We start from the raw sequence: 57671 nt of genomic DNA, 5'->3' as shown, positions 1-57671 counted from the left end.
ACGGCGGACGGCGCGGGCCACCGACGCCCAGGCGGCGCGGGCCTCGGCGAGTTCGTCCTCGTCGGTGAAGGTGGGGTTGGGGCTGGGCCAGGCCATCCAGGTGCGCTCGTGCGGCGTCCACTCGGCGGGCATGCGGTAGGTCATCGGGGAGTCCTAAGGAAGGTCAGAGGAAGTAGAGGCGGTTGAGGGAGACGGAGTCGACCGCCTCGGAGCGGATCGGGGAGCCGTCGAGGGAGACGAGGCCCGTGCGGTCGTCGACCTGGACGTCTCCGACCCGGGAGTTGAGCAGCAGGTCCGCCGGGCCGATGCCGCGGGTGCCGCGCACGGGGACGCGGCGGCGCCGGGTCGGCATCCTGTCGGCGCCGAGGTCGACGGCGGCCCGGGCGACGAACGCGACCGAGAGGTCGGCGGCCGTGGCTCCGTGTCCGCCGAACAGCGGCCCGAGGACCAGCGGTTCACAGGTGTCGGTGGCGGCGTTGGGATCGCCCACGACCCCCCACGCGGGGAAGCCGGACTTGAGCACCAGTTGCGGCTTGGCGCCGAAGTACTCCGGCCGCCACAGCACGATGTCGGCCAGCTTCCCGGTCTCGATCGAGCCGATCTCGTGGGCGAGGCCGTGGGCGATCGCCGGGTTGACGGTGAGCTTGGCCAGGTAGCGCAGGACGCGCGCGTTGTCGTCGTGCGGGCCGTCGCCCTCCATGGGTCCGAGCTCGGCCTTCATCTTCCCGGCCATGGCGAAGGTCCGGCGTACGGTCTCGCCGGCCCTTCCCATCCCCTGCGCGTCGGAGGAGGTGATCCCGATCGCGCCGAGGTCGTGCAGGACGTCCTCCGCGCCCATCGTCCCGGCCCGGATCCGGTCGCGTGCCATGGCGGCGTCACCGGGGAGGTCGGTCTTCAGGTCGTGGACGGAGACGATCATCCCGTAGTGCTCGGCGACGGCGTCGCGGCCGAACGGGAGCGTGGGGTTGGTGGAGGAGCCGATGACGTTCGGCACGCCCGCCATCTTGAGGACGTTGGGTACGTGCCCGCCGCCGCAGCCCTCGATGTGGAAGGCGTGGATCGTACGCCCGTCCAGGACGCTGAGGGTGTCCTCCACGGACAGGCACTCGTTGAGTCCGTCGCTGTGCAGGGCGACCTGCACGTCGTGCTCCTCGGCGACCCGCAGTGCCGTGTCGAGGGCGCGGGTGTGGGCGCCCATGTCCTCGTGGACCTTGAAGCCGGAGGCTCCGCCCTCGGCGAGGGCCTCGACCAGCGGGGCCGGGTCGGAGGACGAGCCACGGGCCAGGAAGCCGATGTTGACGGGCCAGGCGTCGAAGGAGTTGAACGCGTGGCGCAGCGCCCAGGGCGAGTTGACGCCCACGCCCCACACGGGGCCGAACTCCTGCCCGATGACGGTGGTGACGCCGCTGGCGAGCGAGGCCTCCATGATGCGGGGCGACAGCAGGTGGACATGGGTGTCGACGGCTCCGGCGGTGGCGATGAGGCCCTCGCCGGAGACGATCGAGGTGCCGGTGCCGACGACGACGTCGACGCCGTCGAGGGTGTCGGGGTTGCCGGCCCTGCCGATGGCGTGGATCCGGCCCTCGCGGATGCCGATGGACACCTTGCGGATGCCCAGGACGGCGTCGATCACGAGGACGTTGCTGATGACGACGTCGCAGGTCTCCCGGACGGCGGCGGCCTTCAGGTGCAGTCCGTCGCGGGCCGTCTTGCCGAAGCCCGCGAGGAACTCGTCGCCGGGCTTCTGGGAGTCCGACTCGACCCGGACGACGAGTCCGGAGTCGCCCAGGACGACCCGGTCGCCGGCGCGCGGGCCGTGCACGGATGCGTACTCGTACGGGTCCATCAGTTGCCCTCGATTCCCAGGTAGCCGCATGCCCGCGCCCTGCGCAGGGCTTCTTCCTTCGCGCCGGGCGCGTCCAGCGGGCCGTCGACCAGGCCCGCGAAGCCGATGGCGACACGGGCGCCGCCGATCGGCACGAGCCCGACCTCGGCCTCGCCGCCCGGGTCGAAGCGGAAGGAGGCGCCGGCCGGGATGGCGAGCCGCATGCCGTAGGTGGCGGCCCGGTCGAAGGCGAGGCGCGGGTTGACCTCGAAGAAGTGGAAGTGGGACGTGACGCTCACCGGGACGGTGGCCGTGTTCCGCACGAGGAGGGTGAGCGCGGGCTCCGCCTCCTCGTGCCCGGGGCCGGGCAGCAGCGCGCCGGGCGCCGCGTCCCCCAGGCCGCCGCCCCCGATCGGGTCGGAGACGACCGCGAGCCGCGAGCCGTCGTCGAACACCGCCTCGACATGGATCTCGGTGACCACGTCGGCGACGCCGGGCAGCACGTCGTCGGGGCCGAGGACCGAGCGGGCGGCGGCGATCGCCTCGGCGAGCCGCTTGCCGTCGCGGGCCGCCTCGCAGACCGTGTCCGCGATGAGCGCGGTCGCCTCGGGGACATTGAGCCGCAGGCCCCGGGCCCGGCGGGCACGGGCGAGCTCGGCGGCCCCGAAGAGCAGCAGCCGGTCGCGTTCCGTGGGGGTCAGTCGCACGTCCGAAACACCTCCTGTTTGAGCGCCACTCTAAATGCTGAGACGCTCGGTTCCAAGCATTGACGGGAGGTACGGCCACAGGTCACATTGAGCGCCACTCTAAATTGTCCGCCGCTCCCGTCCCCAGGAGACCCCATGCCGATAGAACAGCGCGGAGTCGACACGATCCCCGAGGCCGAACGCACCAGCGGCCCCCGCGACCTCGTCGCGATCCTGCTCGGATCGAACCTGTGCCTGGGGGTGATCGTCTTCGGCTGGCTCCCCGTCTCCTTCGGTCTCGACCTGTGGGGCTCGGTGACCTCCGTCGTCGCCGGCACCCTCGTCGGAGTCGCCGTCACCGCGCCGCTCGCGCTCGTGTCGCTGCGCACCGCGACCAATCTCTCCACCTCGTCCGGCGCCTTCTTCGGCGTCCGCGGCCGGCTCGTCGGCTCGGTGGTCGGCCTGCTGCTCTCACTCGGATACACCGCGCTGACCCTCTGGATCGGCGGCGACGTCATGGTGGGCACGCTGGCCCGGCTGGTCGGCCTGCCGACCGGCGGCGCCACCCACGCCGCCGTCTACGCGCTGCTCGCCGCCTGCACGGCCGTCGCCGCGGTGTACGGCTACCGGCTGCTGCTCAGGCTGAGCAAGGCCCTCGCCCTCGGCATGACCGTCCTCCTCGCCGTGGGCCTCTTCGCCTACGCGGGGGACTTCACCACGGCCGCGGTGCCGGACACCCCGTATCTGCTCGGCTCCTTCTGGCCGACGTGGCTGCTCTCGGCGGTGGCCGCGGGACTCAGCGGACCGGTCGCCTTCATCACCCTGCTCGGCGACTACACCCGGTACGTCTCCCCCGAGCGGCACAGCGCGGCGAAGGTCTGGGGGGCCACCTGTCTGGGCCTGGTCGTCGGGCTGCTGATCCCCCAGCTCTTCGGTACGTACACGGCGCTCGCCGCCCGGGGGGCCCTCGACTACGCCGGGCCGCTCGTCGCCGCCTCCCCCGGCTGGTACCTGGTCCCGCTCCTGATCGCGGCCACGGCCGGGTCCGTCGGCAACGCCGGTCTGATGCTGTACTCGATGGGGCTCGACCTGGACGCGATCCTGCCGAGGGCCACCCGGGCCCGCGCCACCCTCGTGGTGGCGGCCGTGGCGACCGTCTTCGTCTTCCTCGGCCACTTCGCGTCGGACGCGCAGACGGCGATGACCTCGTTCGTGCTGCTCCTCACGGCCATCGGCACGCCGTGGGCGGTGATCACGCTGATCGGCCACGCCCGGTGCGGCGGGGCGTACGACCCGGAGGCCCTCCAGGTCTACAACCGCCGGGCGCACGGCGGGATCTACTGGTACGCGGCGGGTTGGCACCCGCGCGCCACAGCCTCCTGGGCGATCGGCGCGGCGGTCGGCCTGGCCTCGGTGTCGACACCCCTCTACGAGGGGCCGCTGCTCGCCCTGACGGGCGGGATCGACTGCAGCTTCGTGCTGTCGGGGATCGTGGGCGGCGCGCTGTACGCCGTACTGACACCGAACAGGGCCCCCGGGACCGTGACGGCCCCGGAAGCCCTGGCGACGACGGAGTAGGCCCTGGGGCCTGCCCGGAAAGTCCCTAGCCCAGCTCGTGCATCCAGCCGTGGACGTCCTCGGCCTTGCCGGTCTGGACGGCGAGCAGCGCCTCGCGCAGCTTCATCGTGACCTCGCCGGGCTCGCCGCCCGACTGCTGCCACTCGCCCCGCTCGCACTTGACCGTGCCGACCGGGGTGATCACGGCGGCGGTGCCGCAGGCGAAGACCTCGGTCAGGGTGCCGTTCTCGGTGTCGGCCTGCCACTGGTCGATCGAGACACGGGCCTCCACCGGCTCAAGGCCGAGGTCCGCCGCCATCGTGAGCAGCGAGTCACGGGTGATGCCGGCGAGCAGCGAACCGGTGAGGGTGGGGGTGACCAGCCTGGGCTTCCGGTCGCCCTCGGCCGCGTACACGAAGTACAGGTTCATGCCGCCGAGCTCCTCGACCCACTTGTGCTCCACGGCGTCGAGGTAGGCGACCTGGTCGCAGCCCTTCGCGATGGCCTCGGCCTGGGCGAGCAGGGAGGCCGCGTAGTTGCCGCCGGTCTTGGCGTCGCCCATGCCGCCGGGGACGGCGCGGACGCGGTTCTCGGAGAGCCAGATGGAGACGGGCTTCACGCCGCCGGGGAAGTACGGGCCCGCCGGAGAGGCGATGACCACGAAGAGGTACTCGTTGGCCGGGCGGACCCCGAGGCCGACCTCGGTCGCGATCATGAACGGGCGCAGGTAGAGCGAGGCCTCGCCGCCGTGCTCCGGGACCCACGCCTTGTCCTGCTGGACGAGCACGTCACAGGCCTCGACGAAGGTCTCGACGGGCAGCTCCGGCATGGCGAGGCGGCGCGCGGAGGCCTGGAAGCGGCGCGCGTTGGCGTCCGGGCGGAAGCTGGCGACCGAGCCGTCGGGGCGGCGGTAGGCCTTGAGGCCCTCGAAGATCTCCTGCGCGTAGTGCAGGACGTTCGTCGCCGGATCCAGGTGCAGCGGGCCGTACGGCACCAGCTGGCCGTCGTGCCATCCCCGGCCCTCGGTCCACCGGATGGTGACCATGTGGTCGGTGAAGTGGCGGCCGAATCCGGGGTCGGCCAGGATCGCTTCGCGCTCCGCGTCGGACAGCGGGCTGGATGAGGGCTTGAGCTCGATCGTGGGCGTCGTCATGAGTGCGTGTCCTTCACCGGTTGTGTGGGGAGGACCGCGCTCACGCCCCCGTCATCGACCGAGGTCCATGACTGGGGACGTCCGAGCATGCCCGCATGCCGCGGCCCCACGTCCGATTATCGCCCGCGGGGACCGGTGCACGAAACGGGTGAACGCGGTCCAGGATTCGATGGTGGCACCCCGCGACCGCACAGGTACAGCCGCCGGGTGCAGGTGCGACCCGGCGGCTGCTGTCGGATGACAGTCGGCGCGGGTCAGCTCGCTACTCGCGCGGCGAGCGCGTCGCCGATCTCGTCCGTCGTACGGGCGGCCGTACCGCGCTCGGTGAGGTCCGCGGCGACGGCGGTCTCGACCCGGGCGGCCTCGGCCTCGTAGCCGAGGTGGCGCAGGAGGAGGGCGACGGAGAGGACGGTGGCCGTGGGGTCGGCCTTGCCCTGGCCCGCGATGTCCGGCGCGGAGCCGTGGACCGGCTCGAACATCGAGGGGAACTCGCCGCTCGGGTTGATGTTGCCGGAGGCGGCGACGCCGATGCCGCCGGAGACGGCGGCGGCGAGGTCGGTGATGATGTCGCCGAAGAGGTTGTCGGTGACGATGACGTCGAAGCGGGCCGGGTCGGTGACGAGGAAGATCGTCGCGGCGTCGACGTGCAGGTAGTCGGTGGTGACCTCGGGGAACTCCTGGGCGACCTTCTGGAAGATGTTCGTCCAGAGGTGGCCGGCGAAGGTCAGCACGTTGTTCTTGTGGACCAGCGTCAGCTTCTTGCGCGGGCGGGCCTGGGCGCGGGCGAAGGCGTCCCGGACGACCCGCTCCACACCGAAGGCGGTGTTGACCGAGACCTCGGTGGCGACCTCGTGCGGGGTGCCCTTGCGGATGGTGCCGCCGTTGCCCGTGTACGGGCCTTCGGTGCCCTCGCGGACGACGACGAAGTCGATCTCGGGCTGCCCGGCGAGCGGGGTCGCGACGCCGGGGAGCAGCTTCGAGGGACGCAGGTTCACGTGGTGGTCGAAGGCGAAGCGGAGCTTCAGCAGGAAGCCGCGCTCCAGGACGCCTGAGGGCACCGACGGGTCGCCGATGGCGCCGAGCAGGATGGCGTCGTGCCTCTTGAGGGAGTCGAGGTCGGCGTCGGTGAGGGTCTCACCGGTGGCGTGGTAGCGCTTGGCGCCGAAGTCGTACTCCTCCGTCTCCAGCTTCACGTCCTGGGGAAGGACGGCCGCGAGGATCTTGAGGCCCTGGGCCACGACCTCCTGGCCGATGCCGTCGCCGGGAATGACTGCGAGATTGATGCTGTGAGACATGGCGGCACCCTACTCTTCGTCCCATCGTCTGACACGGAACGTCCACCATGTGGACGAACCGCCATGTCGGACGGGAGGGGTCAGTGGCCGGTGGAGCCGCCGTTGTCACGGCGGTCGAGTGCGCGCTGGAGGGCGGCGGCGGCGTTCTGGCGGGCCTCGTCGCTGGGACGGTTGGCGGAGTGGCGGACGCGGGGGGCGGTCTGGGTGGCCATGAGGGATCGACTCCTTGAGATCAGTGGTGATCGGCGGGATCAGCGGGGATCCACGGGTGGGGAGATCAGTGGTGATCGAAGGCGCCGGCAGGGGCGGGGAGCGCCGCCGCAGGGGTTACCTGCACAGGGGCATCGCGCTCTCGGCCGCCATTCGCTGATGAAGCGAGACGTTCGGCTCCTACAACGCTAGGACAGGCAGCCGCATCTGTCTCCACAATTACTCGGACTTCCTACTATCTGAGACGGCGGGGCTCGCCGAGGCGGGACTCGGCGGGATCAAAGGGCGCGAGGTGCCGCCGCCCACACCCTGAGGCGGAACCCGCTCACGTCCTGACGGCGCGACGGCCCCTCACATCACGTCGCCGTCCCGCCAGTCGAAGACGAGAGCGGCGGCGGGGTCGGGCAGCTCCCGGCCGGCCGCCGGGCGGAGGAAGACGTACCCCTCCTCCTCCGCGAGCCGGACGATCCCCTCGGGCCCCATGACCTCGAGGCGCCCCTGCCAGACCTGCCAGCCGCGCGCCCGGTAGAGCGCGGCCCCGTCGTCCGAGGCGCCGAGGGCCCCGAAGACGTACGCCCCGTCGATGACCCGCTCCAGCTCGGCCATGACGAGTCCGCCGAGTCCCTGCCGCCTGCGGTCGGCGCGGACGGCGACCCCCTCGACGTATCCGACGCGGTGCGAGCGGCCGCGGTGGAGGGCGCGGCGCATCACGACGGCGCCGTGGGCGGTGATGCCCTGCTCGTCCTCGGTCCAGGCGTGGACACCGCCGAGGGTGTGGTCCCAGTCGTCGTCGCTGAAGTCGCCGTCGAAGGCGGCGTCGAGCAGGTCGCGTACGGAGCGGAGCCGGTCGGCGCCGACGTCATGGGTGGGCGCGATCCTCACGGTCATGCGGCCACCCTTCCACACCCCACTAACCGCTAAGGGGCAATTGACAGGTTAGGACGGGGCTGATTGAGTCGCACCTAACCAGTGACCTGCACATGAGGGGTGAGAACGATGTCCGTGCTGCCGACCCGCCACCGCACCACCGTCGTCCGAGGACACGAGATCGCCTACCGCGAGGCGGGCCCCGCCGACGCCCCCGTCCTCCTGCTGCTGCACGGCTTCCCCACCAGCTCGCACATGTTCCGCGACCTGATCCCGCCGCTCGCCGAGAACTACCGGCTGATCGCGCCCGACCACCTCGGGTTCGGCCGCAGTGCCGCCCCCTCGGCCACCGAGACCGACTACACCTTCGCGGAACTGGCCGCACTGACGTCCGAGTTCACCGAGACGCTGGGCCTCGACCGGTTCGCGCTCTATCTCCAGGACTACGGCGCCCCCATCGGCCTGCGCCTCGCCCTCGCCCACCCCGAGCGCATCACCGCGATCGTCAGCCAGAACGGCAACGCCTACGAGGAGGGCCTCGGCGCCGAGGCCTGGGCACCGGTCCTCGCCCTGATCGGGAACCGCACGCCCGAGACCGAGGCCCCGGTCCGCGCCATCCGCTCCCTCGACGGCATCCGGTGGCAGTACGAGACGGGCGTCCCCGCCGAGTACCGCGACCTCCTCAGCCCCGACGCCTGGCAGCATGACGCCGCCCTGATGGCCCGCGCGGGCCAGGACGAGATCCAGCTCGACCTGATCGCCGATTACGGCTCCAACTTCGCCCTGTACCCCGCCTTCCAGGAGTACTTCCGCACGAGCCGGGCCCCCCTGCTCGCGGTCTGGGGCGAGGGCGACGAGATCTTCGTCCCCGCGGGCGCCGAGGCCTTCCGCCGCGACCTCCCGGACGCCGAGGTCCACCTCCTCCCCACGGGCCACTTCGCCCTGGAGACCCACGCCCCGGCGATCGCGTCACTGATCGACGACTTCCTGAGGCGCCGGGTCCAGGGATGACAGCGGGGACATGAGCGCCGGGACATGACCACCGGGGGAAGAGCAGCGGGGGAAGAGGGCCGGAAAGGGGTACCGCCCCCGTCCTCGGTTGGGGGACCGAAGAGGGGGGCGGTGATCAGGGGGCACTGCGGGCGGGTCAGCCCATGTGCGGGTAGTCGTACTCGGTCGGCGGGACCAGGGTCTCCTTGATGGCGCGGGTAAGGGTCCAGCGCATCAGGTTCTGCGGGGCGCCGGCCTTGTCGTTCGTGCCCGAGGCGCGGCCGCCGCCGAAGGGCTGCTGGCCGACGACGGCGCCGGTCGACTTGTCGTTGATGTAGAAGTTGCCCGCGGCGAAGCGGAGCTTCTCCATCGTGTGCGCGGTCGCCGCGCGGTCGCCGGAGATGACCGCGCCGGTGAGGGCGTAGTCCGAGGCCGACTCCATCTGGGTCAGCATGTCGTCGTACCGGTCGTCCTCGTACACGTGGATCGCGAGGATCGGGCCGAAGTACTCGGTCGTGAAGACCTCGTTCTCGGGGTCGGTGCAGGCGATGACGGTCGGGCGCACGAAGTAGCCGACCGAGTCGTCGTACGTACCGCCGGCGACGATCGTGCAGCTCGGGTCGGCCGCGGCACGGTCGATCGCCGCCTTGTTCTTGGCGAACGAACGCTCGTCGATCACGGCGCCGATGAAGTTCGACAGGTCGGTGACGTCACCCATGGTGATGCCGTCGACCTCGGCCGCGAACTCCTCCTTGAAGCCGTCGTTCCAGATGGACGCCGGGATGTACGCGCGGGAGGACGCGGAGCACTTCTGGCCCTGGAACTCGAAGGAACCGCGGGTCAGCGCGGTCTTCAGGATGGCCCGGTCGGCGCTGGGGTGGGCGACGACGAAGTCCTTGCCGCCGGTCTCGCCGACGATCCGCGGGTACGAGCGGTACTTCTCGATGTTGTTGCCGACCGTCTTCCACAGGTGCTGGAAGGTCTTGGTCGAGCCGGTGAAGTGGATGCCGGCCAGGTCGCGGTGGTTCAGGGCCACCTCGGAGACGGCGATGCCGTCGCCGGTCACCAGGTTGATGACGCCCTTCGGCAGGCCGGCCTCCTCCAGGAGCTCCATGAGGAGCACGGCGGAGTGGGTCTGCGTCGGGGACGGCTTCCAGACCACCACGTTGCCCATGAGGGCGGGGGCGGTGGGCAGGTTGCCGGCGATGGCCGTGAAGTTGAACGGCGTGATCGCGTAGACGAAGCCTTCGAGCGGGCGGTGGTCCAGCCGGTTCCACACGCCCGGGGAGTTCGCCGGCGGCTGCTCGGCCAGGATCTGGCGGGCGTACGCCACGTTGAAGCGCCAGAAGTCGACGAGCTCGCACGGGGTGTCGATCTCGGCCTGCTGGGCGGTCTTCGACTGGCCGAGCATGGTGGACGCGGCCAGCGTCTCGCGCCACGGACCGGCGAGCAGCTCGGCGGCGCGCAGGATGATCGCGGCACGGTCGTCGAAGGACATCGCGCGCCAGGCCGGGGCCGCGGCCAGGGCGGCGTCGATCGCGTCCTGGGCGTCCTGCGTGGTGGCGCCGCGGAAGGTGCCGATGACGGCCTTGTGGTTGTGCGGCTGGACGACCTTGAACTCCTCGCCGCCACCGAGGCGCTTCACACCGCCGATGGTCATCGGCAGCTCGCGCGGGTTCTCGGCCAGCTCCTTGAGCTTGACCTCCAGACGGGCGCGCTCGGGGGAGCCGGGGGCGTAGCTGTGCACCGGCTCGTTGACCGGAGCGGGGACCTGGGTGACAGCGTCCATAAGTCTCGATACTCCTTGTGAGAGGTGGGCTCAGCCCTTGGTGAGGATGGAGCGGACGAAGAAGAGGAGGTTGGCCGGCTTCTCCGCGAGGCGGCGCATGAAGTAGCCGTACCAGTCGGTGCCGTAGGCGGTGTACACGCGCATGCGGTGCCCCTCGGCGGCGAGGCGCTGCTGCTCCTCGCCCCGGATGCCGTACAGCATCTGGAACTCGTACTCGTCCAGTTTGCGCCCGGCGCGGCGGGCGAGCTCCTGGCCGATGGAGATCAGGCGCGGGTCGTGGGAGCCGATCATCGGGTAGCCCTTGCCGTCCATCAGGATCTTCAGGATCCGGACGTACGCCCTGTCGATGCCGGGCTTGTCCTGGATGGCGACGGAGGCGGGCTCCTTGTAGGCGCCCTTCACGATCCGGACGCGGGAGCCGTTCTCGGCGAGGCGCCGGGCGTCGTCCTCGGTGCGGAAGAGGTACGCCTGGATGACGCAGCCCGTCTGCGGGAAGTCCTTCCGCAGCTCCTCGTGGATGGCGAACATCGAGTCGAGGGTCGTGTGGTCCTCGGCGTCCAGGGTGACGGTGGTGCCGATCTCGGCGGCGGCCGCGACGACGGGCCGGACGTTCGCGAGGGCCAGCTCGTGGCCGCCCATGCGTCGCCCGCCCTCAGCCGAGCGCCCCGCGGGCTCGTCCCCGTCGATCTCCAGGGACTGGCCGAACATCGACAGCTTCACGGACATCTCGGCGCGCTCGCCGAGGCCCAGCTCCTTGAGGCGGCCGATGAGCTCCAGGTAGGCGTCCCGGGCGGCGTACGACTGCTCGACGGTGGTGATGTCCTCGCCGACGACGTCAAGGGTGACCTCGAGGCCGCGGGCGCTCAGCTCCTGGACGATCGGGACGACGTCGTCGACCGACTCACCGGCGATGAAGCGGGCGACGACCTGCTTGGTCCCGGGGGCGGCCGACACGAAACGGCGCATCTTGTCGCTGCGCGACGCGGCGAGGATCACGGGACCCAGCACGGGGACCTCCAGAAGGAACAGGGTGACGAAGGATGCTCTACCCGATCATTCGTGAGAAACCGGGAACAGCACGAAGAACCACCGTGAAACCTATGGATCGCTCCGATCTTCCGCCATCTACAGCTGTCACGCATCCGTGCCCGGCGTCTCATACAGATGTCTGAGAGGGTGCGAGAATGGGGCGGTGAAGGGCGATTACCAAGAACTGGTCGACGAGATCTCCGCGCTGCTCGGCGCCCCGGCGACGCTGGAGAACCGCGATTTCGGTCTGATCGCCTTCGGCGCCCACGACAGCGACGACGATTCCGCGATGGACCCCGTCCGGACGCGGTCGATCCTGACCCGGAAGTCGACCCCGGCGGTCCGCGCCTGGTTCGAGGGCTTCGGCATCACCCGGGCGGCGGGCCCGGTCCGCATCCCGGCCGCTCCGGACGCCGGGGTGTTCCGGGACCGGCTCTGCCTGCCCGTACGGCACCGGGGCATCGTCCTCGGGTACGTCTGGCTGCTCGACGCCGAGCCCGGCCCCACGCCCGCCCAGCTCACGGCCGCGATGGAGGTCGCCACCCGGATCGGCGACCTCCTCGCCGACGAGGAGCGCGCGGACGCGGACCTCTCGCGCGAGTTCGCCGCGGTCCTGACCGCCGGACGCGGCTGGCAGAACGACATGGCCGTGGCGGCGCTCCGGGCCGCCCTCGGCCCCAGCGCCGACGGACTGCACACCGTCGTCTGCGTGACTCCCTGGCAGGGCGAGGCCCCCTCGATCCGGGCGGTCCCCGGCGCGGCGGCGGTCACCACCCTCCCCGAGGGCGAGTCCCTCGCCGTCCTGGTGCGGCTGAGGACCGCCGAGGACCTCTCCCCCGCCCACACGGCCGCCGACCGGCTCCGCGCCACCGCCCCGGCCGGCATCGCGACCCCCCGCCGGGGCCTCGCGGAACTCGCGGCGGCCTGGCGCGAAGCCAACACGGCGGCCCGCGCCGCCACGGCACAGCCGACGCTCGGTCCCGTCGCGGAGTGGGCCGGGATCGGCCCGTACCGGTTGCTCGCGGCGCTCTACCACCCCGACATCGACCCCGTCGTCGCCCCGCTGCTCGCCCCCGCCCACACAGAACTTGCCCGTACCGCCGAGGTGTTCCTCGACAACGCGGGCCAAGCGGGCCGCGCGGCGGCGGCCCTGGGCATCCACCGCCAGACCCTCTACTACCGGCTGTCCCGGGTCGAACAGCTCACGGGCCTCGACCTGGACGACGGCGAGGACCGCCTGCTGCTCCACATGTCCTTGAAGTCCGCCCGGCTGTGAACGGCCGCCCGTCCAGGCCGGTTTCCGGCCGGGGGCGGTTCAGAGGATCTTTCCCATGATCACGGGGTACCGGGCAGATCGGTCGGGGCACTGCGCCGACGGGCGGCCCGGACGGCGACCGCGGCCCGCGTCCTGACGGAGCACGAGGGCAGCCCCTGGTGGAACCGGGGAAGGCCTCGGCCGTGTCGAGCCGGTCCGCCCGCTGCGGCTCCCTGATCGCCTCGCGCGGCTTCCCTCCACGGTGAGCGCCAGGTCCCATGGCAGCACCGTACCCGGCACCTGTCCGTCCGTGCAGGACGGACAGGTGCCGGGTACGGAGGCGTGCGTCAGATCAGGTTGACGGAACGGGCCGAGGTGGCGCCGATCTCCTCCGCGATCTCCGCGAGCACCGGCACCGGGAGCGTGTCGTCGACGGTGAGCACGACGAGCGCCTCGCCGCCCTCCTCCGCGCGGGAGACCTGCATGCCGGCGATGTTCAGACCGGCCTCGCCGAGGATCCGGCCGACCGTGCCGACGACACCCGGACGGTCCTCGTACCGCAGCACGACCATGTGGTCGGCGAGCGCCAGGTCCACGTCGTAGTCACCGACCGCGACGATCTTCTGGAGGTGCTTCGGGCCGGCCAGCGTGCCGGAGACCGCGACCTCCTCGCCGCTGGCGAGCGTGCCGCGCACGGTGACGACGTTGCGGTGGTCGGGCGACTCGGAGCTCGTCGTCAGCCGGACCTCGACGCCGCGCTCCTGCGCGAACAGCGGGGCGTTGACGTACGACACGGTCTCGTCGACCACGTCCTCGAACACACCCTTGAGCGCGGAGAGTTCGAGCACCTTCACATCGTGCTGGGTGATCTCGCCGTACACCTCGACGTCGAGGCGGGCCGCGACCTCGCCCGCGAGCGCGGTGAAGATCCGGCCGAGCTTCTCGGCGAGCGGCAGACCCGGCTTGACGTCCTCCGCGATGACACCGCCCTGCACGTTGACCGCGTCCGGGACGAGCTCACCGGCGAGCGCGAGACGCACCGAGCGGGCGACGGCGATGCCGGCCTTCTCCTGGGCCTCGTCCGTGGAGGCACCGAGGTGCGGGGTGCAGACGACCTGGTCGAGCTCGAACAGCGGGGAGTCCGTGCAGGGCTCCTTCGCGTACACGTCGAGTCCCGCGCCGGCGACCCGGCCCTCCTTGAGGGCGGTGTACAGCGCCGCCTCGTCGACGATCCCGCCGCGCGCGGCGTTCACGATGCGGACGGAGGGCTTGACCTTGTGCAGCGCCTCGTCACCGATGAGACCGAGGGTCTCCGGGGTCTTCGGCAGGTGGACCGTGATGAAGTCGGCGACTTCGAGCAGCTCGTCCAGGGCGAGCAGCTTCACGCCCATCTGGGCGGCGCGGGCCGGCTGCACGTAGGGGTCGTACGCGACGATCTTCATGCCGAAGGCGGACATGCGCTGGGCGACCAGGACACCGATGCGGCCGAGGCCGACGACGCCGAGGGTCTTCTCGCTCAGCTCGACACCCGTGTACTTGTTGCGCTTCCACTCGCCGTTCTTCAGCGCGGTGTTGGCCTGCGGGATGTTGCGCGCGGTCGCGACGAGCAGACCGCAGGCGAGTTCGGCGGCGGTCACGATGTTCGACGTCGGAGCGTTGACGACCATGACGCCGGCCTTGGTGGCGGCGGAGACGTCGACGTTGTCCAGACCGACACCGGCACGGGCGACGACCCGCAGCTTGTTCGCGGCGGCGAGGGCCTCGGCGTCGACCTTGGTCGCGGAACGGACCAGGATCGCGTCCACATCGGCGATGGCGGGGATCAGCTCGGCGCGGTCGGCGCCGTTGCAGTGCCGGATCTCGAAGTCCGGGCCCAGCGCGTCGACGGTGGCGGGCGACAGCTCTTCAGCGATGAGTACGACAGGTTTCGAGCTCACGTGAGTCCTCACAGATCCAGTGCGGACGGCCGTCCCGACGGCCGCAGGCGGTGGAGGGGGCTTGCCGCGTGAAAGCGCACGACGCTGTGGGCCTGAACGCGAATGTTGTTGAGAAGTGTAGTGGTGCAACGGCGTGGTTCATGCGCCTCGGTGGAAGGATCACCCGTCCGTGGTTGGACGGGGTGTCCAACGATGCGGGAAGGGGCCGGACACAGTGCCCGGCCCTCCCCCACGCCCCAGGGGGCGTGGGGGGACCCCCAGCCCGGGAAGGCTACGCCTTCTCGTCGTTCACCCAGCTCATGAGCTTGCGCAGCTCCTTGCCGGTGGTCTCCAGGAGGTGGTTCTCGTCCTGGGACTTGTACTCGTTGTACTTCTTCAGACCGCCGTGGTACTCGGCCATCCACTCCTTGGCGAAGGTGCCGTCCTGGATCTCCGCGAGGACCTTCTTCATCTCGGCCTTGGTGGCGTCGGTGATGATCCGGGGGCCGGTGACGTAGTCGCCCCACTCGGCGGTCTCGGAGACCGACCAGCGCATCTTCTCCAGGCCGCCCTCGTACATGAGGTCGACGATGAGCTTCAGCTCGTGCAGGCACTCGAAGTAGGCGATCTCCGGCTGGTAGCCGGCCTCGGTCAGGACCTCGAAGCCCGCCTTGACCAGCGCCGCGGTGCCGCCGCAGAGAACGGCCTGCTCGCCGAAGAGGTCGGTCTCGGTCTCCTCGGTGAAGGTCGTCTTGATGACGCCGGCGCGGGTGCCGCCGATGCCCTTGGCGTACGAGAGCGCCAGCGCGAAGGCGTTGCCCGTCGCGTCCTGCTCGACGGCGGCGATGCACGGAACGCCGCGGCCCTCCTCGTACTGACGGCGGACCAGGTGGCCCGGACCCTTCGGGGCGACCAGGGCGACGTCGATGCCCTCGGGCACCTTGATGAAGCCGTAGCGGACGTTGAGGCCGTGGCCGAAGAAGAGCGCGTCGCCCTCCTTCAGGTTGTCCTTGATGGACTCCTCGTAGACCTGGGCCTGGATCGGGTCCGGCGTGAGGATCATGATCAGGTCGGCCTCGGCCGTGGCCTCGGCCACGGAGACGACGCGCAGACCCTGCTCCTCGGCCTTGGCCTTGGACTTCGAGCCCTCCTGCAGACCGACGCGGACATCGACACCGGAGTCACGGAGCGACAGCGCATGGGCGTGGCCCTGGCTGCCGTAACCGATCACCGCGACCTTGCGGCCCTGGATGATGGACAGGTCGGCGTCGTCGTCGTAGAACAGCTCGGCCACTGGGAATCTCCTTGAGGTGCTGGTGTTGCGTCCCACCGTACGGCGGGGAGCGGGAGGAAGGTTTTCGGGTCTCGTCAGTCGGACCGCCGGACGGACCGGCCGTCGACCGTCGACGACTCTCAGGCGCTGCGGTCGAGGGCCCGCAGGGACCGGTCCGTGATGGACCGGGAACCACGCCCTATGGCGATCGTGCCGGACTGGACGAGCTCCTTGACGCCGAACTGCTCCAGCATCTTGAGCATCGCTTCGAGTTTGTCACTCGAACCGGTGGCCTCGATGGTGACCGCCTCGGGCGAGACGTCCACGGTCTTGGCGCGGAACAGCTGCACGATCTCGACGATCTGGGAGCGGGTCTCGTTGTCGGCGCGGACCTTCACCAGGACGAGCTCGCGCTGGATCGCGGCGCTGGGCTCGAGTTCGACGATCTTCAGGACGTTGACCAGCTTGTTGAGCTGCTTGGTCACCTGCTCGAGGGGCAGGTCCTCGACACTGACCACGATGGTGATGCGGGAGATGTCGGGGTGCTCGGTGACGCCGACGGCGAGGGAGTCGATGTTGAAGCCGCGGCGGGAGAACAGGGCGGCGATCCGGGCGAGGATGCCGGGCGTGTTCTCGACGAGAACGGAGAGCGTGTGCTTGGTGGACATGGTCTGGGTCTCTTCCTTTTCGCTCTGCTTCGTTCCGCGCTTCAGTCGTCTTCGCCGTCGCCGAAGTCGGGGCGGACGCCCCGGGCGGCCATGACCTCGTCGTTCGAGGTGCCGGCGGCGACCATCGGCCAGACCTGCGCGTCCTCGTGGACGATGAAGTCGACGACGACGGGCCGGTCGTTGATGGCATTGGCCTCGGCGATGACCTTGTCCAGGTCGGCCGGGTCCTCACAGCGCAGGGCGACACAGCCCATGGCCTCGGACAGCTTGACGAAGTCGGGGACGCGAGTGCCCTTGTTGGCCTGGATGTCGTCCGGTCCGGAGTGCAGGACGGTGTTGGAGTAACGCTGGTTGTAGAACAGGGTCTGCCACTGCCGGACCATCCCCAGAGCACCGTTGTTGATGATGGCGACCTTGATCGGGATGTTGTTCAGAGCACAGGTGGTGAGCTCCTGATTGGTCATCTGGAAGCAGCCGTCGCCGTCGATCGCCCAGACCGGGCTGTCGGGCATGCCGGCCTTGGCGCCCATCGCGGCGGGGACCGCGTACCCCATCGTCCCGAGGCCGCCGGAGTTCAGCCAGGTGGCCGGCCGCTCGTAGTCGATGAAGTGGGCGGCCCACATCTGGTGCTGGCCGACACCCGCGGCGAAGATCGTGCCCTCGGGGGCGAGCTGTCCGATGCGCTGGATGACCTGCTGCGGCGAGAGACTGCCGTCCTCCGGCAGGTCGTATCCCAGCGGGTAGGTCTCGCGCCAGCGGCTCAGGTCGCTCCACCAGGCGGTGTAGTCGCCCTTGTTGCCCTCGCTGTGCTCGGCCTGGACGGCCTGGATCAGGTCGGCGATGACCTCGCGGGCGTCACCGACGATCGGGACGTCGGCGGTGCGGTTCTTGCCGATCTCGGCCGGATCGATGTCCGCGTGGACGATCTTGGCGTACGGGGCGAAACTGTCCAGCCGGCCGGTGACGCGGTCGTCGAAGCGGGCGCCCAGGGCGACGATCAGGTCGGCCTTCTGCAGCGCGGTGACAGCCGTGACCGCGCCGTGCATGCCGGGCATGCCCACGTGCAGCGGGTGGCTGTCGGGGAAGGCGCCGAGGGCCATCAGGGTGGTGGTGACCGGGGCGCCGGTCAGCTCGGCGAGGATCTTCAGCTCACCGGTGGCACCGGCCTTGAGGACACCGCCGCCGACGTACAGGACGGGGCGCTTGGCCGCGCTGATCAGCTTGGCGGCCTCGCGGATCTGCTTGGCGTGCGGCTTGGTCACCGGACGGTAGCCCGGCAGATCGGTCTGCGGCGGCCAGCTGAAGGTGGTCTTCGCCTGCAGGGCGTCCTTGGAGATGTCGACCAGGACCGGACCCGGACGGCCGGTGGAGGCGATGTGGAAGGCCTCCGCGATCGTCCGCGGGATGTCCTCGGCCTTGGTGACGAGGAAGTTGTGCTTCGTGATCGGCATCGTGATGCCGCAGATGTCCGCCTCCTGGAAGGCGTCCGTGCCGATGGCCTTCGAGGCGACCTGGCCGGTGATCGCGACGAGCGGGACGGAGTCCATGTGCGCGTCGGCGATCGGGGTGACGAGGTTGGTCGCACCGGGCCCCGAGGTGGCCATGCAGACGCCGACCTTGCCGGTCGCCTGGGCGTAACCCGTGGCCGCGTGCCCGGCACCCTGCTCGTGGCGGACCAGGATGTGGCGCACCCGCTGCGAGTCCATCATCGGGTCGTAGGCCGGGAGGATCGCGCCGCCGGGGATGCCGAAGACGGTGTCGGCGCCCACTTCCTCGAGAGAACGGATGAGGGACTGCGCACCCGTGACGTGCTCGACGGTGGTGGCGGGCTGCGCGCCGCTACGGGGCCGCGGCTGCGGATGGTGCCCGGTGGCCTGGTCGGTCATCAGCATCTCTTCTCGAAGCAGAGGGTTTGTGCGAGCTGTTTTGCGAGGGTTTGCAGCGACTTGGGGGCGAGCCGGTGCAACAAAAAACCCCTCGTGCCGTGAGGCAAGCGAGGGGAGCGCGTCGGGTGCGTTCTCAGCGGGGTCCGGTGGAGCCCTGCCTCAGCCGACGCGCTTTCCAAGTACGAGAATTCGGGTGCGCATGGCACTGACCCTCCCTCTCAGCCCTCGCCACTGTCAAGTGGGTGGGACGGGCGTCTCAGTATGTGACCGGAACGGGGGACGGTTCCGGCCCGGACGGGAACCGCGCCGGGCAGTGGGTACTCGTCCCGGACCAGGGCCCTGCGCAGCCGGTACTCGTCGAGCGGGCCCGAGAAGGCCATGCCCTGGGCGTGGCCGCAGCCCATCGCCCGCAGGGCGACGACCTGCTCGGGTACGTCGACGCCCTCGGCGACGGTCTGCATGCCGAGCTCACAGGCGATACGGAGCACGCCGCGGGTGATCTTGCGAAGCCGCGCCGACTCGACCACGCCCTCCACGAGGGCCCGGTCCAGCTTCAGTATGTCGACGGGAAGCCGTCGGAGCGCGTTGATCGCCACATGTCCTCCGCCGAATCCGTCGAGCGCGATCCGCACCCCGAGGCGGCGGAGGGTGACCAGGCGCTGCTCCAGCTCGTCGAGGGAGGTCCCGGGATCGCCGTCGCCGACCTCGATGATCAGCGAACCGGACGGCAGACCGTGCCGGGTCAGCAGTGATTCGACCGAGCCGAGCGGGAGCGAGCGGTCCAGGAGCCGACCGGCCGAGAGCCGGATGGACACGGGCGTGCGGTGGCCGATTCCCGCCCGCTCGGCGGCCTGCTCCACGGCCGCTTCGAGCAGCCAACGGCCGATCTCGGCGGTGCGATCACCGTCGTCGGTGACCCGGAGGTACTCGGCGGGGGTGAAGAGGATGCCCTGGGCGGAACGCCAGCGCGCCTGGGCGCTGACGGCGGAGATCCGGCCGGTGGAGAGATCGACGACCGGCTGGTGGAGGAGGGCGAACTCGCCGTCGTGGAGGGCGGTCCGCAGCCGGGCGGCCAGCTCGGTCCTGCGTACCACCTCGGCCTGCATCTGGGGGGCGTAGAGCTCGACGCGGTCCTTGCCGGCCGCCTTGGCCCGGTACATGGCGAGGTCGGCGTTGCGCAGGAGGTCGCCGGCCTCGATGCCGGGCTCGGCGAAGGCGACCCCGATGGAGGCGGCGACCCGCACCTCGTTGCCGCCGTCGAGACGGTACGGCCGGGAGAGGGTCAGCCGGAGCCGGTCGGCGATCTCCTGGACCTGGCTCCGGCGGGCCGCCTGGTCGCGGCCGCCGTCCCCGAGGATGAGCGCGGCGAACTCGTCGCCGCCGAGCCGGGCGGCCGTGTCCCCGGCCCGTACGGAGTCGTGGAGGCGGCGGGCGGCCTGGACGAGGAGGTCGTCGCCCGCCTGGTGGCCGAGGCGGTCGTTGACCCCCTTGAAGCCGTCGAGGTCGATGAAGAGCACGGCGGTCCCGGGGTCGGAGGCCCGGCGGCCGCCGAGCGCCTGCCGGACGCGCCGGGTGAAGAGCGCCCGGTTGGGCAGGTCGGTGAGCGGGTCGTGCTCGGCGTTGTGCTGGAGCTGGGCCTGGAGCCGGACGCGCTCGGTGACGTCCCGGCTGTTGAAGATCAGGCCGCCCTGGTGCCTGTTCACGGTCGACTCGACGTGGAGCCAGTCGCCGCGGCCCGAGCGGAAGCGGCACTCGATCCGGGTGGTGGGCTCCTCCGCGGGTGAGGTGGCCAGGAAGCGCCGGACCTCGTGGACGACGGCGCCGAGGTCCTCGGGGTGGATGAGCGAGGCCAGCTCGGACCCGATCAGCTCCTCGGCGTCCCGGCCGTAGACGCCGGAGGCCGCGGGGCTGACGTAGCGGAGGATCCCGCTCGGTGCGGCGATCATGATGACATCGCTCGAACCCTGCACGAGTGACCGGAAGTGGTTCTCTTTCTGGGCCAGTTCATGGGTGAGGGCGATGTTGTCGAGGAGCATGATGCCCTGTCGTACGACCAGGGCGAGGACCACCGTGCAGCCGGTGAGGACGACGACACGGTCGACCCTGCGACCCTCGACGACGTTGTAGAGGATGCCGAGGGTGCAGACCGCGGCGGCGAGGTATGGGGTGAGCGCGGCGAGCGAGCCGGCGACCGGGCGGCTGTGGAGCCACGGTCCCCGCGCGGGCGTGGCGCTGTCCGGGAGTCGGCGCGCCCCCCAGGGCGCGTAGGCGAGCAGCAGGGAGCCGGCGAACCAGCCGGCGTCGAGGAGCTGGCCCGAGGCGTAGTTCTCGCGGAACAGCGGCGAGGTGAACAGGGCGTCGCACAGGACGGTCAGGGCGAGGGCGGCGATGGCGGTGTTGGTCGCCGACCGGTTCGCGTGCGAGCGCCGGAAGTGCAGGACCAGGACCATGCTCACGAGGACGATGTCGAGCAGCGGGTACGCGAGCGACAGCGCCGACTGGGCGACGGACTCGTCCTGGACGTGGGCGGTCCTGGCGAGGGCGAGGCTCCAGGAGAGCGTGAGCAGGGAGCCCCCGATGAGCCAGGCGTCGAGCCCGAGGCAGACCCAGCCGGCCCGGGTGACGGGCTTCTTGGCGAGGACGAGGAGCCCGACGATGGCGGGCGGCGCGAAGAGGAGGAAGAAGAGGTCGGCGACGGAGGAGTCGGGCACCTCCGCGCGGAGCACGACCTCGTACCACCCCCACACCGCGTTGCCCGCGGCGGCCATGAGGGAGGAGAAGGCGAAGAGCAGCCAGGCGGGACGGGCGCTGCCGCGGTGGGTGCGGGCGTAGAGGAGGCAGGAGACCGCGGCGGTGAGGGCGGCGGCGCTGAGTCCGAAGTCGCCCATGAAGAGGGCGAGTTCCGGTGAGCCCCAGCCGAACGAGGCGCCGGTCGTGTAGCCCGCGCAGATCAGCCCCAGGGCGATCTGGGCGGTGACCCCTCCGACACCGGGGCGCCCGGGGGCGGGGCGGCCGGGGTCGCCGCCGTCGTCGCTGACGGGGCGGCGCGCGAGGACCGCCCCGGGCGCGGTCACCGGGCTCCCCGGGACCGCGCCACCGCACCCGGCCGCGTCGTGCGGGCGCGCCGACGGCTCGTCGGGGCGCCCGGGGGCGTGCCCGTGGCAGCCGTGCGGGCCGGCGGGGTCCCGCACACCGGCAGGCTCCGGCACGCCCGCGGGGGTCCGCACACCAGCGGGGGTCGGCGCACCAGCGGGAGCCGGCTCCGGTACGGGGGCGCCGCAGGCGGCGTCCGGCGCGGGGGCGAGGGCCAGGGCGCGCGGGCCGGGGTCCGGCCCTGGGCCCCGCCGGGCGTCCGGCTCGGCGTCCTGCCCTGAGTCCCGCCGGGCGTCCGGTTCGGCGTCCGGTCCTGAGTCCCGCCGGGTGTACGGTTCGGCGTCCGGTCGTGGATCTCGTTCTGCGTCCCCACGGGTGTCCGACGCGGCGTCCTGCCCCGGGCCCCACCCGGCGTTCGGCTCGGCATCCGCTCGTGCGTCCGGTCCTGAGTCCCGCCGGGTGTCCGGCAGCTCGGCGGCCGGTCGTGGATCTCGTTCTGAGTCCCCACGGGTGTCCGGCTGCCCGGTGGTGTGGGCTGCGCGGGGTGGCTCGGACTGGTCCGGAACGGAACGCGCGAGGCCGGTGGCAAGGCGCGGAAGGCTCGCCGTCGGCGGCGTCGCCACGTCGGATCGTCGGTCCTCCGGCCGTGTTCCACCCGTCGCCCCCCTCGGAATCTGATGTCCCGTCACGTCGCTCCCCAGCGTCAGCCCGTACTCGACGCAGCCCCCCGCTCCGGGACGATACACCAGGACCGTCACTCAGGGACAGGGTCGCAGTACTCTCCGTGACTGCTCTGGGCTTGTACGCAGCGCGTGTCGGGGGCGCGCACCACCCGACCGGCCCAACCGGCGCCGACCGCCTTCCCCACCGCGCACACGCCACACCCGGAGCGGGCCGCTCAGCCGGTGGTGAAGAGGACGTTCACCAGCTCCTCGCCCGCCACGAGCCGCCGCAGCTGCCCCGCGATCAGCCGCTTCGCGCGAGGCATGAAGGCCGAGGTCGAACCTCCCACATGGGGACTGATCAGGACACCGGGAGCGTGCCACAACGGATGCCCGGCCGGAAGCGGTTCCGGGTCGGTGACGTCGAGCGCCGCCCCGATCCGGCCGCTCTCGACCTCCTTGAGCAGGGCGGCCGTGTCCACGACGGGCCCGCGGGCCACGTTCACGAGGAGGGCCCCGTCCTTCATCCGGCCCAGGAAACCGGCGTCGGCGAGGTGCAGGGTCCCGGGGGTGAGCGGAGTGGAGAGCACCACGACGTCCGCTTCCGGGAGCAGCGCGGGCAGGTCCGTCAGGGCGTGGACCTGACCGCGCGCTGTGGTGCGCGCGGAGCGTGCGACGCGCGCGACCCGCGCGCACTCGAAGGGCGCGAGCCGGTCCTCGATAGCGGCGCCGATCGACCCGTACCCGACGATCAGGACGGACTTGTCGGCGAGCGCCGGGTAGAAGCCGGCCCGCCACTCCTCGGTGTCCTGGCCGCGTACGAAACCCGGGATGCCGCGCAGGGAGGCCAGGGTCAGCGCGAGCGTGAGTTCGGCGGTGCTGGCCTCGTGCACGCCCTTCGCGTTGCAGAGGGCGACGCCGGGCCGGAGCGAGGGGATGCCGGGCGTGACGTGGTCGATGCCCGCGGACAGCGTCTGCACGACCCGGACCGAGGTCATCGCGGCCAGCGGCCGGACGGCGATCTCCGTGCCCTTCATGTACGGGACGACGTAGAACGCGCAGTGCGCCGGGTCGGCGGGAAAGTCCGGACCCCCGTCCCAGAGGCGGTAGTTCAGGCCCGCCGTACCCGGCTCGGGGAGTCCTTCGATCTCCTCCGCGGGAATCGGAAGCCACACGTCAGCGGTCGTCTCATCACGTCTCATGACCGGGAGGCTATGCGAAGAGGTTCGTGTGCCATTGGTTACTTTGGGGGACGGCACAGGGAGGGGTACCGGCAGGTGGAGCGCAGGACTATCGGGGCGACGGCGCTCGACGTGGGTGCGGTCGGCCTGGGGTGCATGCCGATGACCTGGGCGTACAGCCGTTCGGAACAACGGGGCGACCGCTCGCTGCGGACCGTGCACGCGGCGCTCGACGCCGGGGTGAGCCTGCTCGACACCGCCGACATGTACGGACCGTTCACCAACGAGCTGCTCGTGGGGCGGGCGTTGAAGGAGCGACGGGCGGACGCCTTCGTCTCGACGAAGTGCGGACTGCTCGTCGGCGACCAGCACGTGGTCGCCAACGGCAGGCCCGGATACGTGCGTCGGGCCTGTGACGCCTCCCTGCGGCGGCTCCAGACCGATGTGATCGACCTGTACCAGCTGCACCGCGCGGACCCCGAGGTACCGGTCGAGGAGACCTGGGGCGCGATGGCCGAGCTGGTCTCCGCGGGCAAGGTGCGGGCGCTCGGTCTGTGCGCCGTCGGTGCGCGGGCGGCCCGCCGGGGTGCGACGGGCGCCGCCCGCGACGGGTACGAGGGAACGATCCGCCAACTGGAGCGGGTCCAGCAGGTCTTCCCGGTGGCGGCGGTGGAGGCCGAGCTGTCGGTGTGGTCGCAGGAGGCCCTGGTACGGCTGCTGCCGTGGTGTGCGGCGCGGGGCGTCGGCTTCCTGGCGGCGATGCCGCTGGGGAACGGTTTCCTGACGGGGACGCTCCTCCCCGGTGGCGGCTTCGAGCGGGACGATCCACGGGCCCGGCACCCCCGGTTCACGGCCGAGATGATGGCGGCGAACCAGCCGCTCGTGGCGGGTCTGCGACGGGTGGCCGCGCGGCACGGGGCGGATGTCACCCCGGCGCAGGTGGCGTTGGCGTGGGTGCTCGGCCGGGGTCCGCACGTCGTGCCGGTGCCGGGGGCGAAGCGGGAGCGGTGGGCGGTGGAGAACGCCCGGGCGGCCGGGCTGCGGCTGACGGCGGAGGACCTGGCGGAGATCGCGGCGCTTCCGGCGGCGCGGGGTTCCTGGGACTGAGCGGCTCGCGGGGTTTCTGCGACTGGGCGGCTCGCGGGATCTTCGGCGGCGGGCTGGGAACCTGGTCGCGCCGAGCGGTGTATCAAGGGTGAAGGGATGCCGCTCGACTCGTCGAAAGGGACCGTGCCATGAGCCGTCCTGCTGTTGTGAAGGCCCTGTGGGGCGTCGCCGTGCTGGTTCTGGTGGCGGGCTGCTCCTCGGGAGGTACGGAGGACCGCCCGGGTACGGCTCCGCCGACGTCGGCCTCGGCGGGCGCCACCGCTTCCGTGACGCCGGCCCCGTCCACCTCTCCGGCCCCGACCGGTGCTCCCTCCGCCGGCGGCCGGGTCACCGTGACGGGGACGCTCACCGAGGGGCTGAAGTCGCCCTGGGGGCTCGCGGAGCTGCCGGGCGGTGACCTGCTCGTCTCCTCGCGGGACGAGCGGACGGTCACCCGGGTCGACGGGCGGACCGGGGCGAAGACCCCGCTCGGCGAGGTGCCGGGTGTGGTGCCGGGCGGTGAGGGCGGACTCATGGGCCTCGCGGTCCGGGACGGCTGGGTGTACGCCTATCTGACGGCGGAGTCGGACAACCGCATCGTGCGCATGCGGTATGGGGGCGGGGACCGGCTCGGCGCGCCGGAGCCGGTGCTGACGGGCATCCCGAAGGGCCTCGTGCACAACGGCGGGCGGATCGCGTTCGGGCCGGACGGGATGCTGTACGCGGGGACGGGTGAGACGGGCAGGACCGGTCTCGCCCAGGACCGGGACTCGCTCGGCGGGAAGATCCTCCGGATGACCCCGGAGGGCAGGCCGGCGCCGGGCAATCCCTCCGCCGGATCGGTGGTCTATTCGTACGGGCACCGGAACGTGCAGGGAATCGCCTGGGACTCGGCGGGGCGCCTGTGGGCCGCCGAGTTCGGGCAGAACACCTGGGACGAGCTGAACCTGGTCGAGTCCGGGAAGAACTACGGCTGGCCGGAGGTCGAGGGACGGACCGGACGGGCCGGCTTCGTGGACCCGGTGGCCCAGTGGCCGACCTCGGAGGCCTCCCCCAGCGGGATCGCGTTCGCACGGGGCGCGATCTGGATGGCGGGGCTCAGAGGTGAGCGGCTGTGGCGGGTCCCGCTGGCCGGCGCGGAGCGCTCGGGGGACCCCGAGGCGTTCCTGACGGAGGAGTACGGACGTCTGCGCACGGTCCTCGCGGGGGGCGGCGGGCGGCTCTGGCTGGTGACCAGCGAGACCGACACCCGGGGCACTCCCGGGCCGGGGGACGACAGGATCCTCCGGCTGGAGGTGAGCTGACGAACGGCCCGACACCGGCCCGGGGGCGGGGAAGGGGAGTCCGACCGGCCGGAGCGGGAGGAGGGGCCGGAGCGGTCCGTAACGGCCGGGGCGATCCCGAACGGTCGGACCGGTCCGGAGCCGGTCGGAGCGGTCCGGAGCCGGTCGGAGCGGTCCGGAGCCGGTCGGAGCGATCTGGGGCGGTCCGGAGCGACCGCCACGGTTGAGAGCTGCCGAAGCGGTCGGGGCGGTCAGAGAGAGGTGTCGAGGAGGTGGAGGCGGTGGGCCAGGGCTGCGGCCTCGCCGCGGCCGGCGACGCCCAGTTTGGCCAGGATGTTGGAGACGTGGACGCTGGCCGTCTTGGGTGAGATGAACAGCTCTTCGGCAATCTGGCGGTTGGTGCGGCCGACCGCGACCAGAGCCAGGACGTCCTGTTCGCGGGGGGTCAGACCGAAGGTGTCTTCCGCGGGCTCCACCGGCTCCCGGGGCTGCTTCTCGGGGGCCAGGGAGAGGCGGGCGCGGGCGGCGAGGAGTTCCACGTCCTCGCGGAGCGGACGGGCGCCGAGGCGGACGGCGGTGGCGTGGGCCTGGCGGAGCAGGGCCGTGGCCTCCTCGCGGCGGCCGCCTTCGACGAGCAGGGCGTCGGCGAGGCGGTGGCGGGCGCGGGCCAGCTGGGCGGGGCGTTCCAGCGGTTCGTAGGCGGCGACGACCTCGGCCCAGCGGGCGGCCGATTCCCGTCCCTCGGCGCGGGCGAGTTCCTCGGAGACCTGTCGGGCGTGGGCGGCCCAGACGGGGGCCGGGGCGGCGAGGCCGCGGAGGCAGCGGCGGATCGCGTCGAGTGCCTCGGCGCGGCCCTCGTCGGCGCCGGGCAGCCCTCGGCTGTCGGCCTCCGCGGTGACGGCGGTGAGGACGAGCGGCCAGCCGTAGCGGTGGGTGCTCGGCGGGAAACCGGCTCGTTCGGCGGCGGCCAGTTGGGACCGGACGTCGGAGACACGCCCCTCGGCGGCCGCGACGGCGATCTCGACCTGGTCCATGGGCAGGGTGTACTGGGGGATCGGGTCGCGGGTGCCGTAGACGGCCCGGGCGTCGGCGAGGTGGCGGCCGGCCGTGTCGAGTTCGCCCCGGGCGACGGCGAGCTGGGCGAGGCGGAGGGAGGCGGAGCCGCGGGGCTTGGTGCTGGTCGCGGAGCGGAGCAGCCGTTCGGCGGCCTCCCGGGTCTCGTCCCAGCGGCCGAGGGAGAAGAGGGACTCGGCCCGGTTGGCCTCGATCCAGCCGACGCTGTCGACGAGGCCGTAGGAGCGGGCGAGACGGACGCCGGTGTCGGAGAGTTCGACGGCCTCGTGGGAGCGGCCGAGGGCCTCCAGGGAGGAGGCGAGGTTGATGTGGGCGCGGGCGGTCTCGGTGTAGTGGCCTCGGGCCTTGGCCCGTTCCCGTACCTCGTGCATCTCGGCGAGACCCGCCTCGACGTCGCCGGCCCCGGCCATGAGGGTGCCGAGGGTGAGCCGGGCGTTGAGTTCGATGGACTCGGCCCTGACGAGCCGGGCGTACTCGACGGCGCGTTCCGCGGCGGTGATGGCCTCGGGTCCGGGGTTGCGGAGCATGCCCCAGCCGGCGGCGCCGACGAGGACCACGGCGTGGACGGCGGAGGGCGGCAGGCCCTTGACGAGTTCCTGGGCGCGGGCGATCTCCTTCCGGCCGTCGCCCCGGCCGAGGTTGGACTGGAGGCGGGCCTTCTCGGTCCAGAACCAGGCGGCGCGGAGGGGGTCGTTCTCCTCCGAGCTTTCGAGGAGGCGCAGGGCCGTCCTGCCGATCTTCAGGGCGCGTTCGCGGTCGCCGCTGAGGCGGGCGGCGACGGCAGCCTCGGCGAGCAGGTCGAGGTAGCTGAGGGCGGTGCTCTCGGGGTCGCAGCCGCAGGGCGGGTAGGCCTCGGCGTAGTCGATGGGGCGGAGCGAGCGGCGGGTCTCCGCGGGGGCCTCGTCCCAGAGTTCCATGGCCCGTTCGAGGAGCCGGAGCTGCTCGGCGTAGGCGTGGCGCTTGCGGGTCTCGACGGAGGCGCGCAGGACGGCGGGCAGGGCCTTGGCCGGGTCGTGCGCGTGGTACCAGTACGTGGCGAGCCGGGTGGCGCGCTCGTCGGTCCGGACGAGTGCCGGGTCGGCCTCCAGGGCTTCGGCGTAGCGCCGGTTGAGGCGGGAGCGTTCGCCGGGCAGCAGGTCGTCGCTGACGGCCTCGCGGACCAGGGAGTGGCGGAAGCGGTAGCCGTCGCCGTCGGGGACGGCGAGCAGGAGGTTGGCGCCGACGGCGGCCCGTAGCGCTTCGATGAGTTCGTCCTCGGTGAGCCGGGCGACGGCGGCGAGCAGGCCGTACTCGACGGTGGAGCCGCCTTCGGCGACGATCCTGGCGACCCGCTGGGCGTCTTCGGGGAGTGTCTCGACCCGGACGAGCAGGAGGTCGCGCAGGGAGTCGCTGAGCTGGCCGGGGGCGCAGCCGGCCTCGTGGGAGACGACGAGTTCCTCGACGAAGAAGGCGTTGCCGTCGGAGCGTTCGAAGACCTCTTCGACGAGGCCGGGGTCGGGTTCGGCGGCGAGGATGCCGGTGAGCTGGCGGTGCACCTCGATGCGGGTGAAGCGGGCGAGTTCGATGCGGCGGATGGTGCGGAGCCGGTCGAGTTCCGCGAGGAGGGGGCGCAGCGGGTGGCGGCGGTGGATGTCGTCGGCGCGGTAGCTGGCGACGACCACGATCCGGCCGCGGCGCAGGGTGCGGAGGAGGTAGGTGAGGAGGTGCCGGGTGGAGGCGTCGGCCCAGTGGAGATCCTCCAGGACGAGCACGATCGTACGGTCGGCGGCGAGCCGTTCCAGGAGCCGTACGGTCAGTTCGAAGAGGCGGCCGGTGGAGTCCTCGTCGGCGGAGTCGTGGCTTCCGGGATCGCCCAGTTCGGGCAGGAGGCGGGCGAGCTCGCTCTCCTGGCCGTCGGCGGCCTCGGTGAGTTCGTCGGGGAGCCGGCGCCGGAGCGAGCGCAGCGCGGTGGCGAAGGGGGCGAAGGGCAGTCCGTCGGCGCCGAGTTCGACGCAGCCGCCGAGCGCGACGACGGCGCCGCGGCCGCAGGCCGTGTCGAGGAACTCCTCGATGAGCCGGGTCTTGCCGACCCCGGCCTCACCGCCGACGAGCAGTGCCTGGGGCTCTCCCGCGTCCGCGCGGGAGAGCGCCTCGGTGAGGGCGGTGAGTTCGCCGGCGCGGCCGACGAACACGGGGCTGACTGACCTGGTCTCCACGGCGCCGAGCATCGCACAGACGTCCGGGCCCTCGCCCATACGGGGGTCACGCGGCCCGGACGAAGCGGCCCCGTCCGTCGCCATTCACCCGCCCCTCCGGGTCCTGGCCCCCGCTGCGGCGACCGAGGCGGCGCAGGCTCCGGGTGGCGCCGGCCGACTCGGCGGCCGCGTGGGACAGGCGCTGGGCGGCGGCCTCGCGGACGAGCTGGGCGTGGTTCATGCGGTCGATCTCGTACGCGAACATCGTGTCGCTCCCCTGGTGTTCGTCGGTTTCGGTACCGCTTCTCGCGATGCCTCTACTGTCGTTTCCCAGGCAGTGCGGCCGCATCGGGCGAGTGCCGCATGTTCGGCGTACGGGGGGCCTTAGGCGGGCCCCGGGGGGGCCTTAGACGGTCTCAGGATCCGGCGGTGGGAAGGCTCAGGAACAGGTCGAAGTAGGTACCGGCCGACAGGAGCAGACCGATCCCGCCGAGGACGGCGCCCGCGACGGCGACCGCGCGGACCCAGGCGGGGCGCCCGGGGAGGATGAGGACGAGGACGGCGACGAAGAGGGCGACGAACGCGAAGACGCCGTTCACCAGGGCGGTGGTGTGCCAGGCGTCGCCGTAGATCTCGGAGATCTGCTGGGCGGGGGTGCCGGATCCGGAGGTCTTGATCTGCCCGATGAGGGTCTCGCGCTCGGCGACGACCTTGCCCGTCCAGGTGCCGGTCAGCGCGACGGCCGCGAGGGCGGCGGAGACCACGGCCGCGGCGGCGGCACCGATGCCGGCGGGGGCGGGGGCGACCTCCCCGACCGCCTCCCCGGCCGGCTCCCCCGCCGACTCCCCGGCCTGCTCCCCGTCCTGTCCGTCGAGCCGGTTCACCGCGGTGTCGCCTGTCGGCGCGTTCCCGGCGGCCGCGGGGGCCTCGGCGCTCTCCGTGCCCGCTTCGCTCTGGCCGGTCTTGTCAGTCGTCGTCGTCTTGGTGTCCATGCGGCGCACGCTAGGCGGCACACATGAGAGCCGTCTTAAGACGCTCCCCCGGCAGCCCCGTGGGCTTTCGCCGCGCGCCACTCCGGGGCGAGGACGGCCCAGACCTCCGTGTCCGCGCGGGTGCCGCGGTGCGGGTAGCTCTCCCGCAGGACGCCCTCCCGTGTCATGCCGAGGCGGCGGGCGACGGCGATGCTCGGCGCGTTCTTCGCGGAGGCGCGCCACTCGACGCGGTGGATGCCGCGCTCTTCGACCGCCCAGTCGATGATGACCCGGCAGGCCCGGGTGATCAGGCCCTTCCCCGCGGCGGAGGGCTCCAGCCAGCAGCCCGCCTCGGCGGTCCCGTGCGTCACGTCCATGGTCCGGAAGAGGACGCCGCCGACGAGCGTGCCCCCGGTCCAGATGCCGTAGATGCGTCCGGTGTCGTTCGCGGCCTTCTCGGCGTACGAGCGGAGGAAGGAGCGGGCGGAGTCCAGGTCGGCGACGAAGTCCGGCAGCGCGATGTGCTGCCCGACGAAGTCCCGTCCCCGGTCCATGTGGGTCAGGAACTCCTCGGCCTGCCAGGGCTCCAGGGGCCTCAGCTCGGCGTCGTCGTCACCTAGCGGTATCGCGAACATCGTCGTCCCTCTCCTCCACGGCCGGCACCGTCACGCGCTGCCCAGGGATCTTCCCACGCGCGTCGGCGGCTTCGCGGCACTCGGGAGGTTCGATGCTGATCCGCGGCAGCCGGCGGTCGAGCCAGCGCGGCAGCCACCAGTTCGCGCCGCCGAGGAGGTGCATCAGGGCGGGGACGAGGAGGGTGCGGAGCACGAAGGCGTCGAGGGCGACGGCCGCCGCGAGCGCGATGCCGAACATCGCGATGACCCGGTCGCCGGAGAGGACGAAGGCGAGGAAGACGGAGATCATGATGACGGCGGCGGAGTTGATCACACGGCTGGTCTCGGCGAGGCCGACCCGGACCGCCCGCCGGTTGTCGCCGGTCTCCAGCCACTCCTCGTACATCCGGCTGACCAGGAAGACCTGGTAGTCCATGGAGAGTCCGAAGAGGACGGAGACCATGATCACGGGGAGGAAGGGTTCGATCGGACCGGCACTGCCCAGGCCGAGGAGTTCGCTCCCCCAGCCCCACTGGAAGATCGCCACGACGACGCCGAAGGCGGCGGCGACGGCCGCGACGTTCATGGCGGCGGCCTTGAGCGGGATGCCGATCGAGCGGAAGGCGAGGAGGAGGAGCAGACAGCCGAGGGCGATGACGACGCCGACGAAGAGGGGGAGCTTGCCGACGATGATCTCGGCGAAGTCGTCGTACGAGGCGGTGAGACCGCCGACGTGGACGTCGAGGGAGCTGCCGGCCTCGGCCTTCGGGAGGACGTCCGTACGGAGCCGGTCGACGAGTTCGCTGGTGGCCCTGGACTGGGGTGAGGAGTCGGGGACGACGGTGAGGACGGCGGTGTCGCCCGAGCTGTTGTAGCTGACCGGGGAGACGGAGGCGACCCCACGGGTGGCGGCGAGGGCGGCCGGCAGCTGGTCGAGGGCGACCCGGTCGTCGGCGCCGTCCAGCCCGGCGACGAGGGTGAGCGGGCCGTTGACGCCGGGGCCGAAGCCGTCGGCGATCAGGTCGTACGCCTTCCGTGTGGTCGCGGTGGCCGGGTTGTTGCCCTGGTCGGAGGTGCCGAGGTGGAGGGAGAGCGTGGGCAGCGCCAGGACGCCCATGACGACGACGGCGACCAGGCCGAGGAGCTTGGGGTGCCGCTCGACGAAGGCGGACCAGCGGGCGGCGAAGCCGGTGGGCAGTTCGGGCTGCGGCCCGTGCACGGCGAGCGTCCGCCGTTCGCGCCGCGACAGCGCCCGCGCGCCGATGAACGAGAGCAGCGCCGGGAGCAGGGTGATGGAGGCGGCGACCGTGAGGACCACGGTGAGGGAGGCGGCGATGGCGACGCCGTTGAGGAAGCCGAGCCGCAGGATCAGCATCCCGAGGAGGGCGATGCAGACGGTGGCGCCGGCGAAGACGACGGCACGGCCGGTGGTGGCGACGGCGGTCTCGGCGGCCTCGGCGACGGACAGGCCGCGTTTCAGGCCTCTGCGGTGCCGGGTGACGATGAAGAGGGCGTAGTCGATGCCGACGCCGAGGCCGACGAGCATGCCGAGCATGGGGGCGAAGTCGGCGACGGTCATCAGATGGCCGAGGAGCACGATCCCGGAAGAGGCGATGCCGACGCTGACGAGCGCGGTCGCGATGGGGAGCGCGGAGGCGGCGAGGGAGCCGAAGGCCAGGAAGAGGACGACGGCGGCGACGGCGACGCCGACGACTTCCGCGAGGTGCCCGCCGGGGGCCTCGGTGAGGGCGACGGCGTTGCCGCCGAGTTCGACGGAGAGCCCCTCGGGCTCGTTCGCCGCGGCCTTGGCGGTGTCGACGAGGGCACGTGTCTGCGCCGGGGGGATGTCGTCGGCCCGCTCGTGGAAGGTGACGGTGGCGTAGGCGGTGTGGCCGTCCTCGCTGACCTGGCCGCGGGTGTCGCCGTACGGGGAGGTGACGGCGGCGACGCCGGGCAGTGCGGCGACCTCGTCGAGCATCGCGGTGACGCGCCGCTCGACGGCGTCCGCGCGGACGCTGCCCCGGTCGGTGTGCCAGACGATGGTGTCGGTGTCGCCGCCCAGGCCGTCGAAGCCGCGGTCGAGGAGGGCGGTGGCACGGCCGGACTCGGTGCCGGGCACCTCGTAGTCGTTGGAGTAGGCGCTGCCGGCGACGGCCGCCGCGGTGCCGACGCCGACGAGGGCGACGAGCCACAGGAGGACGGCGACGAGGCGGTGCGTGACGCACCACCGTGCGATGGCTGCCAAAGGACGTGCTCCCTGGGTGGTTCCTGGCTCTTCCACGGGAACGGCCCGAAGAGAACGCATGACCTACATGGGGCCCACTGTCGCAGCCAAACGTGATCGTTTGCCCGTTTCGTGTCGATACTCACAGGCGTGCCCGGGAGGTTCGGGACCGAGGTCCTGGCCTCCCGGGCACAACGGCTCACCGCGGGTGCTCAGCCGGAGACGCTCGCGCGGCCGTTCTCGATGTGCCCCATGAGCCGGCGGCGGAAGCCACCGGCCGCGGTCACCTCGATGTCGTACCAGCCGTGCGCGTCGGAGGCCGAGTGCACGACGGTACGGGTCCGGCCGGGCTTGACGGTGACCGTGCGGGTCCAGTCGCCGAGGTCGTCGGGGTCCACGTACCCCAGCGGCCGGACCGTGAAGGAGAGCGGCGCGGATCCGGTGTTTCGTACGGTGAGATGCAGGTCACGGTCGTGGTGGTCGATCCGCGAGGCGAGTTCGGCGCCGCCCGTCGCGGGTCCCTCGAACTCGCGGCGGAAGCCGTTGGGGCCGGTGATCGTGAAGCGGTAGTGATCACCCGGAACGGGGACGGTCCACTCCCCCGTGCCCCGGACGTCCTTGTGCTGCGGGACGGCGAACTCACCGGCGTACGGGTAGAGCGCGAAGTGCGCACTCGCCTTCGCCCGGTTGCTGAGCGCGACCGTCACCGAACCGGCGCCGGTGGTCGCGGCGGCGTCCGGCTGGTACGGCAGGGGGCGGGCGCGGCGGACGCCCGGTTCCTGCGTCGGCATGTGCTGGACGGCCGGGGGCTGGGGCCGCCAGCGGCCGGAGAAGGGCGGGATCGGGCCCGGCTGCTCGACCTCGGGCAGCCGGCGGCCGCGCGCGAAGTCGAAGGCGGAGGTGAGGTCGCCGGTGACGGCCCGGCGCCAGGGGGTGATGAGGGGTTCCTGGATGCCCGTGAGCCGCTCCAGGAAACGGATCACCGAGGTGTGGTCGAAGGTCTCCGAGCAGACGTAGCCGCCGACCGACCAGGGCGAGACGACGAGCAGCGGGACTCGGATGCCGAGGCCGGTGGGCAGGCCCTTCCACCGCTCGGCGGCTCCCGCCGGGTCGTCGGCGGACGGGACCGGCGGCGGCACGTGGTCGAAGAAGCCGTCGTTCTCGTCGTAGTTGATGAGGACGACGGTGTGGCGCCAGACGTCCGGGTGCGCGCCGAGGGCGTCGAGCACCTTGTAGACGAGGGTCGCGGAGGCGATCGGCGAGGAGGAGCCGGGGTGCTCGGAGTCGATCGCGGAGGGCACCAGGTACGAGACCTCGGGGAGGGTGCCGGCGGCCACGTCGGCGCGGAAGGCGTCGGCGAGGGTGCCGCTCTCGACGCGGCGCAGACCGCGTTCGAAGAGGGAGCGCTCCGCCCCGGTGAGGGTGGCGACGCCTTCTTCCAGGAGGCCGAGGAGACGGGTTCGCTCGGTGGCGTCGTCGGTGTCGCGGACGGCGGCGTAGAAGGACTCCATGAAGGTGTGCCCGCCGGTCCTCGCCAGCGCCTTGCGGGCGATCTTCTTGAAGCTGGTGAAGAACTCGATGTTGTTGTCGGTGAAGTTCTCCCACTCGGTGTACGTCTTCCAGCTGCGCCCGGCGGCTTCGAGGCGCTCGGCGTAGGTGGACCAGCCGTAGCCGGGGTGGGTGCCCTCGGCGTAGGCGGCGTTGGTGACGGCCCGGCTGCCGTCGGCCTCGAAGCCGGTCCAGCCGGACCAGAGGTGGTTGCGGTTGGGGCTCGTGGAGGTGTGGATGGACGAGTGGTAGGCGTCGCAGATGGTGAAGGTGTCGGCGAGCTCGTAGTGCAGGGGGAGGTCCTGCCGGTCGTAGTACGCCATGGTGGCGGCGGTCTTGGCCGAGACCCATCCGTCCATCCAGCCGCCGCGCCAGGCCTTGGCGCCGCCGCTCCAGGAGTGGTCGAGGTCGCCTATGTACTGGAGGTCCTTCTTCTGGGTCTCGGCGGCGCCGCGGATCGGGAAGGGCAGCACGGTCCGGCCGAGGGCGGCGGGCTGTTCGAACACCGGTTTGCCGGAGGGAAGTTCGACGGCATTGCGGTCACCGAATCCGCGGACGCCGCGGAGGGTGCCGAAGTAGTGGTCGAAGGAGCGGTTCTCCTGCATCAGGATCACCACGTGCCGGACCGCCGACATCCCTCCTGCGGGGGGCTCCGCGGCCATCGCGGCCTGCAGCGACGGCGGCAGCAGTGAGCCGGCCGCGGCGGCGCCGAGGGCGCCTCCGCCCAGTGCGAGGAGCCTTCTGCGGGACATCTCGGATGACAAGACCGACCTCCAGTCGACGGCCAATGGTTCGCCTTCGAGCCATTGGGTGGTACGCCGGGGACGGTAGTGAGACGCGGTGACGGCGAGAAGACCCGACGGGGGCGCTGCGGTGAACGTCCAAGAGGAGGCGCCGGAAGTCCAAGCGATTTCCGGCCACGCTCACACGCATGGGCGAGCCGCCCGCTCCTCAAGCGGTAGCCGGACACGCGAACGGCCCCGCACCGGAACTTCGGTGCGGGGCCGTCCCCATGACATACGAGAAGGAACTCAGCCCTCGCTGACGCCCAGCTTCTCCAGGATCAGGTCCTTGACCCTCGCCGCGTCCGCCTGACCGCGGGTCGCCTTCATGACCGCGCCGACCAGGGCGCCGACCGCCGCGACCTTGCCTCCGCGGATCTTGTCGGCGATGGCCGCGTTGCCCGCGATGGCCTCCTCGACGGCCGTGCCGAGGGCGCCGTCGTCGGAGACGACCTTCAGACCGCGCTTCTCGACGACCGCGTCCGGGGAGCCCTCGCCGGCGAGAACGCCCTCGATGACCTGACGGGCCAGCTTGTCGTTGAGGTCACCGGAGGCGACCAGGGCCGAGACCCGGGCCACGTCGGCCGGGGTGATGGCCAGCTCCTCCAGCGAGACGCCCTGCTCGTTGGCGTTGCGGGCGAGCTCGCCCATCCACCACTTGCGCGCCGAGGCCGCGTCCGCGCCCGCCTCGATCGTCGCGACGATCGCGTCGACCGCGCCCGCGTTGAGGATGGACTGCATGTCCAGCTCGGACACGCCCCACTCCTCGCGCAGCCGGGTACGGCGCACCCGAGGCAGCTCGGGAAGGCCCTTGCGGAGCACCTCGACCCACTCGCGGGCCGGGGCGACGGGGACGAGGTCGGGCTCCGGGAAGTACCGGTAGTCCTCGGCGTTGTCCTTGATGCGGCCCGCGGTGGTGGAACCGTCGTCCTCGTGGAAGTGACGGGTCTCCTGCACGATCGTGCCACCGGAGGTGAGCACGGCCGCGTGGCGCTGGATCTCGAAGCGCGCCGCGCGCTCCACCGAGCGGAGCGAGTTGACGTTCTTCGTCTCCGAGCGGGTGCCGAAGGTCTTGGTGCCGTGCGGGCGCAGCGACAGGTTCACGTCGCAGCGCATCTGGCCCTTGTCCATGCGGGCGTCGGAGACACCGAGGGCGCGGATCAGCTCGCGCAGCTCGGCGACGTACGCCTTGGCGACCTCGGGGGCCCGCTCGCCCGCGCCCTCGATCGGCTTGGTGACGATCTCGATGAGCGGGATGCCGGCCCGGTTGTAGTCGAGCAGCGAGTGCGAGGCGCCGTGGATGCGGCCGGTCGCGCCACCGATGTGGGTGGACTTGCCGGTGTCCTCCTCCATGTGGGCGCGCTCGATCTCGACGCGGAAGACCTCGCCGTCCTCCAGCTGGACGTCCAGATAGCCGTTGAAGGCGATCGGCTCGTCGTACTGGGAGGTCTGGAAGTTCTTCGGCATGTCCGGATAGAAGTAGTTCTTCCGGGCGAAGCGGCACCACTCCGCGATCTCGCAGTGCAGCGCGAGACCGATCTTGATGGCGGACTCGACGCCGATCGCGTTGACGACCGGGAGCGAACCGGGCAGGCCGAGACAGGTGGGGCACGTCTGCGAGTTGGCGTCCGCGCCCAGCTCGGTCGAGCAGCCGCAGAACATCTTCGTCTTGGTACCCAGCTCGACATGGACCTCAAGGCCCATGACGGGGTCGTACGCGGCGAGCGCCGCTTCGTACGACAGCAGTTCAGTGACAGTCACGGTGAGACTTTCCCTCTCAGCCCAGCAGGACGTCTTCGTCGCCCAGGCGCTTCAGCTCCCGGTAGAGGATCGCCAGGCCGGTCACGATGGCGGCGGCGGACACGGCGGCGTCGATCAGCCGCAGGGTGTCGCCGTCGCTGCGGGCCAGCTTGGCCTGCTTGGCGACACTGATGGCACCGAACGCGGTGCTGGCCAGCGACACGTACACGCCGGTCTTCGACTTCTTGAAGTTCTTGGCCTTCTTTGCCATGGCACTCACAGCGACGGAGCCTCCTCAAGCAGCGGGTGCCCCCACTTTTCCACGAAGGCCGCCTCGACGGCGGCGCCGACCTTGTAGAGCCGGTCGTCCTTCATGGCGGGGGCGATGATCTGCAGACCGACCGGGAGGCCGTCCTCGGGCGCGAGGCCGCAGGGCAGCGACATGGCGGCGTTGCCGGCCAGGTTGGTCGGGATCGTGCACAGGTCCGCGAGGTACATGGCCATCGGGTCGTCGGCGCGCTCGCCGATCGGGAAGGCGGTGGTGGGAGTCGTCGGGGAGACGATCACGTCCACCTGCTCGAAGGCCTGCTCGAACTCGCGGGTGATGAGCGTACGGACCTTCTGCGCCGAGCCGTAGTAGGCGTCGTAGTAACCGGAACTCAGCGCGTACGTACCGAGGATGATGCGGCGCTTGACCTCGTCGCCGAAGCCGGCCTCACGGGTGAGGGCGGTGACGTCCTCGGCCGACCGGGTGCCGTCGTCGCCGACGCGCAGGCCGTAGCGCATGGCGTCGAAGCGGGCCAGGTTGGAGGAGCACTCGGACGGCGCGATCAGGTAGTACGCCGAGAGGGCCAGGTCGAAGGTCGGGCAGTCCAGCTCGACGATCTCGGCGCCCAGCGACTTCAGCAGCTCGACGGACTCGTCGAAGCGCTGCACGACACCGGCCTGGTAGCCCTCGCCGCGGAACTGCTTGACGACGCCGACGCGCATGCCGGCGACCGAGCCGTTGCGCGCGGCCTCGACGACCGGCGGGACCGGGGCGTCGATGGAGGTCGAGTCGAGCGGGTCGTGCCCGGCGATCGCCTCGTGCAGGAGGGCCGCGTCCAGGACCGTACGGGCGCAGGGGCCGCCCTGGTCGAGAGAGGACGAGAACGCCACCATGCCGTAGCGGGAGACCCCGCCGTAGGTCGGCTTGACGCCGACGGTGCCGGTGACGGCGGCGGGCTGGCGGATGGAACCGCCGGTGTCCGTGCCGATGGCGAGGGGGGCCTCGTACGCGGCGAGGGCGGCGGACGAGCCACCGCCGGAGCCGCCGGGGATCCGGGTCAGGTCCCAGGGGTTGCCGGTCGGACCGTAGGCGCTGTTCTCCGTCGAGGAGCCCATCGCGAACTCGTCCATGTTGGTCTTGCCGAGGATGACGACGTCGGCGGCCTTGAGGTTCTTGACCAGGGTCGCGTCGTACGGCGGGATCCAGCCCTCGAGGATCTTCGAGCCCACGGTCGTCGGCATGCCGGCGGTGGTGAAGATGTCCTTGAGCGCGAGCGGCACACCGGCGAGCGGGCCGAGCTTCTCGCCCCGGGCGCGCTTCTCGTCGACGGCGCGGGCCTGGGCGAGCGCGCCCTCACGGTCGACGTGGAGGAAGGCGTGGACCTTCTCGTCGACGGCCTCGATGCGGGCGAGGTGGGCCTCGGTGACCTCGACGGCGGTCAGTTCGCCGGCGGCGATCCTCCCGGCGATCTCGGCCGCGGTGAGCTTGATGATGTTGTCCGTCATGACTGTTAGTCCTCCCCCAGGATCTGCGGCACCTTGAAACGCTGCTGCTCCTGGGCCGGGGCGCCGGAGAGCGCCTGCTCGGGGGTGAGCGACGGACGGACCTCGTCCGCGCGCATGACATTGGTCAGCGGCAGCGGGTGGGAGGTCGGCGGTACGTCTTGGTCGGCGACCTCGGAGACGCGGGCGACCGCGCCGATGATGTCGTCGAGCTGGCCGGCGAAGTGATCGAGTTCTTCGCCCTTCAGCTCCAGACGCGCCAGCCGTGCGAGGTGGGCGACCTCCTCGCGCGTGATGCCAGGCATGCGGATCCTCACGGGGTGAGCTTGATGGTGTGGCCCCATCCTATGGGGCCGGTGCGCCTGCCCGTGAAACGGTTTGCCCGGCGTCCCGGTGGCGGGTGGACGCGGGCTACGGGACGACCTGCCCGGAGGCCTGGTCGACGTTCAGTTCGGCCGCGAGGTCGGCGGGGCGGCGCCAGCCGTGCTCGCCGCGGGCCAGGAGCCAGGCGGTCGCCTCGCCCGGGGGCATAGCGGCCGCCACCAGCCAGCCCTGGACGGCGTCGCAGCCCAGGTCGCGCAGGCGCTCCCAGGTCTCGTCGTCCTCGACGCCCTCGGCGACGACGAGGAGGCCGAGGGAGTGGGCGAGGTCGACCGTGCAGCGGACGATCTCGGCGTCCTCGGTGTCGACGGCGAGCCGGGCGACGAAGGAGCGGTCGATCTTGAGCTCGCTGACGGGGAGTCGGCGCAGATGGACGAGGGAGGAGTAGCCGGTGCCGAAGTCGTCGAGGGACATCTTGACGCCGTGGCCGGTGAGGCCGTTGAGCGTGTCGGCGGCCCGCTGGGGGTCTTCGAGGAGCACGTGCTCCGTTATCTCCAGCTGGAGCGCGCCGGCCGGGACGCCGTGGCGGGCCAGCCGGGCGGCGACGGCGCCGGCGAAGCCGGGGGTGTGCACGTCGCGCGGCGAGACGTTGACGGCGACCGGGACGTCGAGGCCCTGGGCGCGCCAGCGGGCGACCTGGGCGAGGGCGGTCTCCAGGACGTACTCGGTGAGGTGCGGCATCAGGCCGGAGGACTCGGCGATGGCGATGAACTCGTCCGGCGGGACCTTTCCGCGCTCGGGGTGCACCCAGCGGACGAGGGCTTCCAGGCCGGCGACCTGGCCGTCGAAGCGGACCTTGGGCTGGTAGTGGAGTTCGACGTCGCCGGCGTCGAGGGCGCGGCGCAGGTCGCCGAGGAGTCCGAGCCGGTCGGGCGTGTTGGAGTCGCGCTTGGACTCGTAGACCTCGACGCCGGTGCGGTCCCGCTTGGCCTGGTACATGGCGACGTCGGCTCGGCGCAGCAGGCCTTCGGCGTCGAGGGCGTGGTCGGGGAAGACGGCGACGCCGGCGCTCGCCTCCAGGACGAGGGTGAGTCCGTCGAGGTCGAGGGGCGAGGAGAGTTCGGCGACGAGGTGGCGGGCGACCCGCTGGGCGCTGGTGGTGGAGTCGGCGGTGGGCAGCAGGACGGCGAACTCGTCGCCGCCGAGCCGGGCGGCCTCGGCGCCGCGGGGCAGGGCGAGGCGGAGCCGGTCGGCGATCTGGAGGAGCAGCCGGTCGCCCGCGAGGTGACCCAGGGTGTCGTTGACCGACCGGAAACGGTCGAGGTCGATCAGGACGAGGGCGGCGCGGGCTCCCCCGCCCTCGGCCTCCTCCAGGGCGGTCCAGGCCCGCTCCAGGAGCCACTGGCGGTTGGGGAGCCCGGTCAGCGGGTCGCGCAGCTGCTCCTCGGCGCGGGCGCGGGCGATCCAGAGGGTGGAGTCGAGGGCGATGAGGGGAACGGCGAAGAGCGGCAGCAGGACCGGCCTGGTGGCGGCGACGACGCAGATCAGCGGGGCGATGCCGAGCAGGGCGACGGCGACGAGACCCTGCCGGAGGAGGGCGGTGCGGGCGATGGTGGGCAGGCCGCCACTCTGGGGGGCGAGCGTGTACCACAGGAGGACGCGGGTCACCACGAGATAGGTGGTCGCGGCGAACACGACTTCCGGGAGGTCTCCGATGGTCCAGTCGAGTGGCTGCCAGGGCCGGTCGACGCTGGGTACCTCTCCGAAGAGGGCGAGGGCGAGGGCGGCGGCGGCGACTCCGAGGACGTCGGCGGCGCCGTGCAGCAGGCCCTGTCGCCAGCGGTGTCGGCGGGCGGCGCCGACGAAGGCGACGACCGTCAGGGAGACGAGGCCGGCGGGCACCCAGCCGTACAGGAGGAGGACGGCGAGGGTGAGGGCGGCGCCGGATCCGGCGCCGCCCCACCAGCGGTCGCGGCCGAGGGCGACCAGGTGGCCGACGATGAGGCCGGTGAGGACGGCGAGGGACCAGCCGGCGACACCGCCGGGGAAGAGCACGTGCCCGGCGCTCAGGGCCTGCTGGAGCCCGACGACCAGCACGACGGCGGCGATGCCCACCACGGCTGCGGGTAGCCGGGAGGGAAGGCCCTGCGGGACCGCACGGCCGTGTGGCCGTGGGACCGGGGCGGCGCTCTCGGTCGGTTCCATTCCCGTCCCTCTCACAGGCGGCGGTGCCGGCGGTGTGCGACGGCCGCGGTCGCGCGGCCGCCGGTGGTCCGGCCGTCCGTCGCACGGCCGCCGTCGGGCGGCGTGTCTCGTGTCGACGGGGCCGTGGTCCTGGCGCCACGAGCGGCAGAGCCCTCGCGCGGCCGTGCACGACGAGACGCACGGTCACCACACTAGGCCGCCGAGGGCTTCGACGGGCAGCGCTCTCCTTGTCTTGCCCGAATGCGACCCGGCCACCCGTAACGATCTGGTATGCGCCGAACGGGTGAGCTTCGCGGGGGACGGCGGGGGGTCACGGGGCGACGGGGACCGCGGCCTCGCGAGCCGCGTCGGGCCCTTGTTCGAGCAGGACGGAGAAGCCGTCCTCGTCCAGAACCGGAACCTTCAGCTGCATCGCTTTGTCGTACTTCGAACCCGGGTTCTCACCGACCACCACAAAGGCGGTCTTCTTCGAAACGGAACCGGTCACCTTCGCTCCGAGCCGCTGCAGGGACTCTTTTGCGCCATCCCTGGTGAACTTCTCCAGGGTGCCGGTGACCACGACCGTCAGCCCCTCCAGCGGACGCGGTCCCTCGTCCTCTCCCGCGCCCTCGTCCTCGAGACGGACCCCGGCCGCGCGCCACTTGCGCACGATCTCCCGGTGCCACTCCTCGGAGAACCACTGCTTCACGGCGGCCGCGATGATCCCGCCGACGCCGTCGACGGCTGCCAGCTCCTCCTCGCTCGCCTGCTCGATCCGCTCCAGGGAACGGAACTCCCGGGCCAGCGCCTCTGCGGCGACCGGCCCCACGTGCCGGATCGAGAGCCCGTTGATGAACCGGGCCAGCGGCCGCTCCTTCGCCGCCGCGATGTTCTCCAGCATCGCCAGCGCGTTCTTCTTCGGCTCGCCCTTCTGGTTGGCGAAGACCGTGACGATCTTCTCCTCGCCGGTCTTCGGGTCCCGCTTGGGCAGCCCGCTGCTCGGGTCGAGGACGTACGCCTTGATCGGAAGCAGCCGCTCGATGGTGAGGTCGAAGAGGTCGCCCTCGTCCCCGAGAGGCGGCTCGGCCGGCTCCAGGGGGCGGGTCAGCGCCGCCGCGGCCACCATGCCGAAGTTCTCGATGTCCAGGCACTGGCGCCCGGCGAGGAAGAAGAGCCGCTCGCGCAGCTGGGCGGGGCAGGTCCTGGAGTTCGGGCAGCGGAGGTCGATGTCGCCCTCCTTCATCGGCTTCAGCGACGTCCCGCACTCCGGGCACTCGGCGGGCATCACGAACTCCCGCTCGCTGCCGTCCCGCAGGTCGGCGACCGGCCCGAGGATCTCCGGGATGACGTCGCCGGCCTTGCGCAGCACGACCGTGTCGCCGATCAGGACGCCCTTGGCCTTCACCACCTCCTGGTTGTGGAGGGTGGCGAACTCGACCTCGGAGCCGGCCACGGTCACCGGCTCCACCTGCGCGTACGGCGTGACGCGACCGGTCCTGCCGACGCCGACCTTGATGTCGAGCAGCCTGGTGTTGACCTCCTCCGGCGCGTACTTCCAGGCGATGGCCCAGCGGGGGGCGCGCGCGGTGGAGCCGAGCCGGCCCTGGAGCGGGATCTCGTCGAGCTTGACGACGACCCCGTCGATCTCGTGCTCCACGGAGTGGCGGTTCTCCCCGAAGTACGCGACGAACTCCCGCACCTCGTCGAGCGAGCCGACCACCTTGTTGTGCCGGGCGGTGGGCAGGCCCCATTCGCGCAGCAGCTCGTAGGTCTCCGAGAGGCGGGAGATGTCGAAGCCCTCGCGGGCACCGATGCCGTGCACCACCATGTGCAGCGGACGGGAGGCGGTGACCTTGGGGTCCTTCTGGCGGAGCGAACCCGCCGCCGCGTTCCGCGGGTTGGCGAAGGGCTTGTCGCCGGCCTCCACCAGGCGGGCGTTGAGCCCCTCGAAGGCCTCCATCGGGAAGTAGACCTCGCCGCGGATCTCCACCAGGTCCGGGACGCGGTCCCCGTGCAGCCGGTCCGGGACGTCGGCGATCGTCCGGACGTTGGGCGTGATGTCCTCGCCGGCGCGGCCGTCGCCGCGCGTGGCGGCCCGGGTCAGCCGCCCGTGCTCGTACGTGAGGTTGACCGCGAGGCCGTCGACCTTCAACTCGCACAGGTAGTGGAAGTCGGGGGTGCCGACGTCCCGCGCGATCCGCTCGGCCCAGGCCGCCAGCTCCTCGTCGTCGAAGGCGTTGTCCAGGGAGAGCATCCGCTCGCGGTGCTCGACGGAGGTGAACTCGGTCTCGTACTGTCCCGCGACCTTCTGGGTCGGCGAGTCGGGCGTCCGCAGCTCCGGGTACTCCTCCTCCAGCGCCTCCAGGGCGCGCAGGAGCCGGTCGAAGTCGCCGTCGCTGATGACCGGCTGGTCCTTCACGTAGTACCGGAAGCGGTGCTCCTCGACCTGCTCGGCCAGGTCGGCGTGCTTCTCCCGTGCCTCGGCGGGCAGGGCCCCCTGTTCGACTGCCACCTTCGTCCGTCCTCCCGTGCCTCGAAACCCGGTCACTCTGGGTTGTCCGCGAGCGATCTCGCCGCCCGGACGCAGTGGGCGAGCGCCGCACGGGCGTAGTCGGGCGAAGCGCCCGCGAGCCCGCACGTGGGAGTGACGACCACGGACTCCGCGAGAGTCCCCGGATTCAGCCCCAGCCTGCGCCACAGCGTCCTGACACCCATGACGCTACCGCCCGGGTCTGACAACGGGCCGTCAGTGGAGGCCACCACACCGGCGAAGAGCTTGGTGCCGGCCTCGACGGCCTCACCGATCGCCTCCTCGTCACGCTCGGTGAGCAGACCGAAGTCGAACGAGACGCCGGCTGCTCCGGCTCGCCGCAGCAGCGCGAAGGGCACGTCCGGAGCGCAGGAGTGCACGACCACCGGTCCGTCGTGGACCCCCATCACCTCCCGCAGGGCGCTCTCCACGACCTGCCGGTCGACGGCGCGGTAGGTGCGGTAGCCGCTGGCGGTACGGACGTCACCGCGCAGCACCGCGGTGAGCGAGGGCTCGTCGAGCTGAAGGACGATCCTGGCCCCCGGGATCCGCTTGCGCAGCTCCGCGAGGTGCCCGTGGAGGCCCTCGGCGAGCGAACCGACCAGGTCGCGGCAGGCACCCGCGTCCCGGAGTGCCGCCTCGCCACCGTGCAGCTCCAGCGCCCCGGCCAGCGTCCAGGGGCCCACGGCCTGCACCTTGAGCGGGCCCTCGTACCCCTGGGTGAACTCCTCGAGGGCGTCCAGGTCCTCGCCGAGCCAGGAGCGGGCCCGCCGGGTGTCCCGGCCGGGCCGGTCGCTGATCCGCCAGCCGCTCGGCTCCACGTGCGCGTAGAGGTCGACCAGCATCCCGATCGTCCGGCCGATCATGTCGGCGCCGGGGCCGCGGGCCGGCAGCTCGGCCAGGAACGGGAAGTCCTCGAAGGACCCGGTGGCGGTCCTGGCGGCCTCGCGGGCGTCGCCGCCCGGCAGGGAACCGACGCCGGTGGCGGGCCCCCAGAGCACGATGTCGTCCGTGTCGCCCATGGTCAGCGCCCCGGCCTGACGGTGAGGTCGTTGATCTCCGCGTCGCGCGGCAGGTCGATCGCGGTGAGGATCGCCGTCGCGACCGACTCGGGGTCGATCCACCGGGAGGGGTCGTACTCCTTGCCCTCCTGGGCGTGGACCTTCGCCTGCATGGGGCTCGCGGTGCGGCCCGGGTAGACGGACGTCACCCGCACCCCGTGGGCGTGCTCCTCGTGCCGCAGGGAGTCGGCGAGCGCCTTGAGACCGTGCTTGGACGCGGCGTACGCGCCCCACTGGGCGTGCGCGGCGAGCCCGGCGCCCGAGTTCACGAAGACGACGTGGCCCTGGGAGACCCGCAGTTGAGGCAGGAGGTGCCGGGTCAGTTCGGCCGGGGCGACCAGGTTGACGTTGAGCTGGTGGTGCCAGGTCTTCGGGGTCAGGTCCCCGACGGGCCCGAGGTCGACGACGCCCGCGATGTGCAGCAGGCCGTCCACCCGCTCGGGCATGCTCTGGTGCGAGAACGCCCAGGACAGCCGGTCCGGGTCCGCCAGGTCCCCGACGAGCGTCCGGGCCCCCGGGAACCGGGCGGCGAGCTCCTTGGCGCGCCCCGCGTCACGCGCGTGCAGCACGAGTTCGTCCCCGCGCGCGTGGAGGCGGCGCGCGACGGCCGCGCCGATGCCTGAACCGGCTCCGGTGATCACATGTGTAGCCATGGGAGCCATGCTCGCATCAGCGGGAGCCGATGTTCTCCTCCAGGTGGGCCAGGGCAGTCGGGCCGTCTTCCGCGAAGAGGACGAGGTCGGTGAGGGGAAGCGGGAGGAAGCCCTCGTCCTCCATGCGCTGGAACTGGGTCTTCAGGCCGTCGTAGAAGCCGGCCGTGTTGAGCAGGACCACCGGTTTGCCGTGCTTGCCGTGCTTCTTCAGTTCCAGGATCTCGGTGGCCTCGTCGAGGGTGCCGGTGCCGCCGACCATGATCACGATCGCGTCGGACTTGGCGAGGAGGAGCGCCTTGCGTGCGGCCAGGTCCCCGGTGACGACCATCTCGTCGGTGTCCGGGCGGGCCTTGTGGGCGAGGAAGTCGACGGAGACGCCGACGAGGCGGCCGCCCGCCTCCTGCACACCGTCCGCGACGACCTTCATCAGGCCGGTGTCGGAGCCGCCCCAGACCAGGGTGTGGCCCCCCTCGCCGAGGAGGCGGGCGAACTCGCGGGCCGGGGCCGTGTACCGCTCGTCCAGGTCGGCCGCGGAGAGGAAGACGCAGATGTTCATGCGCTCCACCGTAGGCCCCTGCCCCCTGACCAGGGGCTTGCGAGATTCTTCGGGAAATCCCCCCGCCCGGCGATGAGTTCCGGTGACGGGCCGGGTCTGCCCTGCCATGGACGAGGTGGAGACCGCGCTGAGCAGGGTCCGGGGACGGGTCACGTCACGGGACGGCACGCCGATCGCGTACGAGCGTTACGGGGACGGGCCGCCGCTCGTCCTGGTGAGCGGCGCCCTCGGGACGGCCGTGTCCGAGCGCCCGCTGGGCCTGCTGCTCGCCCGGCGGTTCTCGGTGCTCGCGTACGACCGGAGGGGGCGCGGCGGCAGCGGCGACACCGGGCCGTACGCCGTGGAGCGGGAGGTCGAGGACCTGGCGGCGGTGGTCGCGGAGGCCGGGGCCGGGGCCGCCCTGCACGGGACGGGCACCGGGGGCGCGCTCGCGCTCACCGCGGCGGCGGCGGGACTGACGGTGGGGCACGTGTCGGTGTACGAGCCGCCGTACTCGGCGGAGGCCGCTCAGCGGTGGAGCCGGGTGGCGGAGCTGCTCGGCCGGGGGCGTCGGTCCGCCGCGCTCGCCCTGTTCCTCACGGACTCGGCGGGGCCCGCGGAGCTGCGGCCCGGCCTCACGGACCTGGCGCACACCCTCGCGTACGACCTCGCCGTCCTCGGCGACGGGACGGTCCCGGAGCGGCGGCTCGCCGGGGTCCACGCGCGCGTACTGGTGGTCGACGGAGGCGCGAGCCCGGCGGGGACCCGTCATGCGGCCCGCGCCGCGACGGCGGCCCTCCCCCGCGCCCGGCACCGCACCCTGACGGGCCAGACGCCCGAGGTGGCCCCGCACGTCCTGGCCCCGGTCCTCACGGAGTTCTTCTGCGAGGACCGGGAGGCCGTGGGGGCCGCCTGAGGGGGTGGGGCCTACGCGGTCGCGGGGGCGGTCGTCGTCGTGCGGCGGGTCGTCGTCGCGATCGTGGCCGAGCCCACCACGCGCGTGCCGTCGTACAGGACGATCGCCTGGCCCGGGGCCACGCCGCGGACCGGCTCCGCGAAGATGACCGTGAGCTCGCCGTCCGCGAGGGACGCCGTCACCTCGGTCTCGCCGCCGTGGGCGCGGAGCTGGGCCGTGTAGCGGCCGGGGCCCTCCGGGGCGGCGCCGCACCAGCGGGGCTTGATCGCCGTCAGGCCGGTCACGTCGAGGGCCTCGACCGGGCCGACCGTGACCGTGTTGTTCACGGGCGAGATGTCGAGGACGTAGCGGGGCTTGCCGTCCGCGGCCGGGTGGCCGATCCGCAGGCCCTTGCGCTGGCCGATGGTGAAGCCGTACGCGCCCTCGTGGGTGCCGACCTTCGTGCCGCCCTCGTCGACGATGTCGCCCTCAGCCTTGCCGAGGCGGGAGGCGAGGAAGCCCTGGGTGTCGCCGTCGGCGATGAAGCAGATGTCGTGGCTGTCGGGCTTCTTCGCGACCGCGAGCCCGCGCCGCTCGGCCTCCGCCCGGATCTCGTCCTTGGTGGTGAGGGTGTCGCCCAGCGGGAACATCGCGTGCGCGAGCTGCTTCTCGTCCAGGACACCGAGGACGTACGACTGGTCCTTGGCCATGTCGGAGGCCCGGTGCAGCTCACGGGTGCCGTCCTCGTTCAGGACGACCGTCGCGTAGTGGCCCGTGCAGACCGCGTCGAAGCCGAGGGCGAGCGCCTTGTCGAGCAGCGCCGCGAACTTGATCTTCTCGTTGCAGCGCAGGCACGGGTTGGGCGTGCGGCCGGCCTCGTACTCCGCGACGAAGTCGTCGACGACGTCCTCGCGGAAACGCTCGGCGAGGTCCCACACGTAGAAGGGGATGCCGATGACGTCGGCGGCCCGGCGGGCGTCCCGGGAGTCCTCGATCGTGCAGCAGCCACGCGCGCCCGTACGGAAGGACTGCGGGTTCGCGGAGAGGGCGAGGTGGACGCCGGTGACGTCGTGGCCCGCCTCGGCGGCACGGGCGGCGGCGACGGCGGAGTCCACTCCGCCCGACATGGCGGCGAGGACGCGAAGGGGGCGCGGGGGCGGGGTCTGAGTCATAGCCCTACCAGGGTACGGGGCGCCGGGAACCACGGTCGCGGTAGTAAGCGTTCTCGGAGGTATGGGGAGCAAGTCGAACGGCACGGGGAGCGGGCCGGACAAGAAGGTGGGGCGCCGCGCCGTCCTGCTCGGGGGCGGGGTCGCCGTGCTGGGCACGGCCGCACTGGCCAGGGACGAGCTGGCGCGCGCGTGGTGGCGGCTGCCGGGGATGCAGAGGAATCGGGTCGAGGGTGAGCTCGACCACCGGGCCGCCGAGTGGACGTCGGCGTCCCGGGCGAACTGGCGGCGGGCCGACCGGCCGGACGACTACCGGATCGACCGGGTCGTGATCCATGTCGTCCAGGGCAGCTACGCGACCGCGCTGAAGGTCTTCAAGAACCCGGGGCACGGGGCCGCGACGCACTACGTCGTGCGCAAGGACGGGCATGTGGCGCAGATGATCCGCGAACTCGACGTCGGCTTCCACGCCGGAAACCGCGACATGAACGAGCGGAGCGTCGGCATCGAGCACGAGGGCTTCGTCGACCGGCCGCAGGACTTCACGGCGGCGATGTACGCGGGGTCGGCGCGGCTCACGGCCGACATCTGCGCGCGGCACGGCATACCCGTGGACCGGGAGCACATCATCGGCCACGTGGAGGTCGAGGGCACGGACCACACGGATCCCGGTCCGCACTGGGACTGGGACCGCTATATGAAGCTGGTGCGGGAGGCGTCGAAGACGGCCGCGTGAGTGGTGGCACGGGTGGCACGGGGGCGGCCGGCCCGCAGGGGTGCGTGAGGCCGGGTGTCCTCACGGGGGGTGTGAGGACGGATGCCCTCGCAGGGGTCACGTGAGGCCGGCCGTCCTCGCACGTTCGACGGCCGGGCCGATCGCGCCCGCCACCGCCGCGACGTCCTCCTTCGTGGAGGTGTGGCCGAGGGAGAAGCGAAGGGTGCCCCGGGCCAGGTCCGGGTCGGTTCCGGTGGCGAGGAGGACGTGACTCGGCTGGGCGATGCCCGCGGTGCAGGCGGATCCGGTGGAGCAGGCGATCCCGGCGGCGTCGAGCAGCAGGAGCAGGGAGTCGCCCTCGCAGCCGGGGAAGGTGAAGTGGGCGTTGGCGGGGAGCCGCTCGACGGGGTCGCCGCCGAGGAGCGCGTCGGGGACGGCCGTACGGACGGCGGTGACGAGCTCGTCGCGGAGGGCGCCGACCTCGCGGACGAACTCCTCGCGCCGCTCGGTGGCGAGCCGGGCGGCGACGGCGAACGCGGCGACGGCCGGCACGTCGAGGGTGCCGGAGCGGACGTGCCGCTCCTGGCCTCCGCCGTGCAGCACGGGTACGGGGGTGTGCTCGCGCCCCAGGAGCAGGGCGCCGATGCCGTAGGGGCCGCCGATCTTGTGGCCGGAGACGGTCATCGCGGCGAGCCCGGACGCGGCGAAGTCGACCGGGACCTGACCGACCGCCTGGACGGCGTCGGCGTGCAGCGGGACGCCGAACTCGGCGGCGACGTCCGCGAGCTGACGGACCGGCATGACGGTGCCGATCTCGTTGTTGGCCCACATGACGGTGGCGAGGGCGACGGACTCCGGGTCCCGGGCGATGGCCTCCCGCAGGGCCTCCGGGTGCACCCGGCCGTACCGGTCGACCGGCAGGTACTCGACGTCCGCGCCCTCGTGGGCGGCGAGCCAGTCGACGGCGTCGAGCACCGCGTGGTGCTCGACGGGGCTGGCCAGGACCCGGGTACGGCGGGGGTCGGCGTCGCGCCTGGACCAGTAGAGGCCCTTCACCGCGAGGTTGTCGGCCTCGGTGCCGCCGGAGGTGAGGACGACCTCGCTCGGCCGCGCGCCGAGCGCGGCGGCGAGCGTCTCGCGCCCTTCCTCGACGGTCCGCCGGGCCCGCCGTCCGGGGGCATGCAGGGAGGAGGCGTTGCCCGTGACGGCGAGCTGGGCGGTCATCGCCTCGATCGCCTCGGGCAGCATGGGCGTGGTCGCGGCGTGGTCGAGGTAAGCCATGGTGGGTCGATTCTACGAGCCCGCGCCGGCGGGCCCGGCGGGTGGCCGGTTTACGGCGCGGGACCCCGCCTCACGAGGGCTGCGGCCTCAGGAAGGCACCCGTCTCACGAGGGCGCCGGCCGCGCGCAGCCGTGAGGCGCGGCCTCGGGCGAGGGGCCGGTCGCGTCCGGGCCTCGCGCCGCTGTCCAGCAGGGCCGGTCCGGTCGGGGTCTCGGCGACGCGGTCGCGGGGCGCCGATCCGCGTCTTCGTCAGGTGCGGGGGCGCCGGCCGTGCGGCGCGGCTTCGGGCGAGGGCGCGGTCCGGTCGGGGCCTCGGCGCCGCGGTCGCGCGGGGCCGGTCCGCGTCCTCGTCAGGTGCGGGGGCGCCGGCCGTGCGGCGCGGCTTCGGGCGAGGGGCCGGCCCGGTCGGCGCGGCCTCGGGCGAGGGGGCGGTCGCGTCAGGCCCCGCCGATCTCCGGCGGGGCCGGCCCGCGTCTCGTCAGGTGCGGGGCGCGCGGGCCAGTTGCCGGGATTGGGCCACCAGGCGATCGGCGCTGTCCCAGACCTCCGCGTCCTCCTCCAGGAAGCCGCCGGCGAGGTTGCGGGTGGTGATGGAGACCCGCAGGGGGCCGGGGGCCGGGCGGCAGCGGACGTGGGTGGTGAGTTCGACGGTCGGGGTCCAGCCCGTGAGGCCCAGCTCGAAGGAGGTCGGCGGCAGGGCGTCGACCGCCAGGAGGAGGGAGAGCGCGTCGGGCTCGCGGCCGTCGGCGAGACCGAACCAGGCGCGCATCTCGCCCCTGCCGGAAGGAGCACCGACCGCCCACCCGACACACGCCGGGTCGAGGCGGAGGTCCAGCCGGTCCGCGATGGCGGAGGAGCCGGGGATTCTCGGGGCCGGGTTGTCGGCGGCGCTGAAGCAGTCCTCGATCGGCGCCATCGCCGGGGGCGTCGCCGTGGTGCGGACGTCGTCGGGGAGCGCGTCGAGGTCTCCGTACGAGGCGAGGACCCGGATCCGCTCGACCTCGGTTCCGTCCTCCGCGTACTGGAAGAGCGAGGCCTGTCCCGTGGACAGGGTCCGGCCCGTGCGGACCGTCTGCGTCCTGATCACCGCGGGGCCCGGCACGGACGGCGTGAGGTAGTGCGCCGAGATCGTGAACGGGTCGGGGTGCGGGAGGTGCTCGCCGAGAGCGCGGCCGAGCAGAGCGAGGAGGTAGCCGCCGTTGACCGCGTGGATGATCGTCCAGCCGGCGGAGAGCTCGGCGTCGTACACACCGGGCTCGCGCGGGGTCAGGGCGGTGTCGCGGTCGAACTCGCTCGTCGCGGCAGGGGACGCGAGGGTGCTCGTCTCGGTGCTCGTGCTCATGTCCCCGACGGTACCGCAGCAACCTACTGAGCGGTAGCTTTTTCCGGCTCCTCGCGCGTGGACGAGCGCCGGTTCCAGGCACGGGGCGCGCGCCAGTGGTAGCGCAGCGCGAGCAGTCGGAGCGCGAAGGCGGTGAGGACGGCGGCGCCGCTGGTGAACGGGTTGAGCATGTCGAAACGGATGCAGAGCACGACCATCACCGCCCCGACGATCGCCGGGACCGCGTACAGGTCCCGGTCCCAGCGCAGCAGCGACGGCACCTCGTTGGCGAGCACGTCACGCAGGACGCCGCCGCCGACGGCGGTCGCGAGACCGAGCGCGGCGGAGGAGGTGAGCCCGAGGCCGTAGTCGTACGCCTTCGTCGTACCGGTCACGCAGAAGAGGCCCAGGCCGGCGGCGTCGAAGACGTTGACGGCGGTCTGGGTGCGCTCGACCTGCGGGTGCAGGAAGAAGACCAGGACCGTCGCGATCAGGGGCATGAGGAAGTAGCCGAGATCGGTGAAGGCCGCGGGGGGCACGGCGCCGATGACCAGGTCGCGGAAGAGGCCGCCGCCGAGGGCTGTGACCTCGGCGAGGACGGCGATGCCGAAGACGTCGAAGTTCTTGCGGACGGCGAGGAGGGCGCCGGAGATGGCGAACACGAAGATGCCGACGAGGTCCAGCGCGTGCTGGACATCGGGACTGAACAGGTTGTGGAGCACCGACCAATTGTGCCGGTTCCCGAAGGCGCGGTCGGCACGTGCGAGGCCCCGCTGCCAGGGGCAGACGGGGCCTCACGGGGGCCGCGGACGACGCGGGTCACCTCTCCCGCGCGTCACACCTCACCCGGGTCACGCCTTCGAGACGTCCCCGTCGGCGGCGGCCTCGGGCTCGACGGCAGCCACCGCGACGGCCTTGGCGTCGGCAGCGGCGCCGGCATCGCCCGTGGCGTCGGCCTTGGCGACGACAGCGGCGCCGCCATCAACATCGCCCTCGGCGTCGGCAGTGGCCTTGGTGTCGGCCCCTGCCCCGGCCCCGGCCCCGACCCCTGCCCCGGCCCCGGCCCCCGCAGGCTCGACGGCGACCTTCGCCTGCGCCGGGATCACCGCCTCGATCCCCGTCGGCGCCGTGCGCCGCACCGTACCCGCCTCGATCTCGGCGGCGAAGTGGCAGGCCACCTTGTGGCCGTCACCCGTGTCCGTGAGCTGCGGCCGGTCCGTCGCGCAGAGGGTCTCCTGCTTCCACGGGCAGCGCGTGTGGAAGCGGCAACCCGTCGGCGGGTTGGCCGGGGAGGGGAGGTCGCCTTGGAGCAGGATGCGCTCGCGGCGGTCCTCGACCTCCGGGTCCGGTACCGGTACCGCCGACATCAGCGCCTTGGTGTACGGGTGCCTCGGCCCCTCGTACAGCGCGTCGCTCGGCGCCTCCTCGACCAGCGCCCCCAGGTACATGACCCCGATGACGTCCGAGATGTGACGGACGACGGCGAGGTCGTGGGCGATGACGAGGTACGTCAGGCCCAGCTGCTTCTGGAGTTCCTCGAGCAGGTTGATGACCTGCGCCTGGATCGACACGTCCAGCGCCGAGACGGGCTCGTCGCAGATGATGACATCCGGTTCGAGGACCAGCGCCCGCGCGATGCCGATGCGCTGGCGCTGACCGCCGGAGAACTCGTGCGGGTAGCGGGACAGCGCGTTGGCCGGGAGGCCGACCCGGGCGAGGATCGCCTTGATCTTCTCCCGGCGCTCCTCCTGGTTCGCGCCGATGCCGTGCGCGGCCATGCCCTCGCTGAGGATCGACTCGATGTTCTGGCGCGGGTTGAGGCTGCCCAGCGGGTCCTGGAAGACCATCTGGAGACGGCGGCGGAACGTGCGCATCTCCTCCTCGGGCAGCTTCGCCAGATCCGTACCGTCGAAGACGACCGCGCCGTCGGTGATGTCGGTCAGGCGCAGCACGGCCCGGCCGAGCGTCGTCTTGCCGCACCCCGACTCGCCTACCAGACCGTAGGTCTGACCGGCCTCGACGCTGAGCGAGATGCCGTCGACGGCGTACACGTGGCCGACCGTGCGGTTGAACAGGAGGCCCTTCTTGACGGGGAAGTGGACCTTCACACCGTCGAGTTCGAGCAGGCTCATGCCGGGACCTCCGACTTGTCCGAGGCGGGAAGGACCGGGTTGACGCAGCGGACCTGGTGGCCCTGGGCGCGCGGTTCGGACAGTTCGGGCGTGCCGGTCAGGCACTCCATCGTGTAGTGGTCGCAGCGGGGTGCGAAGGCGCAGCCGTCGGCCCAGGCGATCTTGTCGTTGATGGAGCCCCGGATGGGGCGGAGCGGCTCGCCGCGCGGGGCGTCCAGACGGGGGACGGAGCCGAGCAGACCGTGGGCGTACGGATGGGTCGGGTGCGCGAACAGCTCGCGCCGGCCCGCGGACTCCACGGCCCGGCCCGCGTACAGCACGTTGACCTGGTCGCAGATTCCGGCGACGACACCCAGGTCGTGGGTGATCATCAGCAGGGCGGTGCCCTCCTGGTCGACGAGTTCCTTGAGCAGTTCCAGGATCTGCGCCTGGATGGTCACGTCGAGCGCCGTGGTGGGCTCGTCGGCGATGAGCAGCCGGGGCGCGCACGCCACGGCCATCGCGATGAGCGCGCGCTGGCGCATGCCGCCGGACAGCTGGTGCGGGTACTCCTTGAGGCGCCGGTCGGGGTCGGGGATGCCGACCCGTTCGAGGAGGTGGGCGGCCTCCTTGCGGGCGGGCTCGCCCTTCAGGCCCCGGTGGCGCTTGAGGATCTCCGTGACCTGGATGCCGATCGGGACGACCGGGTTCAGCGAGGAGAGCGGGTCCTGGAAGATCATGGCGAGCTGGCTGCCGCGCATGTCCCGCATCTTCTTGTCGCTGAGGGTCAGCAGGTCGACCCCGTCGAATGCGGCGCGCCCGCCGACGGTGACGCCCTTGTCGGGGAGCAGGCCCATGAGGGCGAGCGAGGTCACGGACTTGCCGCAGCCCGATTCGCCGACGAGGCCGACGACCTGGCCCTGGTCCACGTCGAAGGAGACCCCGTCGACCGCGGTGGAGGGTTTGCGGCCGCGCCCGCCGAAGGTGACGGTGAGTTCGTCAACTGAAAGCAGTGCCATGGGACTTCAGCCTCGCAGCTTCGGGTCGAGAGCTTCGCGCATGGCCTCGCCGAGCAAGGTGAAGCCAAGAGCGGTGATGATGATCCCGACCGCCGGGTAGACGGCCATCATCGGCTCGTTGTCGAAGAACCGCTGCGCCTGGGAGAGCATGACGCCCCACTCCGGGATCGCCGGGTCCGGGTTGCCGAGGCCCAGGTAGGACAGGGCGGCGGCCTCGATGATCGCGGTGGCGAGGCTGAGCGTGGCCTGCACGATGACGGGGCTCAGCGAGTTCGGCAGGATCTGGGTGACGACGATCCGCTTCTTGCGTACGCCGAGCGCCTTCGCGGCGAGCACGTAGTCCGCACCGCCCTGGGCGAGCATCGAACCGCGCAGCAGCCGGGCGAAGATCGGGATCTGTACGACACCGACGGCGATCATCACGGTGGTGAGCGACTGGCCCATCACCGCCGCGACGGAGACGGCGAGCAGCAGCGACGGCAGCGACAGCATGATGTCGATGAAGCGCATGACAACGGTGTCTATCCGCTGGCCCGGCTTGCCGCCGAGCGTGGCGGCGGCGCCGGAGAGCATGCCGATCAGGGCGCCGAGAACGAGACCGATGAGCATCGAGACGACACCGACGAGGAGGGTCTGGCGGGCGCCGACGAGCATCCGGGAGAACAGGTCGCGGCCGAGGTGGTCGAGGCCGAACCAGTTCTCCCCGCGCATCCCGACGAACTGACCCTGGTTGGACAGGACTTCACCGCGCCAGTCCTGTGCGGTGGGCGAATACGGGGCGATCCAGGGGCCGATGACCGACACCACGACGAAGAGGGCGATGACGACGGCGCCGATGACGGCCATCTTGCTCGCCTTGAGCCGTCGGAACGCCTCGCGCCACAGGCTGGCGCCGACCGTGGCCTCGTTCAGCTGGGTGAGCTGGGCCAGCCGGTCGATCTTGTCTGTTTTGGTGCTCACGTCAGTGCACCCGCACTCTCGGGTCAATGAGGCTGTACGCCAGGTCGACCAGCAGGTTGATGAGGACGTACACCACGGCGATGAACATGATGAAGCCGACGAGCACCGGATAGTCGCGGGCGTCGATGGACGTGCGGATGAAGGAGCCGATGCCGCCGAAGGAGAAGACGGACTCGGTCAGGACCGCCCCGGAGAGCAGGCTGCCGGTCAGCAGGCCGATCGCGGTGACCACCGGAAGCAGCGCGTTGCGCAGCACGTGGCGGACACGGATCGTGTTCTTCTGCAGGCCCTTGGAGTCGGCGGTACGGATGTAGTCCTCGCCGAGCACTTCGAGCACGCTGGCGCGGGTCATCCGGACGATGACGGCGAGCGGGATCGAGGCGAGGGTGACCGCCGGCAGGACCAGGTGCATGAACGCGTCCCAGGACGCGTCGAACTCCCTGGTGAGCAGCCCGTCGAGGATGGCGAGCCCGGTGACGCTGGTCGCGTCGAGGCCGGTCGAGAGTCGTCCGTAGCTCGGGAAGAGGCCGAGGTTGACGGCGAAGATGCCCTTGAGGATCAGGGCGAGGAAGAAGACCGGAATGCAGATGCCGACGAGCGAGCCGGAGACGGAGGCGACGTCCAGCCAGCCACCGCGGCGCTTGGCCGCCAGGTAGCCGAGCGGGATGCCGACGGCGACGGCGATGACGATGGCGGCGATGCTCAGTTCCACGGTGGCCGGGAACCGCAGCGCGAACTCGTCCCACACCGGCTGTCCGGTCTGGGTGGAGGTGCCGAGGTCAAGCTCGAAGATGCGCTTGAGGAAGCGGCCGTACTGCACCCAGACGGGCTGGTCGAGTCCCAGCGTCCGGTTGATGCGCGCCACTTCGGCTTCGGTCGCCCGCTCGCCCAGGATCGCTGAGGCGGGTCCGCCGGGCAGTCGGTTCAGCCACAGGAAGAGGAGAACCGACAGGCCGAGCAGGGTGGGTATGAGCTGTAGCAGTCTTCGTACGACGAGTCGCAGCACCCCGCGTGCCCCTTTCTTGCGTGTGCGTGAGAAGCGGGTCCGCCCGGCCACCGGTGAGTGGCCGGGCGGACCCGGTGTGCTGTGCGGTTACTTGAAGGAGACCTCGGCGAAGTTCTCCTGCGTCAGCGGGGAGACCTTCGGCGGGTTGACGTTCTTGGCGAACGCGATGGCCGGCGGCGAGGAGGAGATCGGGAGACCCGGCAGGTACTCCATGATCGCCTCGTTGGCCTTCTTGTAGGCCTCCACGCGCTGGGCCGGGTCGACGATCTTGGAGGCGCCGTTCACGGCGGCGAAGACCTTGGCGTCGTTGAAGCCCCACTGCTTCTCCTGCTTGGAGAACCAGGTGCCGATGAAGTTGAAGCCGTCGTTGAAGTCACCGGTCCAGCCGAGCATGTGCAGGTCGCACGAGCCGGCCTCGGTGGCGTCCAGGTAGTCCGGGGCCCACTTCATCGGCTTCGGGGTGACGGTGATGCCGGCCTTCTCCAGGTCGGCCTTCATCAGCTCGAACATGTCCTGCGGAGCGGGCATGTACGGGCGGGTGACCTCGGTCGGGTAGCAGAACTCGACCTTGAGCGCGGGCTCGCCGGCGCTCTTCAGGAGCGCCTTGGACTTGGCGGTGTCGAACGCGTACGTCTTCACCTTGTCCGAGAAGCCGGCGACGGTGGCGGGCATGAACTGCGTGGCCACCTTGCCGCCCTCGGGCAGCTGGGTCTTCACGATGTTCTCGCGGTCGATGGCGTGCGCGATGGCCTGCCGGACCTGGGGCTTCTTCAGCGCCGCGTTCTTGCCCTGGCTCATGCCGACGTAGAAGAGGTTGAAGACGTCACGGGTCGGGACCGCGTAACCCTCCTTCTCCAGCGTCTTCACGTCCGCGGGCGACACCAGGTCGTAGCCGTCGATGTCACCGGCCTGGAGGGCCTGACGACGGCCTTCCTCGGTGTCGATGGTGCGGAAGACCAGGTTCTTGATCTTGGCCTTGTCGCCCCAGTAGCCGTCGAAGCGCTCCAGGGAGACTTCCTTGTTGCCCTTGTTCCACTTGGTGATCTTGTACGGGCCGGTGCCGGCGACCGTGCCGGCCTCCTGGCTGTACTTGGGGTACGTGATGGCGTCGCCCTTGGCGGACGCGTCCTGCTTCGCGTACTCCTTGAGCGCCTTCGGCGAGTGGATCGCCAGCGCCTGGAGGGAGAAACCGCCCGGCAGCTGCGCGGAGGGCTCGTTGACCTCGATGACGGCGGTCTTCTCGTCCTTCGCGGTGCAGGACTTGTAGTTCGCCTTCGGCGCCTCGGGGTCCTCGTTCTTCGCGAAGCCG

The 57671-nt window shown here is 71.9% G+C and carries 46 protein-coding genes (2 of these 46 cut by a window edge); 7 read left to right on the top strand and 39 right to left on the bottom strand.

What is annotated here, in order from left to right; translation table 11 throughout:
• The 3 genes in view from ABZ567_RS10040 to ureA are tightly spaced (at most 19 nt apart) and all read right to left on the bottom strand, a layout consistent with a single transcriptional unit that may run on beyond the window.
• Positions 1–144 carry the 5' portion of an agmatine deiminase family protein gene (locus ABZ567_RS10040; RefSeq protein WP_360786452.1) on the bottom strand. It extends 873 nt beyond the left edge of the window, so the window shows 144 of its 1017 coding nt (coding positions 1–144); the start codon lies at positions 142–144; the stop codon falls past the left edge of the window.
• A 19-nt stretch (positions 145–163) separates the two neighbouring features.
• Positions 164–1846, bottom strand: coding sequence for an urease subunit alpha (locus ABZ567_RS10035; protein WP_360786450.1), 1683 nt, complete (start codon positions 1844–1846; stop codon positions 164–166).
• Positions 1846–2532: an urease subunit gamma gene (gene ureA / locus ABZ567_RS10030; protein WP_360786448.1), complete on the bottom strand. Its 687-nt coding sequence runs from the start codon at positions 2530–2532 to the stop codon at positions 1846–1848. The genes ABZ567_RS10035 and ureA overlap by 1 nt, the downstream gene beginning before the upstream one ends.
• A 135-nt stretch (positions 2533–2667) precedes the next feature.
• Between ureA and ABZ567_RS10025 the strand changes: the two genes are divergently transcribed.
• Positions 2668–4089 (top strand): cytosine permease, encoded by a 1422-nt coding sequence (locus ABZ567_RS10025; RefSeq protein WP_360786446.1) that lies wholly within the window; start codon positions 2668–2670, stop codon positions 4087–4089.
• A 25-nt stretch (positions 4090–4114) separates the two neighbouring features.
• Here the strand turns inward: ABZ567_RS10025 and ABZ567_RS10020 are convergent, their stop codons facing one another.
• The 4 genes from ABZ567_RS10020 to ABZ567_RS10005 form a co-directional block, all read right to left on the bottom strand.
• Complete coding sequence (locus ABZ567_RS10020; protein WP_360786444.1) at positions 4115–5221, bottom strand: branched-chain amino acid aminotransferase; 1107 nt, start codon at positions 5219–5221, stop codon at positions 4115–4117.
• Between the two features lie 254 nt (positions 5222–5475).
• Positions 5476–6516: a 3-isopropylmalate dehydrogenase gene (locus tag ABZ567_RS10015; RefSeq protein WP_360786443.1), complete on the bottom strand. Its 1041-nt coding sequence runs from the start codon at positions 6514–6516 to the stop codon at positions 5476–5478.
• An 80-nt stretch (positions 6517–6596) separates the two neighbouring features.
• Entirely contained in the window at positions 6597–6728 is a 132-nt protein-coding gene (locus ABZ567_RS10010) for a hypothetical protein (RefSeq protein ID WP_266897031.1), read from the bottom strand.
• A gap of 349 nt (positions 6729–7077) precedes the next feature.
• Entirely contained in the window at positions 7078–7614 is a 537-nt protein-coding gene (locus ABZ567_RS10005; protein ID WP_360786440.1) for a GNAT family N-acetyltransferase, read from the bottom strand.
• A gap of 108 nt (positions 7615–7722) precedes the next feature.
• Between ABZ567_RS10005 and ABZ567_RS10000 the strand changes: the two genes are divergently transcribed.
• On the top strand, positions 7723–8604 hold the full coding sequence (locus tag ABZ567_RS10000; RefSeq protein WP_360786438.1) for an alpha/beta hydrolase: 882 nt from the start codon (positions 7723–7725) through the stop codon (positions 8602–8604).
• A gap of 136 nt (positions 8605–8740) precedes the next feature.
• On the opposite strand, the gene pruA is transcribed toward ABZ567_RS10000, so the two are convergent.
• Entirely contained in the window at positions 8741–10372 is a 1632-nt protein-coding gene (gene pruA / locus ABZ567_RS09995; protein WP_360786436.1) for an L-glutamate gamma-semialdehyde dehydrogenase, read from the bottom strand.
• A gap of 30 nt (positions 10373–10402) precedes the next feature.
• The gene (locus tag ABZ567_RS09990) at positions 10403–11380 is read right to left on the bottom strand and encodes a proline dehydrogenase family protein (RefSeq protein WP_360786435.1); all 978 of its coding nucleotides are present in this window, start codon (positions 11378–11380) and stop codon (positions 10403–10405) included.
• A 184-nt stretch (positions 11381–11564) separates the two neighbouring features.
• Here ABZ567_RS09990 and ABZ567_RS09985 point away from each other — a divergent pair, with 184 nt between their 5' ends.
• Entirely contained in the window at positions 11565–12677 is a 1113-nt protein-coding gene (locus tag ABZ567_RS09985; protein WP_360786434.1) for a helix-turn-helix domain-containing protein, read from the top strand.
• 326 nt (positions 12678–13003) lie between these two features.
• Here the strand turns inward: ABZ567_RS09985 and serA are convergent, their stop codons facing one another.
• The 6 genes from serA to ABZ567_RS09955 all read right to left on the bottom strand — a co-directional run bounded on the left by serA (position 13004) and on the right by ABZ567_RS09955 (position 23356).
• On the bottom strand, positions 13004–14593 hold the full coding sequence (gene serA / locus ABZ567_RS09980) for a phosphoglycerate dehydrogenase (RefSeq protein WP_360786433.1): 1590 nt from the start codon (positions 14591–14593) through the stop codon (positions 13004–13006).
• Between the two features lie 271 nt (positions 14594–14864).
• Entirely contained in the window at positions 14865–15866 is a 1002-nt protein-coding gene (ilvC, locus tag ABZ567_RS09975; RefSeq protein WP_360786431.1) for a ketol-acid reductoisomerase, read from the bottom strand.
• A gap of 119 nt (positions 15867–15985) precedes the next feature.
• Positions 15986–16513: an acetolactate synthase small subunit gene (ilvN, locus tag ABZ567_RS09970; RefSeq protein ID WP_317875137.1), complete on the bottom strand. Its 528-nt coding sequence runs from the start codon at positions 16511–16513 to the stop codon at positions 15986–15988.
• Positions 16514–16554: 41 nt separating this feature from the next.
• Complete coding sequence (locus ABZ567_RS09965) at positions 16555–18405, bottom strand: acetolactate synthase large subunit (protein WP_360786429.1); 1851 nt, start codon at positions 18403–18405, stop codon at positions 16555–16557.
• 212 nt (positions 18406–18617) lie between these two features.
• Positions 18618–21590: an EAL domain-containing protein gene (locus ABZ567_RS09960; protein ID WP_360786427.1), complete on the bottom strand. Its 2973-nt coding sequence runs from the start codon at positions 21588–21590 to the stop codon at positions 18618–18620.
• Positions 21591–22390: 800 nt separating this feature from the next.
• On the bottom strand, positions 22391–23356 hold the full coding sequence (locus ABZ567_RS09955) for a 2-hydroxyacid dehydrogenase (RefSeq protein ID WP_360786425.1): 966 nt from the start codon (positions 23354–23356) through the stop codon (positions 22391–22393).
• 75 nt (positions 23357–23431) lie between these two features.
• Here ABZ567_RS09955 and ABZ567_RS09950 point away from each other — a divergent pair, with 75 nt between their 5' ends.
• Together ABZ567_RS09950 and ABZ567_RS09945 are read left to right on the top strand one after the other, a co-directional pair.
• Positions 23432–24442 carry an aldo/keto reductase gene (locus ABZ567_RS09950; RefSeq protein WP_360786423.1) on the top strand — a complete coding sequence of 337 codons (1011 nt, stop codon included), beginning with the start codon at positions 23432–23434 and terminating at the stop codon, positions 24440–24442.
• A 128-nt stretch (positions 24443–24570) separates the two neighbouring features.
• Positions 24571–25725 carry a PQQ-dependent sugar dehydrogenase gene (locus tag ABZ567_RS09945; RefSeq protein WP_360786422.1) on the top strand — a complete coding sequence of 385 codons (1155 nt, stop codon included), beginning with the start codon at positions 24571–24573 and terminating at the stop codon, positions 25723–25725.
• A gap of 230 nt (positions 25726–25955) precedes the next feature.
• Here ABZ567_RS09945 and ABZ567_RS09940 read toward each other — a convergent pair whose 3' ends face one another.
• From ABZ567_RS09940 to ABZ567_RS09870, 15 genes are all read right to left on the bottom strand, one after another.
• The gene (locus tag ABZ567_RS09940; protein WP_360786543.1) at positions 25956–28985 is read right to left on the bottom strand and encodes an AAA family ATPase; all 3030 of its coding nucleotides are present in this window, start codon (positions 28983–28985) and stop codon (positions 25956–25958) included.
• A gap of 34 nt (positions 28986–29019) precedes the next feature.
• Positions 29020–29217 (bottom strand): hypothetical protein, encoded by a 198-nt coding sequence (locus ABZ567_RS09935; protein ID WP_360786420.1) that lies wholly within the window; start codon positions 29215–29217, stop codon positions 29020–29022.
• A 151-nt stretch (positions 29218–29368) separates the two neighbouring features.
• Positions 29369–29944 (bottom strand): hypothetical protein, encoded by a 576-nt coding sequence (locus tag ABZ567_RS09930; protein WP_360786418.1) that lies wholly within the window; start codon positions 29942–29944, stop codon positions 29369–29371.
• 35 nt (positions 29945–29979) lie between these two features.
• Entirely contained in the window at positions 29980–30558 is a 579-nt protein-coding gene (locus tag ABZ567_RS09925) for a GNAT family protein (protein WP_360786416.1), read from the bottom strand.
• The gene (locus tag ABZ567_RS09920; RefSeq protein WP_360786414.1) at positions 30536–32782 is read right to left on the bottom strand and encodes an MMPL family transporter; all 2247 of its coding nucleotides are present in this window, start codon (positions 32780–32782) and stop codon (positions 30536–30538) included. Before ABZ567_RS09920 ends, ABZ567_RS09925 begins: the two co-directional genes overlap by 23 nt.
• A gap of 191 nt (positions 32783–32973) precedes the next feature.
• Positions 32974–35073 (bottom strand): phosphocholine-specific phospholipase C, encoded by a 2100-nt coding sequence (locus ABZ567_RS09915; protein ID WP_360786412.1) that lies wholly within the window; start codon positions 35071–35073, stop codon positions 32974–32976.
• Between the two features lie 267 nt (positions 35074–35340).
• Positions 35341–36852 carry an Asp-tRNA(Asn)/Glu-tRNA(Gln) amidotransferase subunit GatB gene (gatB, locus tag ABZ567_RS09910; protein ID WP_360786410.1) on the bottom strand — a complete coding sequence of 504 codons (1512 nt, stop codon included), beginning with the start codon at positions 36850–36852 and terminating at the stop codon, positions 35341–35343.
• 16 nt (positions 36853–36868) lie between these two features.
• Positions 36869–37102: a hypothetical protein gene (locus tag ABZ567_RS09905; RefSeq protein WP_360786542.1), complete on the bottom strand. Its 234-nt coding sequence runs from the start codon at positions 37100–37102 to the stop codon at positions 36869–36871.
• 5 nt (positions 37103–37107) lie between these two features.
• Complete coding sequence (gene gatA / locus ABZ567_RS09900; RefSeq protein WP_360786408.1) at positions 37108–38604, bottom strand: Asp-tRNA(Asn)/Glu-tRNA(Gln) amidotransferase subunit GatA; 1497 nt, start codon at positions 38602–38604, stop codon at positions 37108–37110.
• A 5-nt stretch (positions 38605–38609) separates the two neighbouring features.
• Positions 38610–38906, bottom strand: a complete 297-nt coding sequence (gatC, locus tag ABZ567_RS09895; RefSeq protein ID WP_015036350.1) for an Asp-tRNA(Asn)/Glu-tRNA(Gln) amidotransferase subunit GatC — start codon at positions 38904–38906, stop codon at positions 38610–38612.
• A 106-nt stretch (positions 38907–39012) separates the two neighbouring features.
• Positions 39013–41127, bottom strand: a complete 2115-nt coding sequence (locus ABZ567_RS09890) for a bifunctional diguanylate cyclase/phosphodiesterase (RefSeq protein WP_360786406.1) — start codon at positions 41125–41127, stop codon at positions 39013–39015.
• A gap of 310 nt (positions 41128–41437) precedes the next feature.
• Entirely contained in the window at positions 41438–43618 is a 2181-nt protein-coding gene (ligA, locus tag ABZ567_RS09885) for an NAD-dependent DNA ligase LigA (protein ID WP_360786404.1), read from the bottom strand.
• 32 nt (positions 43619–43650) lie between these two features.
• Positions 43651–44658, bottom strand: a complete 1008-nt coding sequence (locus tag ABZ567_RS09880; protein ID WP_360786402.1) for a methionine synthase — start codon at positions 44656–44658, stop codon at positions 43651–43653.
• Positions 44659–44660: 2 nt separating this feature from the next.
• Positions 44661–45359: an SDR family oxidoreductase gene (locus ABZ567_RS09875; protein ID WP_360786400.1), complete on the bottom strand. Its 699-nt coding sequence runs from the start codon at positions 45357–45359 to the stop codon at positions 44661–44663.
• A gap of 7 nt (positions 45360–45366) precedes the next feature.
• Complete coding sequence (locus ABZ567_RS09870; RefSeq protein WP_360786398.1) at positions 45367–45906, bottom strand: TIGR00730 family Rossman fold protein; 540 nt, start codon at positions 45904–45906, stop codon at positions 45367–45369.
• Positions 45907–46012: 106 nt separating this feature from the next.
• On the opposite strand from ABZ567_RS09870, the gene ABZ567_RS09865 reads away from it, so the two are divergent.
• Complete coding sequence (locus tag ABZ567_RS09865) at positions 46013–46801, top strand: alpha/beta fold hydrolase (protein ID WP_360786397.1); 789 nt, start codon at positions 46013–46015, stop codon at positions 46799–46801.
• A gap of 11 nt (positions 46802–46812) precedes the next feature.
• On the opposite strand, the gene mnmA is transcribed toward ABZ567_RS09865, so the two are convergent.
• The gene (gene mnmA / locus ABZ567_RS09860) at positions 46813–47952 is read right to left on the bottom strand and encodes a tRNA 2-thiouridine(34) synthase MnmA (protein WP_360786395.1); all 1140 of its coding nucleotides are present in this window, start codon (positions 47950–47952) and stop codon (positions 46813–46815) included.
• 61 nt (positions 47953–48013) lie between these two features.
• Between mnmA and ABZ567_RS09855 the strand changes: the two genes are divergently transcribed.
• Positions 48014–48685: an N-acetylmuramoyl-L-alanine amidase gene (locus ABZ567_RS09855; RefSeq protein WP_360786394.1), complete on the top strand. Its 672-nt coding sequence runs from the start codon at positions 48014–48016 to the stop codon at positions 48683–48685.
• A 96-nt stretch (positions 48686–48781) separates the two neighbouring features.
• On the opposite strand, the gene ABZ567_RS09850 is transcribed toward ABZ567_RS09855, so the two are convergent.
• The 8 genes from ABZ567_RS09850 to ABZ567_RS09815 form a co-directional block, all read right to left on the bottom strand.
• A complete protein-coding gene (locus ABZ567_RS09850; RefSeq protein WP_360786392.1) occupies positions 48782–49945 on the bottom strand; it encodes a cysteine desulfurase family protein in 1164 nt (387 codons plus the stop codon).
• Positions 49946–50423: 478 nt separating this feature from the next.
• Complete coding sequence (locus ABZ567_RS09845) at positions 50424–51287, bottom strand: thioesterase family protein (protein ID WP_360786391.1); 864 nt, start codon at positions 51285–51287, stop codon at positions 50424–50426.
• A 23-nt stretch (positions 51288–51310) separates the two neighbouring features.
• Complete coding sequence (locus tag ABZ567_RS09840; RefSeq protein WP_360786390.1) at positions 51311–51988, bottom strand: trimeric intracellular cation channel family protein; 678 nt, start codon at positions 51986–51988, stop codon at positions 51311–51313.
• 129 nt (positions 51989–52117) lie between these two features.
• Positions 52118–53398: an oligopeptide/dipeptide ABC transporter ATP-binding protein gene (locus tag ABZ567_RS09835; RefSeq protein ID WP_360786388.1), complete on the bottom strand. Its 1281-nt coding sequence runs from the start codon at positions 53396–53398 to the stop codon at positions 52118–52120.
• A complete protein-coding gene (locus tag ABZ567_RS09830) occupies positions 53395–54396 on the bottom strand; it encodes an ABC transporter ATP-binding protein (RefSeq protein ID WP_360786386.1) in 1002 nt (333 codons plus the stop codon). The genes ABZ567_RS09835 and ABZ567_RS09830 overlap by 4 nt, the downstream gene beginning before the upstream one ends.
• A 6-nt stretch (positions 54397–54402) precedes the next feature.
• Positions 54403–55356, bottom strand: coding sequence for an ABC transporter permease (locus tag ABZ567_RS09825; RefSeq protein WP_360786384.1), 954 nt, complete (start codon positions 55354–55356; stop codon positions 54403–54405).
• Position 55357: 1 nt separating this feature from the next.
• Complete coding sequence (locus ABZ567_RS09820) at positions 55358–56362, bottom strand: ABC transporter permease (RefSeq protein WP_360786382.1); 1005 nt, start codon at positions 56360–56362, stop codon at positions 55358–55360.
• Positions 56363–56449: 87 nt separating this feature from the next.
• Positions 56450–57671 carry the 3' portion of an ABC transporter substrate-binding protein gene (locus ABZ567_RS09815; protein ID WP_360786380.1) on the bottom strand. 446 nt of this gene lie beyond the right edge of the window, so only the last 1222 of its 1668 coding nucleotides appear in the window; its start codon lies off the right edge, out of view; it ends in the stop codon at positions 56450–56452.

It is taken from the genome of Streptomyces sp. NPDC016459, from assembly GCF_040632845.1.
In the GTDB taxonomy this organism is placed as follows: Bacteria; Actinomycetota; Actinomycetes; order Streptomycetales; family Streptomycetaceae; genus Streptomyces.
The sequence above is the reverse complement of the archived record's forward strand: the minus strand, read 5'-3'. Positions and strand labels throughout refer to the sequence as shown.

Bases quoted from the DNA above. Each gene is read 5' to 3' on its own strand.
- ABZ567_RS10035 (WP_360786450.1), bottom strand. From the start codon at position 1,846: ATGGACCCGTACGAGTACGCATCCGTGCACGGCCCGCGCGCCGGCGAC.
- ABZ567_RS10025 (WP_360786446.1), top strand. From the start codon at position 2,668: ATGCCGATAGAACAGCGCGGAGTCGACACGATCCCCGAGGCCGAACGC.
- ABZ567_RS10020 (WP_360786444.1), bottom strand. From the start codon at position 5,221: ATGACGACGCCCACGATCGAGCTCAAGCCCTCATCCAGCCCGCTGTCC.
- ABZ567_RS10015 (WP_360786443.1), bottom strand. From the start codon at position 6,516: ATGTCTCACAGCATCAATCTCGCAGTCATTCCCGGCGACGGCATCGGC.
- ABZ567_RS10010 (WP_266897031.1), bottom strand. From the start codon at position 6,728: ATGGCCACCCAGACCGCCCCCCGCGTCCGCCACTCCGCCAACCGTCCC.
- ABZ567_RS10005 (WP_360786440.1), bottom strand. From the start codon at position 7,614: ATGACCGTGAGGATCGCGCCCACCCATGACGTCGGCGCCGACCGGCTC.
- ABZ567_RS10000 (WP_360786438.1), top strand. From the start codon at position 7,723: ATGTCCGTGCTGCCGACCCGCCACCGCACCACCGTCGTCCGAGGACAC.
- pruA (WP_360786436.1), bottom strand. From the start codon at position 10,372: ATGGACGCTGTCACCCAGGTCCCCGCTCCGGTCAACGAGCCGGTGCAC.
- ilvN (WP_317875137.1), bottom strand. From the start codon at position 16,513: ATGTCCACCAAGCACACGCTCTCCGTTCTCGTCGAGAACACGCCCGGC.
- ABZ567_RS09965 (WP_360786429.1), bottom strand. From the start codon at position 18,405: ATGCTGATGACCGACCAGGCCACCGGGCACCATCCGCAGCCGCGGCCC.
- ABZ567_RS09955 (WP_360786425.1), bottom strand. From the start codon at position 23,356: ATGAGACGTGATGAGACGACCGCTGACGTGTGGCTTCCGATTCCCGCG.
- ABZ567_RS09945 (WP_360786422.1), top strand. From the start codon at position 24,571: ATGAGCCGTCCTGCTGTTGTGAAGGCCCTGTGGGGCGTCGCCGTGCTG.
- ABZ567_RS09940 (WP_360786543.1), bottom strand. From the start codon at position 28,985: ATGCTCGGCGCCGTGGAGACCAGGTCAGTCAGCCCCGTGTTCGTCGGC.
- ABZ567_RS09935 (WP_360786420.1), bottom strand. From the start codon at position 29,217: ATGTTCGCGTACGAGATCGACCGCATGAACCACGCCCAGCTCGTCCGC.
- ABZ567_RS09930 (WP_360786418.1), bottom strand. From the start codon at position 29,944: ATGGACACCAAGACGACGACGACTGACAAGACCGGCCAGAGCGAAGCG.
- ABZ567_RS09925 (WP_360786416.1), bottom strand. From the start codon at position 30,558: ATGTTCGCGATACCGCTAGGTGACGACGACGCCGAGCTGAGGCCCCTG.
- ABZ567_RS09905 (WP_360786542.1), bottom strand. From the start codon at position 37,102: ATGGCAAAGAAGGCCAAGAACTTCAAGAAGTCGAAGACCGGCGTGTAC.
- gatA (WP_360786408.1), bottom strand. From the start codon at position 38,604: ATGACGGACAACATCATCAAGCTCACCGCGGCCGAGATCGCCGGGAGG.
- gatC (WP_015036350.1), bottom strand. From the start codon at position 38,906: ATGCCTGGCATCACGCGCGAGGAGGTCGCCCACCTCGCACGGCTGGCG.
- ABZ567_RS09890 (WP_360786406.1), bottom strand. From the start codon at position 41,127: ATGGAACCGACCGAGAGCGCCGCCCCGGTCCCACGGCCACACGGCCGT.
- ABZ567_RS09880 (WP_360786402.1), bottom strand. From the start codon at position 44,658: ATGGGCGACACGGACGACATCGTGCTCTGGGGGCCCGCCACCGGCGTC.
- ABZ567_RS09875 (WP_360786400.1), bottom strand. From the start codon at position 45,359: ATGGCTCCCATGGCTACACATGTGATCACCGGAGCCGGTTCAGGCATC.
- ABZ567_RS09870 (WP_360786398.1), bottom strand. From the start codon at position 45,906: ATGAACATCTGCGTCTTCCTCTCCGCGGCCGACCTGGACGAGCGGTAC.
- ABZ567_RS09865 (WP_360786397.1), top strand. From the start codon at position 46,013: ATGGACGAGGTGGAGACCGCGCTGAGCAGGGTCCGGGGACGGGTCACG.
- mnmA (WP_360786395.1), bottom strand. From the start codon at position 47,952: ATGACTCAGACCCCGCCCCCGCGCCCCCTTCGCGTCCTCGCCGCCATG.
- ABZ567_RS09855 (WP_360786394.1), top strand. From the start codon at position 48,014: ATGGGGAGCAAGTCGAACGGCACGGGGAGCGGGCCGGACAAGAAGGTG.
- ABZ567_RS09850 (WP_360786392.1), bottom strand. From the start codon at position 49,945: ATGGCTTACCTCGACCACGCCGCGACCACGCCCATGCTGCCCGAGGCG.
- ABZ567_RS09845 (WP_360786391.1), bottom strand. From the start codon at position 51,287: ATGAGCACGAGCACCGAGACGAGCACCCTCGCGTCCCCTGCCGCGACG.
- ABZ567_RS09835 (WP_360786388.1), bottom strand. From the start codon at position 53,398: ATGAGCCTGCTCGAACTCGACGGTGTGAAGGTCCACTTCCCCGTCAAG.
- ABZ567_RS09830 (WP_360786386.1), bottom strand. From the start codon at position 54,396: ATGGCACTGCTTTCAGTTGACGAACTCACCGTCACCTTCGGCGGGCGC.